Genomic DNA, 57,671 nt, shown 5'->3' on the forward strand with positions numbered 1-57,671 from the left:
GCAGGCGTGACGGCTCACTCCCCCGCCCCCGGGGGGGGGGGGGGGGGCCCGCCCCCCCCCCCCCCCCCCGCACCACACCGGGTGCCGTTGCTCCAAACGTGGCATTGCATCGCTTCCGCTGCGTCTGGCTCACGAAGACGGGTATACGACACGCATCATCGGGGCAGTCTGTGGCTGACGAGTTTGGGACGATGCGCCGGTCGACCTACCGACATCACCCGACTCGAAGGGATCTCCCGCGATGGCAAAGGTCATCTCCACGCTGTTCATCTCGGCCGACGGCGTGGCCGAGATCGACCCTGACTGGCACTTCCCGTACTTCGACGAGAACATGGGCCGCGCCGTCACCGAGGACTACGACGCCGCCGACGTGTTGCTCATCGGCCGCGAGACGTACGACAGCTTCGCCGGGGCCTGGCCCGGCCGTGAGGCCGCGGGTGGCGAGGACGCGCCGTTCGCCAAGCAACTCGGCGACGTCCGCAAGGTGGTCGTCTCGCGTCAGCCGCTGGAGTTCTCCTGGCGCAACTCGGAGCTGATCGACGGGGACCTCCTCGACGCCGTCAGCGCGCTCAAGGCCGACGCCGGTGTCCGGGGCATCCTCATCCCCGGGTCGATCTCGGTGGTGCAGCAACTGCTCGCCGCGGGGCTGGTCGACGAGCTGCGCCTGCTGGTGCACCCGGTGGCCGCGCGCAAGGGCCGCAAGCTGTTCGACGAGGGCGATGCGGCGTACCACCTGCGCTTGGTGGCGTCGGAGGCGTTCCCGACGGGCGTCCTTCGGGTGATCTACGCGCCGGGCACCGCGCCGACCCCGGTCGGCTACGACGAGGTCAAGGACCAGGTGCAGGTCGGCAACTAGGGGCGTATCAGGAGCGACCGCCGCGCCGGTCGTCCCGTCGTACGCTCGTGTGACGATCCCGTCGTGACTGAGTGGACGTACAACGATCGCCCTGCGGGTGTCCGATTCCTCACCGACCGGATCCCCGAGCCGGGCCGCACCGCCGTGGAGGACGAGCTGTGGGCCTGGATCGTGCGGGGTGAGGCCGACGCGGACGAGTTCGTCGACTTCTTCGACGACGACGAGGAGCGCTGCGGCGCCACGGACGACGAGCTCAGGGCGGCGCACGAGACGGCGTTGGCCGTTCGGCGGGAGCAGCAGCGCGGGTGGGGTGCGGTGCAGGGCAACCTCACCCGTGCTTTCGCCGAGCTCAACGAGCTGGGGGTGTTGGCCCGGGAGAACTTCAGCTGCTGTGGCACCTGCGCGAGCGCGGAGATCCACGACGAGCGGGATGACTCTCGGCACTGGCGCGGGTTTCTCTGGTACCACCAGCAGGACACCGAGTCCCTGCTCGCGAGCGCGGACGGCGAGGTCTACCTCGGCTACGGCGCCTACCCGCCGGCTGACTTCGACGAGGTCGCCTACGCGGGCCTGTCCGAGGCCGAGCAGCAGGCCGCCTACCAGGCCGACCTGGAACGGCTGCTGGACGACGTGGTCTTTCCGGTGCTGCGCAGGTACGGCATGCGAGTGGAGTGGAACCGCAAACAGTCCAGGCGGGTTCGGGTCACCGGTGCCCGGTGGTACGCGCCGCTAGATTGACCACCACCGATCTATCCCACACTCCGGACCGCCATTTAGTGAGGTTCATCGATATTGACGGCGGACGTCGGCGGCGACAGGATCTCGGCACCACCACCGTGATCCCTCCTGGGAGGCGCCATGACCCGTCCCCGCCTGCCCCTCCTGCGGGCAGCCACCCGGTTGGCCGCACTCGCCCTCGCGACCGCGGGTGTGCTGCTCGCCGTCGCCACACCCGCCAGCGCCGCCGTGCCCACCGGCCGTTACGTCGCACTGGGTGACTCGTACACCGCCGGACCGCTGATCCCCACCCAGGTCGACCTGAACTGCCTGCGGTCCAACCGCAACTACCCGTCGCTGGTGGCCGCGTCCGCCGGCTCGTCGTCGTTCGCCGACGTGAGCTGCTCGGGCGCCACCACGGACGACATCCTGTACGGCGGCAGTGGTCAACTGGGCATCACGCTGCCACCACAGCTCAACGCGGTGACGTCGAACACGGCGCTGGTGACGGTGCAGATCGGCGGCAACGACATCGGCTTCTCCGGCATCATCGGTGACTGTGCGCAGGCGAGCGTCAGCAGCCCGCTGGGGTCTCCGTGCAAGGACCGGTACACCGCCGGCGGCGTCGACCAGTTGCAGGCGAGGATCGTCGCCGCCACGCCGAAGGTCACCGCCGTGCTGCAGGCGGTCCGGCAGGCCGCGCCGGGCGCGCGGGTCGTGGTACTCGGGTATCCGGCAATCCTGCCGGACACCGGTTACGGCTGCTGGCCCGTCGTCCCGATCGCCTACCAGGACGTGCCGTACCTGCGGGCTGTCGAGAAGTCGCTCAACGCGATGCTGGCCAGCACCGCGAGCGCCAACGGCGCCACCTACGCCGACGTCTACACCCCGTCGATCGGACGCGACGCGTGCAAGGGCAGCGGCACCCGCTGGGTCGAGGGTCTGGTGCCGCAGAACTCGGCCGCCCCGTTCCACCCGAACTCCCGAGGTGAGCAGGGCATGGCGACCGCCCTGCTGGCCAGGCTGAACAGCTGATCGAGCCGCGATCGGTCACCGCTGACCAGGCCATGATCGGCCGAGCCCGCCCCGCCGGCACCGGCGGGGCGGGTCCTCCGACGCCCGCGGACCGAACGCGTGATGATCTCTTCGTGGAGCCGGCGGAGCGATGCCCTCCTCGCTGTGCTTGAGATCGAGGAGTCCGGGGTACCGGAAGCTATGCCGAATGTGGGGCAAGTCGTCGGAGACCGTTACCGCCTGGTCGAGAGCATCGCCAGCGGCGGCATGGGTGACGTGTGGCGGGCGGTCGACGAAACCCTGGATCGCTGCGTGGCGGTCAAGATGCTGCAACCTCGGTTGGTCACCGACGCCGGATTCGGCGAGCGGTTCCGCCGCGAGGCGCGGGCGATGGCGGCACTGCGTCATCCCGGTGTCGCCCAGGTCTACGACTACGGCGAGGTGTCTCGGTCCGGAGCGCCGGTGCTCGCGTACATCGTGATGGAATGTGTGCAGGGGCAGCCGCTGTCGGAGCGGATCGCCGAGGTCGGCCGACTGGGTGTGGCCGAGACGATGTCGATCGCCGCGCAGACCGCCCGTGCCCTGCAGGCCGCGCATGACGCCGGTGTCGTCCACCGTGACGTCAAACCCAGCAATCTGATCATCGAGCCGGACGGGCACGTCGTACTCGTCGACTTCGGTGTCGCGGTGACGCAGGACGCGGCGAGCCTGACCGCGGCGAACCAGATCGTCGGTACCGCCCTGTACATGGCGCCCGAGCAGGTCGCGAAGAACGAGATCACGCCGGCGATCGACATCTACGCGCTGGGGGCCGTTCTCTGCCACTGCCTCGCCGGTGAGCCGCCGCACCAGGGCGAGAACGCCGTCGCGGTGGCGCTGCGGCATCTCGAAGCGGAACCGTCGCCGCTGCCCGAGGACGTTCCGCCGGCCGTCCGGCGGGTGGTCGCCACCGCGATGGCCAAGGAGCCCGCGCGCCGATTCCCGACGGCGGCGGCCATGGCCGGGGCGGCGCAGGCACTCGCGGACCCGGCTGACCAGGCAATGCCGACCGCCCCCGGGATCGGGGTGCGGACCGAGTTCACGACTGCCCCGCGGACGGCCCTCGGCGGCGCGGTGGGCCGGGCGGTCCCTCCCCGGCTCAGGACGCTCACGCTGGTTGTCGGATCGCTGGCCGCCGGGGCTGCCGTCCTGCTGCTCGCCGATCCCATCGGGCTCATGCCCGGCCCGACCGGGCGACCGTCGACGCCGCCCGCCGTGCCACCCGCGGTGTCGTCACCGGTGCCGTCGCAGCGGGACCCGGGGCCTGGCGGCGGCGGCGGTGAGCCGGCCACCCGCAGTTCCGCGGGCGTACCGGTCCGGGTGCCCGGATCCCCGACTCCGACGGCCACCCGATCGGCGGACCCGGGAACGGTGGATCAGCCGACACCGTCGGGTGGAAGCACTGCGGACACACCCGATCCCACCACGTCCGAGATTGCCCCGGCGGAGCCGACCGCAGCCCCGACGGGTGGAACGACAGCGGCGCCGACCGCGGCGCCGACGGAGGAACCAGCGGCGAATCCCGCCGAGGAGCCGTCGACGGACGACTCGGCGGCCGGAGAGGGGACCGCGGTGCCGCGGGTCTAGCAGGCGTCGGCGCGGGCCCCGGTCGCGCGACTGGCCCGTGCCGCACCAGCCGACGCGCCCTGGCCGAGGTCGTCTGCCACAACGACTTCGCGTGTCGTCAACGCCGAGGCAGACGGTGGTAGCTGCTTACGGAACACCGCTGGCGTGGCGGCCGAGGCCACCACGCCAGCGGTGCTCTGTCAGGAATCGCTCGAGGTCAACTGGTACGACAGCTGACCGTCGGCCAGGTCCAGTTGCCGTTGGCCATGATCGTTATGCCGAAGTTGTTGCCGTTGCCGTTCGGTGTCGCGGTGACGGTGCCGCTGCTGCCGCTGACGGAGGCGTTCCAACTGTTCTGGATGCTCTGGCCGCCATTGAGGCCGAGGCTGACCACCCAGTTGTTGGTGCCGCTGACGGCGACGTTGAGGTTGAACCGGTCACCCCACTGCTGCCCGGCGGAGAGGGTCGCGTTGCAGTTTCCGGTCCCCGGATTGCCGGTGGTGGGCCCGGAGGTCGGGTTGCCGCCGCTGCCCTCCCGGACGGTGATGTCGGAGCTTCCGCTGCTCTGATAGCCCTCGGTGGCCATGATCTGGTAGCTGTGGTTGCTGCCGAGGTTCAGGCCGGCGCGGGCCCAGGCGTCGAAGTGGTTGGCGGTGGTGATGGTGCCACTCGAGCGCTTCTGCTGGCGGACGCTCCAGAACTGGTAGAACGTCTGGTTGCCGTCGATCGACGGGGCGTTGACCCGCTGGCTGCGGAGGATGTCGTAGGTGCCGCCGTCAGTGGTGACCGTGCCCATCCGGGTGGCGCCGCTGCTCGGGTTGTAGCTGCCGAAGTTCTCCACCACGTAGTACTCGATGAGCGGGTTGCGCGTCCATCCGTACAGGGCGAGGTAGGTGTTGTTGTTGCCCGGGTTGTAGCTGCCCGAGTAGGTGACCGTCCGGCGGTTGCCGGTGGCCCAACCCTTGCCGCCGACCCAGTTGTTGGTGCTCCTGTCCCAACTGCTGGAATAGCGGCCGTCGGCACGCAGCGTCATGCTGGCGTTGCCGCTGTCCTTCCAGAACGAGAAGAAGTACCCGTTGTGCGTGCCGGTGAGGTTCGAGGTGAGCGTCCGGTCGGCCTCGGCGTACGCGTTGGTGGCCGTCATCGTGCCGGCGACGGCCAGGACGGCGGCGCACGCGGCACCGAGGAGCAGCCGCATGCGGCCGCGCCTCCCTCGCGTGGTGTGGCTGGTGTCGGTCATGTAACTGGTGCCTCCTCGTGACGGCTGGCGGGGGCCAGCAGCGCGGTACGCCTCGGCAGGCTGCCCGTGGCCAGGTAACGGCCACGGCGTCGTACCGCTCGGTGGTGGTGGACCGGTCGTGCTGCACGACGACCGGAGGAGTGGGTCGTGGTGGCTGGTGCTGACGGCAATTGAATGCCGTCGATGGCGACCGTATTGACCTGGCCGTCAACTTGTCAACAATTTTCGGAAACAGGCCGGCAACAGAGCCCATCGTCGCCCAGCGGCATCCAACCAGGTCAGTAGTCGATCAGAGTTCCTGGTGGTCACCGGGGGATCTCCGGGAGGGGATCGCGGTCCGAGCAGAGGCCGCCGAAATTTCCGGAGACTTTCCGGACCACCGTCGGCGGACCGTGGCAGCCGGCACGGAGACCGGCGGGCACCGATGCGACCCGATCGGTCAGCGACAGCGAAGGGTGTTGAGCCGGGCGGCCTGGCGGGTCAGGTGGTCGCGTTCGGCGAGGTTGGCGGCCTGCTGGGCCGCCTCGGCGTACCGCCGTGCCGCCGTTGTCAGGTCGCCGTCGCGCTCGTGCAGGTACGCGGCCACCGCCGCGTACCGGGGCAGGGTGTCGTCCAGCGCCGCGAGCGCCGCCAGGCCGGCGCGCGGGCCGTCGGCCTCACCGACGGCCACCGCGCGGTTGAGCCGGACGACCGGGCTGTCGGTCAGCCGCGCGAGTTCGTCGTACCACTCGACGATCTGCACCCAGTCGGTCTCCCCGGCGGTCGGGGCGTCCGCGTGCAGTGCCGCGATGGCGGCCTGGGCCTGGAACTCGCCCAGTTGGTCACGGGCGAGTGCCGCCTGCAGAATCTCGACCCCCTCGGCGATCAACCGGGTGTCCCAGCGGCTGCGGTCCTGCTCGGCGAGGGGAACCAGACTGCCGTCGGGTGCGACCCGGGCGGTGCGCCGGGCGTGGTGCAGCAGCATGAGGGCGAGCAACCCCGCCACCTCGGGGTGCTCGATCACCACCGCGAGCTGCCGGGTGAGCCGGATGGCCTCGGCGGCGAGATCCACGTCACCGGAGTAACCCTCGTTGAAGACCAGGTAGAGGACGCGCAGCACGGTGGCGACGTCACCGGGCCGGTCGAACCGCACCCCGGACACGGTGCGTTTCGCCCGGCTGATGCGCTGCGCCATGGTCGCCTCGGGTACCAGGTAGGCGTGGGCGATCTGGCGGGTGGTCAGCCCGCCGACCGCCCGCAGCGTGAGCGCGACCGCCGACGACGGCGTCAGCGATGGGTGGGCGCACAGGAAGTAGAGCTGAAGTGTGTCGTCCACCGGGGCGGCCGGCCCCGGCGCCGGCTCCTCGTCGACAAGGTCCTCACGTCGGCGGCGGGCCGCGTCAGCTCGGGCCGTGTCGAGGAACCGGCGCCATGCCACGGTGATCAACCAGCCTTTGGGGTCCCGTGGTGGGTCGGCCGGCCAGACACGAACCGCCTCGACCAGGGCGTCCTGCACGGCATCCTCCGCCGCCGCGAAGTCGATTCCGCGGCGGACGAGGACCCCGAGGACGCTCGGCGTGAGGCTGCGTAGCAGGGCCTCGTCCATCTGAGCGGTCACTCCGTGATGGTCGGCGTCTCGACCAGGAGCGGGCGCAGCTCGAGCCACTCGTGGATCGGCCTGCCACCCGCCCCGGGGGCGGCAGACAGTTCCCCGGCCAGCTGGACGGCCCGTTCGTGGCTGTCGACGTCGATCACCATCCAGCCGGCGATGAGATCCTTGGTCTCGGCGAACGGGCCGTCGGTGACCGGCGGGCGACCCTCACCGTCGTACCGGACCCACGCTCCCTCGGGAGCGAGCGCCTGACCGTCGACGTACTCGCCGGTGCCCTCCAGTCGGGCCGCGAAGTCGCGCATGTACTGCATGTGGGCCGAGATCTCCTCCGGCGTCCACTGGGTCATCGGCACGTCGTTGACCGCGGCCGGGGCGCCCCGGTAGTGCTTGAGCAGCAGGTACTTGGCCATCGTGGCTCTCCTTGGTGCTGGCTGCGACCCATCGTGGTCACGTTCACTGCGGGGACGGAGCCGATCAGGACTTCTCGACATGGCTGTCCGGGTTTTTTCCTCCCGCAGGTTAATCTCGGGTGAATCGTCGCGGTTGGGGCGCCTCGACCGGCCCAAAACTTGATTCGTTCCAAAATAGTGAGCTAGGGTTCGTACCCGTGACGTCCGACTTCGAGGCGCAGCTGCGGGCTGTCTCGTTGCGCGTGACCCGGCCTCGACTGGCGGTGCTCGCGGCGCTGCGCGACCACCCGCACGTCGGCACCGACGCGGTGATCGCGCTGGTACGCGCGGATCATCCCACGGTCTCCCACCAGGCGGTGTACGACGTGCTGCGGGTGCTCACCGACGCTGGCCTGGTGCGGCGCATCCAGCCGGCCGGCGCGACCGCCCGCTACGAGTCCCGGATCGCCGACAATCACCACCATGTCGTGTGCCGCTCCTGCGGCGCCATCGCCGACGTCGACTGCGCCGTCGGCCACGCCCCCTGTCTCACCGCCTCCGGCGACCACGGTTTCGTGGTCGACGAGGCGGAGGTCGTCTACTGGGGCACCTGCCCCGACTGCGCGACCGACCGCACGCCCCAGAGATCCGCAAGCTCGGAAGGAAGTTCATGAGCGACACCCAGGACAACGGCCCCATCAGTGCGCAGGGCGTGGACCAAAAGGCAGCGGCCGGCTGCCCGGTCGCGCACGACTCGGTGACCGCGCACGGCAGCGAGAGCGAGAACCCGGCGATCGACTCGCCGACCCCGAAGACCGGCGGTCGCCCGCGCACCAACCGGGACTGGTGGCCCAACCAGCTCGACCTCTCGGTGCTGCACGCCCACTCGTCCAAGGGCAACCCGCTGGGCGAGGACTTCAGCTACGCCAAGGAGTTCGCCAAGCTCGACGTCGAGGCCCTCAAGCGCGACATCGTCGAGGTGCTCACCACCTCGCAGGACTGGTGGCCGGCCGACTTCGGCCACTACGGCGGCCTGATGATCCGGATGAGCTGGCACGCCGCCGGCACGTACCGCATCGAGGACGGTCGGGGCGGCGCCGGCGACGGTGGTCAGCGGTTCGCCCCGCTCAACAGCTGGCCGGACAACGCCAACCTGGACAAGGCCCGGCGCCTGCTCTGGCCGGTCAAGCAGAAGTACGGCCAGAAGGTCTCCTGGGCCGACCTGCTCGTGCTGGCCGGCAACGTCGCCCTGGAGTCGATGGGCTTCAAGACCTTCGGCTTCGGCTTCGGTCGTGAGGACGTCTGGGAGCCCGAGGAGATCTTCTGGGGTCCGGAGGACACCTGGCTGGGCGACGAGCGCTACGCCTCCGAGAAGGAGATGGCTGCTGGCGTCGGCTCGACCGAGATGGGTCTCATCTACGTCAACCCGGAGGGCCCGCGCGGTAACGCCGACCCGGCCGCGGCGGCGCACTTCATCCGCGAGACCTTCCGCCGGATGGCGATGAACGACGAGGAGACCGTCGCCCTCATCGCCGGTGGTCACACCTTCGGTAAGACCCACGGTGCCGCCGTGGCCGACAACCACGTGGGCCCGGAGCCCGAGGGCGCCCCGCTGGAGGCGCAGGGCCTGGGCTGGTTGAGCACCCACGGCAGCGGCAAGGGCGCCGACACGATCACCAGCGGTCTCGAGGTGACGTGGACCGACGTGCCGACGCAGTGGAGCAACCGGTTCTTCGAGATCCTCTTCGGCTACGAGTGGGAGCTCACCACGAGCCCCGGCGGCGCGAAGCAGTGGGTCGCCAAGGACGCCGAGGCGATCATCCCGGACCCCTTCGACCCGTCGAAGAAGCACCGGCCCACGATGCTCACGACCGACCTGTCGCTGCGGGTCGACCCGGCGTACGAGAAGATCTCGCGCCGCTTCCTGGAGAACCCCGACCAGTTCGCGTTGGCCTTCGCCAAGGCCTGGTACAAGCTGCTGCACCGCGACATGGGTCCGGTCAGCCGGTTCCTCGGACCGTGGGTGGCCGAGCCCCAGCTGTGGCAGGACCCGGTGCCGGCCGCCGACGGGACGCTCGTGGGTGACGCCGACATCGCCGCCCTGAAGGCGAAGGTGCTGGAGTCCGGTCTCTCCACCGCCCAGCTCGTCTCCGTCGCCTGGGCCTCCGCCGCGAGCTTCCGCCACACCGACAAGCGCGGCGGCGCCAACGGCGCGCGGATCCGGCTCGAGCCGCAGCGCAGCTGGGAGGTCAACGAGCCCGAGCAGCTCGCGACCGTCCTGGACACCCTCGAGGGCATCCAGCGGGAGTTCAACGCCGCCGGCGGGGCGACGATCTCGATCGCCGACCTGATCGTGCTGGCCGGCTCGGCCGCCGTCGAGAAGGCGGCGCGGGACGCCGGCGTCGAGGTGACCGTGCCGTTCCACCCGGGCCGGACCGACGCGACCCAGGAGCAGACCGACACCGAGTCCTTCCGGGTCATGGAGCCGCGCGCCGACGGGTTCCGTAACTACCTGCGTGCCGGCGAGAAGACCCAGCCGGAGGTGCTGCTCGTCGACCGCGCCTACATGCTCAACCTGACCGCGCCCGAGATGACCGTTCTCGTCGGCGGCCTGCGTTCCCTCGGCGCCAACACCGGCGGCACCTCGCACGGTGTCCTCACCGACCGGCCGGGGGTGCTCACCAACGACTTCTTCGCCAACCTGCTGTCGCCGGGTACCCGGTGGGCCGCGTCGAAGTCCGACGAGCACGTCTACGAGATCCGCGACCTGGCCACCGACGAGGTGAAGTGGACCGCCACCGCGGTCGACCTCATCTTCGGTTCCAACTCGCAGCTGCGAGCCCTCGCGGAGGTCTACGCCAGCCAGGACGGTCGCGAGAAGTTCGTGACCGACTTCGTGGCGGCCTGGACCAAGGTCATGGAGCTCGACCGGTTCGATCTCGCCTGACGGTCCCACCGACGAGCCCCGGTCGATCCACGAGCGATCGACCGGGGCTCGTCGGCCTTTTTGCGCCGCTCGACCCGGCACCGGCCTGTCCACCTCGTCGTCATCCGGGTGACATTCCCTCCACCACGAATCCCATGGATGATTTTTTTTGTCTGAGTGATCAGCTCGCGGACGGGCTCGTTCATGGCAAGGTGTTGATCTGCCCGGGCGGCGGGCGCGGACCTAGTCACGCAGGGAGTCATCGTGGTTCAACCCGACCTGCAGGCCGAGGAAGTGGACCAGCACGCGGGAAGCCCTGCGATTCCCCGGCAGCGGACCGGGAGCGTCGGGACCAGGCAGGCGTTCGCCGCCGGGCCGTCCGCGGGAAGCGTCGCCGAGACCGACACCGCCTGGCGTCCGCTGCGGATCGCGATGATCGGCCAGAAGGGCATGCCGGCGACCTACGGCGGCATCGAACGGCACGTCGAGGAGATGGCCAGTCGGCTCGCCAGCTACGGGCACGAGGTCACCGTCTACTGCCGCCCGAGCTACGGCGAGACACCCGCCAACGGCTACCGGGGCGTACGGCTGCGCCAGACCCGCACGATCGCGAGCAAGCACCTCGACGCCATCGTGCACGCGGCGACCTCCACCATGGCGGCGATGACCGCGCGGCCCGACATCGTGCACTACCACGGGCTCGGGCCAGCTCTGGTCGCCCCGCTGCCGCGGGTGCTGTCCCGAGCGCGGGTGGTGCTGACCGTGCACGGGTTGGACAACCAGCGGGCCAAGTGGGGGCTCGCCGCGCGGGCGGTGCTGGGCAGCGCCCACTGGCTCAGCGGGTACGTCCCGCACCAGCGGGTCGCGGTCTCCCAGGGCCTCGCCGCCCACTACGGCACCCGGTTCGGCCGCCCGACGACCTACATCCCCAACGGCGTGAACCCGGCTCGACCGGCGCGCACCCGGCAGATCGAGGCCCGGTTCGGGCTGACCCCCGGCGGGTACCTGCTGCTGGTCGGTCGGCTGGTCCCGGAGAAGGCGGCCGACCTGCTGATCCGGGCCTTCCGCCGCACCGAGACCCCGCTGCGGCTGGCGATCGTCGGCGGATCGTCGTTCACCGACGACTTCGTGGACCGGCTGCGTCGTACGGCCGAAGGCGACGACCGGATCGTCTTCACCGGCTTCGCCTACGGCGACCTGCTCGCCGAGTTGTACTCCGGCGCCGCCGGCTTCGTTCAGCCGTCCCGGGTGGAGGGACTGCCGTTGACGTTGCTGGAGGCGGCCGCGTACGGGCTGCCGGTGGTCGCGAGCGACATCACGCCCCACGTCGAGGTGCTGACGTCCGACGCCGCCGGAGGGCGACTGTTCCGCGACGGCGACGAGGACGACCTGGTCCGCGCACTGAAGGCGCTGCTCGCCGACCTGCCCGGCGAACGGGCCGGTGCGCTGGCGCTTGGCGAGCGGGTCACCGGGACGTACAGCTGGGACACCGCAGCCCGCGAGTTGGAACGGCTCTATCTCCGGCTGGCTCCGGCGCCGGGCCGGCGGGGCAGAGCGCGCGTCGAGGCGGCCACCGACTGACCGTGCGGGGTCCGTCGGGGGAGTGCCGGCTCAACCCCGCGGAGGACGGAGCAGTCGGTGCAACGGCCCCTTCTGCCGCGCGGGGGACAGGACTAGATTGAACCGATCTTGTGCCGGGAGGACATCGGTCGGCCGTGCCCGGCAGCGGCCGGACAGTCGTCGACTCGGTTCAGCGGAAACGATTCGGTTCAGTGAAATCAGTGGAACAACACACGCAGCAGGTGGCTCCGCCCATGACCAACAGGCTCGACCCGACCCGCCTGCTCACCGGCGGCGCGGCGCTCGTCGCCGCGGTCGTGGCGGTGGTCGCGGGTGTCTCGATGGCAGCCGGCGACCGTCGGGGCATGGTGTTGCCTCTCGCGGCGGTCGCCGGGATCGCGGTGGCCGTCCTCGCCCTGACCCGGTTCGCCGGGTACGTGCTGCTGATGCTCGCGGTCCGCTCCTGCGTCGACCTGTTCAAACTGACCGGGCCGAGCGCCGGCCAGGCCGACCCCGCCGCAACGGCCCGGGTGGACCCGTCCACCCTGCTCGCGGTGCTGTTCCTCCTCGCCGCCGGGCTCTGGCTGGCGGCACAGCTCAGCCGGCACGGGCGGCTGCGCGGCTCCCCACTCGGCTGGGCCATGCTGCTCGTCGGCGCCAGCAGCATGGTCAGCGCCCTCGGTGCCAGCCGGCCGGCGAACAGCCTGCTGGAGGCGCTGCGGATCCTCACCGTGGTGGTGATGTTCGTGGTGCTGGAACAGCTGATGCCGGACACCGCGGCGATCCGTCGGGTGCTGCTCGCCTGCTACGCCTCGCTGGTGCTGGCGCTGGGCTACACCGTCGTCCTGACGCTGCTCGGCAACCCACCGGCCGAGGTGAAGGGAGACTTCACCCGGATCAGCGGCACGTTCAGCCAGTCGACCACGTTCGGCCGCTACCTGATGTTCATGGTGATCTTCGGGTTCGCGGTGTACCGCTTCCTGGGCCGTCGGCTGCGGGTGCCACTCGCGGTGCTGCTCGGGCTCTCGCTGCTGTTCCTGCTGCTCACCAACACCCGCAGCGCCCTGCTCGGCGCGGCGATCGGCCTGGTCGTGGTCGCGGCGCTGCACCGCAGCAAGCGGATGCTGGTGACCCTCTGCCTGGTGGCGGTCGCCGGGGTGGCCCTGGTGCCCGCCGTCGGCGAACGCTTCGCCCAACTCGGCACCTCGCGTGCGGTCGGCGGAGACCCGACCGGAAACACCCTGGCCTGGCGGATCGACTACTGGACCGAGATCGTCACGCTCGCCGACCGGAACCCGGTGACCGGCATCGGCCCCAACATGACCCAGCGCGAGACCGACGAGGCGAAGAAGCCGCACAACGACTTCCTGCGGGCGTACGTGGAGACCGGGCTGCTCGGTCTCGGGGCGTACCTGCTGATGCTGGCCGCCATTCTGTACACGGCGCGGACCGCGCTGCGGCGGGCGCCTCCGGGCAGCTTCGAGCGCGGCGTCGCGGTCGGGTTCGCCGGCTGCGCCACCGCGTTCGTGGCGGTCAGCGCCGCCTCCAACGTCATCTCCAACGTGGTCACCCTCTGGTACTTCGTCGCGTTCGCCGCCGCGGCCAACGCGATCGCCCGCCAACCGGCTCCCGACCAGGCCGGCGAGCAGCCACGCAGCACCTCCGTCCCGGTTTGACTGAACGACAGCATTGGGGAAAAAGTGGAGATCGTCGACTACCTACGGGTCGCCCGGCGGCGCCTCTGGGTACTCGTGGGGGTGCCGGTGCTCGCCACCGGCGCCGCAGCCGCCATCGTCCTGCTCGCGCCACAGCAGTACAGCGGGACCGCGTACGTGGCGGCGCCGGCGCTGGTGGGCGGTGCGGCCGGCACGCAGTACACCGGTACGCAGGCGGCGAACCAGTTCGTCGCGGCGTTCGGTGCTGCGGTCACCTCGCCCCGGGTCCTCGCCGACGTGGCCGGTGACACCGGCGTGTCGCCGGAGCGGCTGCGCGACGGGCTCGCCATCACCCAGGTCGGCGCGAGCAGCCAACTGGAGGTGACGTACACCGTCGGTGACCGGGCGAAGGTCGCGCCGGTGCTGACCGCGACCACCACCCGGGCGCTGGCCTTCCTCTTCTCCTCCCAGGTCGGCATCGCCACCGGCGAGGTCGAGGCGGCCAACGCCGACGTCACGGCGGCGACCAAGGCGATCGGCGAGTGGGAGAAGGCGAACAAGGTCTCCCAGCCGGACCGGATCTACCAGGCGACGTTGAGCGAGCTGACCAGCCTGCGCCAGCAGCAGCTCTCCATGCAGGCGGTCGGCAACAGCCGGGGCACCGACGCGGCGACCGCCGCGATCACCGCCGCGCAGAGGAAGCTCGACGAGTTGGGGCCGAAGCTCCCCGACTACCAGGCCCTGCTCGCCCAGCGGGACGCGGCGACCAACGCCCTGTCCCAGGCGCGGGAGGGGTTGCAGGCGGCTCGGGCGCAGGCCCAGGCTGCCGATCCGAAGCAGGTGACCAGCATCGGTGAGGCGCACGAGGTGAGCCGGACGGCGGAGTTGGCGCGCACCGCCCTGCCGGTGGGTGGCGCCGGCCTGCTGCTCGGGGTGCTGCTGGTGGGCGTACTCGAACTGCTCTCGCGGGGGCGCGCCGCGACCCGCGCGGCGGCCCCGGTGGCGACCGCCGCGGGCCCCTCGACGCCGGCGGAGACCGTGACCGCGGCACGGTCGTGACCGTCCCGCGACGGGCCATCCGGTGCGCCAGGTGACCGGCGGGTCGCCGACCGCTCCGGAGGCCGGCGACCAGCAGGTACGCGGCATGGCGCGCGGCGGCGTGCTGAACCTGGGCAGCGCGGTGCTCAGTCAGCTGGCGCTCTTCCTGGTGATGCTGGTGCTGGCCCGGGTGTTGGGAATCCGGGAGGTCGGCCGGTACGCCCAGGTCTACGCCGTGTTGTCGCTGCTGGGTCTGCTGTCGCTGAGTGGTTTCCGGGCCGGGCTGACCCGGTTCGTGGCGGTGCACCTCGCCGACGACGACCCGGCCGCGCTCCGGGGAGCGATCCGACTCGGGGTCGGCATCTCGGCCGTCGCGTCCACGCTCATCGCGCTCGTGCTGGCGGTGGGCGCACCGTGGCTCGCGGACGCCCTGCACGACCCGCAGCTGACCACCGGGTTGCGATTGGTCGCCCTGTGCCTGCCCGCGACGACCGTCTGCGAGGCCGCGCTCGCGGCCACCCGGGGTTGGCGCACGCAACGCGCCTACGCGCTGATCGGTCAGGTCTACGAGCCGGCCGCGCGGCTGGTGCTCACCGCGTTGGCGCTCGCCCTCGGGGCGGGCCTGACCGGCGCGTTCTGGGCGCTGGTGGCGGCGAGTTGGAGCGCTGCCGCGTGGGCTCTCGTGGCGCTCGCCCGGATGGTGCGCCGGGTGCCCGCCGCCCGGCCGGCGTACCGCCCGGCGGAGCTGTTCCGGTTCTCCACGGTCAGCTGGGTCTCCTCGCTGTCGTCCACCGGGTTGATCTGGGTGGACGCGCTGCTGCTCGGCTTCTTCGACTACGGGGCCGACGCGATCGGCGTCTACCACGTGGCGACCCGACTGGTCACGATCGCGGTGTTCGTGCTGGCACCGGTCAACGCCTCCTTCGGTCCGCACCTGGCGCACCTCTACCACCAGGGCCGACTGGACGAGGTGCGTCGGATCTACCGGGTCGCCACCGGGTGGGTGCTGCGACTGTCGCTGCCGGCCTTCGTGGCGTTGCTGGTCTTTCCGGAGCAGTTGCTGCGCCTGGTCGGCGGGCCGGGTCTGGCCGGTGGCGCGGCGGTCACGGTCGTGCTGGCGCTCGGGCAGCTCGTCAACGCCGCGACCGGGCCCTGCGGGACGCTGCTGAACATGTCCGGTCGGGTCGCGGTCAACATGATGGACAACCTCGCCGCCCTGCTGCTCAACGTCCTGCTCAACCTGTGGCTCATCCCGGCGTACGGCATTCTCGGCGCGGCCGTCGCCTGGGCCGTGTCGTTGGCGGCGGTGAACGTCGCCCGGGTCTGGCAGGTGCGCGCGCAGGTGCACACCGTGCCGGTGACGGCGGGCATGGTCAAGGGCTTGGTCGCCGCGCTGGTCGCGCTGGGCGTCGGATTCGGGGTGCGCTGGCTGGTCGGGGGCGGGATCGCGCAGCTCACTGTCGGTCTGGCCGCGATCGCGGCGGCGTACCTCGCCGTGGTGCTCGCCCTCGGGCTCAGTCGGGAGGACGTCATGGTGCTGAGATCGGTGACCCGCCGGGGCGGTCGACGCGCCGACGCCGACGGCAGCGTGGGTGCCACCGTGGGCAGCGGAGCGCGTCCGTGACCGGCGTCGCGCGGCGTCAGGTTACCGACCGGCTGCGCCGGGGGGTACGCGCGGCGCGGGCCTGGGGACGCGCGGCGCGACCGGGGGAGCCCGGCCCGCTGCCCGACTTTCTGATCATCGGCGGGCAGCGCTGCGGCACCACCTCGCTGTACCACCACCTCGCGGCGCATCCCCGGGTCCGGGTGGCCAGCGGCAAGGAGTTGCAGTACTTCAGCCTGCACCACGGTCGGGGGGCGCGGTGGTACCGGGGGCACTTTCCGCGACTCGCCCCGGGCGAGCGCACCTTCGAGGCGAGCCCCTACTACCTGTTCCACCCGAGCGTGCCGTCGCGGGTCGCCGCGGCCCTGCCGCAGGCCCGCTTCGTCGTCCTGCTGCGTGACCCGGTGCAGCGGGCGTACTCGCACTACCTGCACACGCGCTCCTACGGCGCCGAGCCGCTTTCTTTCGCCGACGCCCTCGACGCCGAGCAGGAGCGGCTGGCGGTGGCCACGCGCGGTGGCCCGGACACCCGGGCCGCGCACCGGGCGTTGCGCAACCACTCGTACGCCGCCCGGGGCCGCTACGCCGAGCAGCTGCAACGGTGGTTCGCGCAGGTCCCGCGCGAGCGGATCCACATCGCCCGGACCGAAGACCTGCACGTCGACCCGGCGGGCACGTACGGCGCGATCCTGCGCTTCCTCAGCCTGCCGGCGTTTGAGCCTGAGGCGTACACCCGGCACACCCGCCGCGTCGACCACGGCCCCTCCCAGCTCACACCCGAGCTGCGGGACCGCCTGGGCGAGCACTTTGCGCCGCACAACGCCCGCTTGGCCGCCCTGCTCGACTGGCCCGACCCCTGGCCCGGCTAGCCCACGGCAGCGAGGAGCCGGTCCAGGCCACGTGCCGAGCACCCGCGCGATGCGCTGCCCGACACCCCGCGAGGGCAAGCCGACCCTCCTCCGCGATCTTGCACTTTCTGTCGCGACATAAGTGGTCATCCCGATCATATCGGCGACAGAAACTGCAAGATCGGCGCGGGCGGGGCGTTCTGGAGTGACGGTGGTGGCGGCGGGGAGCGGTTAGCGGACGGCGGCGAGGAGCCGGTCCACCGGCTGGTCGGCGCGGAGCAGCACGGGGACGTCGGTCACCGTGGTGCCACCACCGGCCGTCCGCAGCGGGGCGCCCACCGCGCCGGTCTGGCCACCCGGTGCCGCCGGAACGGTCACCGGCCGGTTCGACGCCGACCAGAGCACCAGTGTGCTCGACCCGCCGCGCACGAACGCGACCCCGCTCAGGGTGCCGGCCACCCCGGCGGGCAACGGCGTGACGGTGGCGCCCCGGGCCGCGTCGGCCAGGGCGGCAAGCATCCGGCCGGCCTCGCGTTCGGTGCCGTCCGGGTCGAGCAGGCCGTAGCGGACCTCACTGCCGGCCGCGTTGTTCGGGTTGTACGCCAACGGCAACCAACTGATCTCACCGATGCCCCCGGCGGCCAGCAGGGTGACCGTCTTGACCATCTCCGCCGCCCGGCTGGTCGGGTCACCGTCGCCGTCGCGCCAGAACTGCCCGACCTCCCACGCCTGGATCGGCATACCCGGCGGTGTGGTCGCGCGGAGGTAGTCCAGCAGCGGCGCCACCCCACTGAAGTGCTCGTAGAAGTGCACCTGCCGGACGTCGACCGTGCGGTCGGTCAACAGCGCCTCGGTCACCGCGAGGAAGCTGAGGCTGCGGCTGTTGGTCTCGGTGCCGAGCGCCCGGCGCAGCTGCGCCTCCCCGGTCACCGCCGGGATCTGCTGCCCCCGGGTGCCGACCCGGCGCTGGAAGTACGCCTGGTAGGCGGCGAGGGCCTCGGGCACCCGACCGGCGCGCAGCAGACGGTCGGCGATTCCCATGCCGTACGCGACGCTGCTGATGCCGGAGTCGACCACCCGCGCCGTCGGGTCGGTCGCGCGGATCGTCTCGGCGGCGGCCCGGACCAGCCGCCCGTAGTCCTCGGGGCTGCCGGCCCAGTAGCTCGGCGCGTTCACCTCGTTCTCGATGGCGTACTCCCGCACCCCGTACGGGCCGTAGCGCTGCACCACCGAGCGGACGAACCGCTGGTACGCGGCGAGGTCGCGGGGCATCGCCGACTCGGTCTTGCTCGCCGCGCCCCGGGTGTGGCGGGCGGTGCCACCGGTCGCCCAGCACACCCCGGTGCGGATCTTCAGGTGCAGGGTGATGCCCAGCTCCCGGCTGCGCGTGGCGATCTCGTCCAGCCCGGCCCAGTCCGGCTGCCCGGAGGTCCGTTCGATCTCGCACCAGGAGAGTTCCTCGTACGTCGCCGAACCGGCGATCCGGCGCAGGTACGGCGCGAACTGTTGGTAGCGCGACCAGTCCCAGTGCGCGCCGAACGGGTTGCGCGCCCCGTCGACGGCTCGGCCCGGCGCGGTGGCACCGGGCGTCGCGGCACCGGGCGTCGCGGCGGCGGTGCCGGACGGCGGTGGGTCGTCGTCGCGGGCGGTACATCCGACGGTGAGCAGGAGCGCCCCGGCGACGACGGCGGCGACCGCGCGCAGCCGGCCCGGGCGGGTCACCGGTAGCCCAGGGCGCGCAGCGTCGGGCCGGAGAAGACCCAGACCAACAGGCGCAGGAACGGGTCGAGTTCGCGGCGGTGGCTGCCCACCCGGGAGCCGTAGATCGGTGCGGTGACGCTCGCCGCGGCCCGTCGTCGCTCCGCCTCGGTGGTGTACTTCTGGGCCACGTCGTGCTGCTTGCTGTCGTAGTCGAGGATGCCGTCCTCCCACGGCTCGCCGAGGAACTCGAAGAGGCCCCGCATCGCCTTCTCCGGCTCGCTGACCGCCTGCTCGTAACGCAGCTCGTAGTAGCGGTCCGGCGGCAGCGTGGCCCCGACCGCGCGCGCGGCGCGGATGTAGCGCGGCCACTTCACCACGCACTTCACGGCGGACCAATAGCCGAACCGTTTGCGGTGTGAGACCACCACGTCGCGGCCGTCCCGGATGAGGTGCACGATCTGGGCGTCCGGGAAGACCTCGGTGACGAAGTCGAGCGACATCGCGTACAGCGGGGTCTTGTCGGCCCATCGGGTCTTGCCCCGCGCGGCGGCGTAGTCGGCGTGCACGCCGCCGAAGAAGTCCCGGATCCGGCGCAGCCAGTCCTCCCGGGGAAAGCCGAAGCGGGCCAGCCGCTCCCAGTCCCGGCCGACGATGCGTCGCAGGTCCGGCAGGAACCGGGTCTCCGGGCCGCAGCTGATCCGCGAGTGCGAGTCGAGGACGAGACGCACCATCGTGGTGCCCGACCGCTGGCACCCGACCAGGAAGATCGGCGCGGTGCGGGGCGCGGGTTCAGCCACGGTCGGCCGCCTTCGTCTCGGATCGGGCGTCGGCCGCGGCGCGGTCGAGCCGGTCGGCCAGCTCGTCGCAGCGGACCCGGACGCGGGGGTCGATCGGCAGCCGCCGGTCGCCCGCCGCGCCGTGCGACTCGCGTGGGGCGATGTGCGCGTGCAGCCGGGGATGGTAGGGGAAGTCGAGGAAGGCGCAGAGCCGTTCGAGCTGCGCGGCGGGCTCCGCGACCAGGCTGTCGTAGCGGCACAGCAGCACGTCGGCCCGCCGGTCCAGGCCGAGCTGGAAGACCAGCGAGTTGCGGACGTACCAGAACAGCGCCGCGCCGCTGTGCGGGTCCAACCGCTGCGGGTCGTGGGCCCGGATCAGCTCGACGGTGTCGGCGTCGAGCCGTTGCCCCTGCCACCGCCGGCCGATGCTGCCGTCGGCGATCGCCCGCAGGGCCCGCAGGTTGGCGTCACCGAACTTGGCGACCTCGGAGCGGGCCCGGTCGTCGACGTCGCGGTAGACCCAGAGGGCCCGTCCCGGCGTCAGCCCCGGCAGGGCCAGCAGCCCGTCCACGCGGTGGCTCTCGCACAGTGGCTTGACCAGGACGTACGCGTGTCGGCTGCGCTGGAGGACGGCGGTCAGCACCGGGTCCGGGCGCAGTTGGAAGCGGTGGAAGAGGGTCCTGTCGTTCTCGTTGTGGACCTCGACCTCGGGGGCCGCGTCCAGACCCCGGACCAGCATGTTCGTGCCGGAGCGTTGCAGACCGACCAGGTAGACCGGCATCGCCGAGCCGGGCGCCCGGCCGGCCCGCCGTCGCCAGCGACGCTTCGCCAGGGCGGTGCCGATCCGGTCGACCGGGTTGAGGCGGTCCTCCTCGATCAGTCGTCCGATCCCCTCGGTACGCGCCCAGCGCAGATGCCGCCCGATCCTGCGCACGGTGTACGCGAGTGCGGAGACCTCGTTGTCGGCTGCCACGGGTCCTCCTCGTCGGGCGCCGGCCCGGCCCGGTGCGCAGCGGGCGCGACCGGCGGCAGCCAGGTTATCGGGAGATCGTGGCCAGAGGCCAGGCTGCGGACCGCACGGGTAGACGAAGATCAACCGTTCAGCCGACATGCGAAACGTGAGCTGGACTCGCCGACTCGCCCTGCATACCGTGGGCCGTGGCCGGGGCGGGCAGACCTCGGTCATCACCTCCGGGCCCGGTTCGCCCGATCGACGTGAGCAGGCCGAGTCGATGCGCGTGCTGCATGTGAACAAGTTCCTCTACCGCCGTGGCGGCGCCGAGGGCTATCTGCTCGATCTCGCCGACCTGCAACGGGCCGCCGGCGACACGGTCGCCTCCTTCGGCATGAGCCACCCGGAGAACGAGTCGGCACTGCCGTACGCGGCGCGGTTCCCGTCCGAAGTGGAGCTGGAACCGGCGCCGTCCGGACTGCGGCCCCGCGCGGTGGCCGCCGGGCGGATGCTGTGGTCGCCGACCAGCCGCCGCGGGCTGGCCCGGGTGATCGACGACTTCCGTCCGGACGTGCTGCACCTGCACAACATCTACCACCAGCTCTCCCCGTCGGTGCTCGCCGCGGCCCGCTCGGCCGGTGTGCCCTGCGTGCTGACCCTGCACGACTACAAACTCGCCTGCCCGAGCTACCAACTGCTGGACCGGGGTCGCCCCTGCCAGGCGTGCGTCACCGGCGGCCCCTTGCAGGCGGCCCGACGCCGCTGCAAGGACGGCTCGCTGTCCCGCAGCGGCCTGCTCGCGGTCGAGTCCTGGCTGCACCGCCAGTTCGACGCGTACGACCCGGTGCAGGTCTTCGTCAGCCCGAGCGAGTTCCTGGCCGACGTGATGCGCCGCGCGGGCGTCTACCCGGACCGGCTGCGGGTGGTGAACCACTTCGTCGACCTGAGCGGCGTCGCGGCCAAACAGACCCCCGGCGGCGGCGTCGTCTTCGCCGGCCGGTTGGCGGCGGAAAAGGGAGTCGACGTGCTGGTCGAGGCGGTCGCCGCGCTGCCGGACGGGGTTACCGTGGACGTCGCCGGGGACGGCCCGGCCCGCCCCGCGCTGGAGGCGCTCGCGGCGCGACGGGTGCCCGGCCGGGTCCGGTTCCACGGTCGCCTCGACAAGCCACGCCTGCACGAGCTGATCCGGTCGGCGGCCGTGGTCGCCGTTCCGTCCCGCTGGCACGAGAACCAGCCGATGGCGGTGTTGGAGGCGTTCGCCTGCGGCGTGCCGGTGGTCACCACCGACCTGGGTGGGCTTCCCGAGCTGGTCGAGCCCGGTGTGGACGGCCGCGTCGTCGCCGCCGACCAGCCGACGGCTCTCGGTGCCGCGTTGAACGACATCCTGGCCGATCCCCAACGGGCGTACCGGATGGGCCGGGCCGGCCGGGCCAAGGTCGCCGCCCGGTTCGATCCGGAGAAGCACCTCACCCGGATCCGTGCGCTGTACGCGGAGGCCGCCGAGGCGCTGCCGTCCCGGCGGCGGAGGCAGCGGACCGCCGCCGGTGGGGGAGCGGCCCGGTGAGTCGGGTGCGGGTGCTCTACCTGGCCGGCAGCGGTCGCAGTGGCAGCACGCTGGTGACCACCGTCCTGGGACAACTGCCGGGCTTCTTCGCCGCCGGTGAGCTGCGGTACCTGTGGCGGCGCGGCATCCTGGAGAACCGGCCCTGCGGTTGCGGTTCCCCGCTTGCCGACTGCCCACTCTGGGCCCGGGTGCGCGCCGACCTGACCGACGCCGACCCGGCCGGGATCGCCGCCCGGCTGGCCGAGCGGCTGCGCCTGCGCAGGCTGCCCGCCCTGCTGCGCCGCCAGTTCCGGGGGCGACCACCGGTGCCAAGCCACCCCGACGACAACCACCTGGCCCGGCTCTACGCCTCGATCGCCACACACACCCTTCCCCAGGGCGGCGTCATCGTCGACTCCTCCAAACTGCCGCCGTACGGCGCCCTGGTCGGCAGCCTGCCCGACATCGACCTGTACGTCCTGCACGTGGTGCGCGATCCGCGCGCCACCGCGTACTCCTGGCGTCGCCGCCGACGGCTGGACGGGCGTGCCGACGACCAGCTGATGAGCCGGCCGCCGGTCGGCAAGGCCGCGCTGCTCTGGCTGGTCTGGAACACCGCGACCGGACGACTGTGGGGTGGCCGCGACGACCGTTACCTGCGGGTGCGGTACGAGGACTTCGTGGTCGACCCGGCCGGTGTCACCGCCCGGATCGCCCGATTCGTCGGCGCGGACACCGACGAGCTTCCGTTTCCGACACCGCACACGGCACGCCTCACCCCCACCCACTCGGTCGCCGGGAACCCCGCCCGGCACCGCACCGGCCTGGTCGAGGTGGTCGCCGACACCGAGTGGCTGACCGGGCTGTCCACCCGCGCGTACGCCGTGGTGACCGGGCTGACCTGGCCGCTGCTGTCCCGGTTCGGTTACCGGTTGCGCCGCCCGGCGGTCACCACTGTCGCCGCCACCCGCCGTCCGGACCCGGTGGTCCCCTCGTCACCCGCCACCCGGCAGGAAGGCTGAACGATGCTCTCACTGGTGGTGGGCACCGGTCGCTGCGGTTCGACCCTGGTCCAGGAGCTGCTCTCCCGGCATCCCACGGTCGGTTTCGTCTCCGGCCTGGACGACAAACTCGCCCGGCTCAACCCCAAGGGCAGGTTCAACGGCCTGCTCTACCGGCGCTCGGCGCCGCGTCCGGCGGGGATGACCTCGCTGCGGCACAGCCGACGGTTGCTGGAGCGGGGCCGGCTCCGGGTGGCACCGTCGGAGGCGTACCACCTGCTCGACCGGCAGGTGCTTGCCGGCTTCTCCCGGCCGTGCCGGGACCTGCTGGCCGAGGACCTGACGCCGTTCGTGGCCCGGCGGCTGCGGGCCTTCTTCGACGAGCGGATCGCCCGGCAGGGCTGCCAACTTCTGGTGCAGCACGTCACCGGGTGGCCGCGCACCGGCCTGCTGCACGCCGCGTACCCGGAGTTGCGGGTCATCAACGTGGTGCGTGACGGCCGGGCGGTGGCCAACTCGTGGCTTCAGATGGGCTGGTGGGACGGCTGGCGCGGGCCGGACAACTGGATCTACGGCCCGCTCCCGTCCGACCTGCGGGAGGAGTGGGTCGAGTCCGGTCGCTCCTTCCAGGTGCTCGCCGCGCTGGGCTGGAAGATGCTGATGGAGGCCTTCGCGCAGGCGCGGTTGCGTCACCCGGCCGAGCAGTGGTTGGACGTGCGCTACGAGGACCTGGTCGAGCAGCCGCGTGAACAGGTCGGCCGGATGCTCGACTTCCTCGGCCTGAACTGGTCGACCGCCTTCGAGAAGGGCTTCTCCCGGTACGACTTCACCGCCGGACGGGCGGCGGCGTACCGGGACGAACTCGGGCCGACGCAGCTGGCCGCGATCGAACGGTCGTTGGAGAAGCCGCTGGCCGAGTGGGGCTACCCGGTCTAGCCGCCCCGCCGGGACGACCGTGCCGTCGCGGGCGCCCGGCGCTATCGACGGGCGTCGTGCTGGGCGGCTAATCTTTGGCCCCACACCCTCGATGTGAGGAGATACGATGGCGCGCCGTACCGGTCGGCCCTCCTACCTGCTGGACAAGGCCGATGGACGGCATCGCCGCACCGCGCGCTTCGCGGCCGTCGCGGGTGGAGTCGCGCTGGTCACCGCCCTGCTGGGTGGCCTGATCGGTTACCAGGTGGGCCGCCCGGACGCCACCGAGGCGGCCATCGCGTCCATCAAGCAGGACGAGGCGAAGCGGGACGCCCAGCAGATCGCGGAGCTGATCGAGACGGCCCGGCGCGTCCGCGACCAGGTCGCGCCCATCCTGGCCGCCATCAAGACGGAGACGACCGCCGGACGTGCGCCGGACGCGGCGAAGGCGCGCCAATGGCAGGAGACCATGCGCCAGGCGGCCGCGCCGTTCGCGGAACCGCCGTCGGGGACCACCGCCACCAACGTGGCGCGCGGCGGGCTACGCGGAGCGATCCAGCAGGCGTCGCTGGCCGTGGACACCTACGCGCTGGCCGCCGGTGTTCCGACCGCGCAGCGGGGGGCGTTGCTGGACGTCACCGCGCGGCAGGCGGCCGAGGCGGCGACGGTCTGGTCGGTCGCGGCGACCCAGCTCGACCAGGTCAGCGTGGACGCCGGCCGCGGCCACCAACACGTGTTCCTGGACACAGACCCCCACGAGGGGGCCCTCACCCCGGACGGGGCGGCCGAGGGAACCGGTGGCTAAGGCACGTTGCGGGGCAAGTGTCCGGTTTGCCGGTGGGGGACCGTATGTCGCGTGGGTCGCGCGGCCGCAAGGTGATCTTTGGGCGACCCGCCGGATCGGGTACGGTCGCTTATCGCAAAGTCTATGAATCAGATTGGCTTTCTGCGCAATGGAAGCCGAATCGGAGGGACACAGCCGTGAGGTCCCCAGCGCCGTCCGTCAGGCCGGCCTCGTCGTGGCCGTCGCCGCCCTCGCGCTGAGCGCGGGATGTGCCAAGAAGGACGACAGTGAGGTCCAGGCGAGCGGCGTCAAGCTGGTCGCGGCGGGCAAGCTGACCGTCTGCACCCACCTGCCGTACCCGCCGTTCCAGTCGAAGGACTCCAGCGGCAAGGTGACCGGCTTCGACGTCGAGATCATGGACCTGGTCGCCAAGGAGTTGGGCGTCGAGCAGACGATCATCGACACGCCGTTCGAGGGGATCAAGTCCGGCCAGGACCTGAACACCGGCAAGTGCGACGCGGCCGCCGCCGGCATGACGATCACCGAGGAACGGCGCAAGGTGATCGACTTCTCCGACCCGTACTTCGACGCCACCCAGGCGATGCTGGTGAAGACCGGCAAGACGTACAAGTCGCTCGACGACCTCAAGGGCAAGAAGCTCGGCGTCCAGGCGGCCACCACCGGTCGTGACTACGCCAAGCGGTTCGAGGCGGAGAAGGGCCTGAAGCTGGTCGAGTTCGAGGACCTCGCCGCCCTGCAGCAGGCCGTCGCCAACGGCCAGGTCGAGGCCGCCATCAACGACCTGCCGGTCTGGACCGAGTACCTGAAGAAGAACCCGGGCGGGTTCGAGGTGGCCGCCGAGTTCGACACCGGCGAGCAGTACGGCTTCCCCGTGAAGAAGGGTGCCAACCCGGAGCTGCTCAAGAAGATCAACGAGGTGCTTGCCAAGGCCAAGCAGGACGGCACCTACGACACGATCTACGAGAAGTGGATCGGCAAGCGGCCGAGCGCCTGAGCCGCGTAGCGCCTGAGCCGCGTAGCGGCCGAGCGCCTGAGCACTGCGCAGTACCGGAGGGCGCGCGTCCCGCGCGCCCTCCGACGTCGGTAACCTCCGGGAAGGCAACGAGCGAACGTGAAGCTGCGACGCCGCCAGCGGGAGCGGCTGTCCCTCGGGCTCCAGTACCTGGTCTTCATCGCCATCATCGCCGCGGTGCTGTTCGCCGCGGACTGGAACAGGCTGGCCGACGCGTTCTTCCGTGTGGACATCATCAAGTCGATGTTCCCGACGATCATCACGGTCGCGCTGCGCAACACCATCCTCTACACGCTCGGCGCGTTCGCCTTCGGCCTGGTGTTCGGCACCATCCTCGCCCTGATGCGGCTGTCCCGGGTGGTGCCGTACCGCTGGGTGGCGACGGCGTACATCGAGCTGTTCCGGGGTCTGCCCGCGCTGCTGGTGCTCTTCCTCGTCGGGTACGGCATCCCGATCGCCTTCCCGGAGCGGGAGATCCCGGGCGGCGTGTTCGGTTCGATCGCGATCGGCCTCGGGTTGACCGCCGCGGCGTACATGGCGGAGACCATCCGGGCCGGCATCCAGGCCGTGCCGAAGGGGCAGATGGAGGCGGCACGGACCCTCGGCATGTCGCACTTCACCGCCATGCGCACGATCGTGATCCCGCAGGCGTTCCGGATCGTGATCCCGCCCCTGACGAACGAGCTGATCCTGCTCACCAAGGACTCCTCGCTGGCCTACGTGCTCGGCGTGACGGCACAGACCATCGAGATCACCAAGTTCGGTCGGGACATGCTCAACGACCGGGTGAACGCCACGCCGCTGCTGGTGGCCGGCCTCGCCTACCTGGTGATCACCCTGCCGCTGTCGCAGGTGGTACGACGCCTCGAACTCCGCTACGCCAAGGCTCGGTGACCCCGATGACGACCACCCCATCCCGCCCCGCCGTGGAGATCCGCGACCTGCACAAGTCCTTCGGGCCGCTCAAGGTGCTCAAGGGCATCGACTTCGAGGTCGGCCAGGGCGAGGTGGTCTGCGTCATCGGGCCGTCCGGCTCCGGCAAGTCGACCCTGTTGCGCTGCGTCGACCTGCTGGAGGAGCCGACGGCCGGCAAGATCTGGGTGAACGGCGTCGAGATGACCGACCCGGACGTCGAGATCGACGCGGTCCGCCGCGGCATCGGCATGGTCTTCCAGTCGTTCAACCTGTTCCCGCACCTGACCGTCCTGAACAACCTCACCGTCGCCCAGCGTCGGGTGCTGCGGCGCGGTCGGGCCGAGGCCGAGCGGGTCGCGCGGGCCAACCTGGAGCGCGTCGGGCTGACCGACAAGGCCGATGCCTTTCCGGCGCAGCTCTCCGGTGGGCAGCAGCAGCGGGCGGCGATCGCCCGGTCGCTGTCGATGGAGCCGAAGCTGATGCTCTTCGACGAGCCGACCTCGGCGCTGGACCCGGAACTCGTCGGCGACGTGCTCACCGTCATGCGCAAGCTGGCCGAGGACGGCATGACGATGATGGTGGTCACCCACGAGATGGCGTTCGCCCGCGACGTAGCCGACCGGGTGGTGTTCATGGACGGTGGCGTGGTGGTCGAGCAGGGGCCGCCGCAGGACGTGCTCGGCGCGCCGAAGCACGAACGGACCCGCGCGTTCCTCTCCCGGGTCCTCGACCCGACCCACGTCGCGCGGCTCGGCCAGCCGGACCAGTCGCCCGAGCCGCCGGAGGCTCCCGGCCTGCCGGCGGACGACCGTCACCACCGCTGACCCACAGCTTCCGTACGCCTGACCGCCGGGTTGCCGCATTGACGGCAGCCCGGCGTCTGTTTGTATGTCAGGTCTATGTCAATCGACGGACGTCGTGATGTCAAGGTAATCTTTACGCAATCAGACCTGTACTTTCGTCGATGGATTACATAAGTTGCTGTCATCCATCGAAAGTTCTGAGTCTTCCGAGCAAAGTACGCGACGAGCCTCACCCTCGGTCGCGCCACCGCCCTGTGCGCGGCGGTCGCTGCACCCTGCCCTCGTCGCGTCTTCGCCCGGTCGGGAACGGAGACCCATGGACGATCACGCTGGTGGTCCTCACCGCCACCTGTCCCGCAGATCGCTGATCGCCACCGGCGCGCTGGCCGCCGGGGCGTTGGGCGCGTCCGCCCCAACCATCGGCACCGCGTTCGGTGGCAGCCCCGCCAGGGCCGCCGCCGGCGTCACGAAGAAGGTCACCATCTACGCCGAGCAGTTGCCCGGCAACCTGTTCGGGTACGGCCTCGCACCCGGTCAGGCCACGGTTCCGGGCCCGATCCTGGAGATGTACGAGGGTGACACCCTGGAGATCACCCTGGTCAACACCACCACCCAGCGGCTCTCCATCCATCCGCACGGGGTGGACTACAGCACCGAATCCGACGGCAGCCCGTTCAACGCCTCGTTCAACGAACCGGGCGAGACGCGGACGTACGTCTGGCGCTCGCACGAGATGGTGGCCGCTTCGGGCCGGCGGTACATGCCGGGCAGCGCCGGCTACTGGCACTACCACGATCACGCGATGGGCACCGACCACGGCACCGCCGGTGTCGCGAAGGGCCTGTACGGGGCGCTGATCGTCCGGCGGCGCGGCGACATCCTGCCGTCGAAGCAGTTCACCGCCGTGTTCCACGACATGATGATCAACAACAAGATGGCCCCGGCGACGCCGATGTTCGAGGCGAACCTCGGCGAGCGCGTGGAGTGGATCGCCATCGGCCACGGCAACCTGTTCCACACCTTCCACCTGCACGCGCATCGCTGGGCGGACAACCGCACCGGGATGTTGGAGGGGCCGAGCGACCCGAGCCTGGTGGTCGACAACAAGGACCTCAATCCCGGCAGCTCGTTCGGCTTCCAGGTGCTGGCCGGAGAGGGCGTCGGCCCCGGCGCCTGGATGTACCACTGCCACGTGCAGTCGCACTCCGACGGCGGCATGGCCGGGATCTTCCTGGTGCGCAACGCCGACGGCAGCATGCCGCCGGGTGCCGAGGAGGCGATCCACCGGTTCCAGGGCCACACCCACACGCAGCACGGAAGCTGACCGAACCGAAAGTGGGGACGGGCATGACCAGAAACCTACGACGAACCCTCGCCGCGGTAGCGGCCCTCGCGACACTGATCCCGGCGTCGACGGCGGCCGCAGCCGCGCCACGAACGGCAGCCGCCCCCCAGGCGGCGCAACCGCAGAAGACCGCGGTCCTGGTGTTCCACGGACCGGTGGCCGAGCAACAGGACCCGGTTTCGCGCGCGGTGGACACCATCAAACAACTCGCTGCCGGTCATGACATCGATGTCACGGCCACCACCGACCCCGGCATGTTCACCACGGCCGGGCTGTCCGCGTACCGCAGCGTGGTCTTTCTCTCCGCGACGGGCGCCGCGCTGAACCGCGACCAGGAGTCGGCGCTGCAAAGCTACGTGAAGGCCGGCGGCGGCTTCGTCGGCATCGCCGACGCCGCCCGCGCCCAGGTCGACTCCACCTGGTTCACCGGGCTGATCGGCACCCGCCCGGCCGGCGCCATCCCGGTGGCCGAGCCGGTGGCCCGGGTGACCGCCAGCGGTGAGAACCCGCCCAACGAGACCAAGGAGAAGCTGACCGACGGCGACGCCAACACCAAGTGGCTGGTCCGCACCCCGACCGGCTGGGTGGCCTACGAGCTGGCCGCGGCCAAGCGGATCACCGGGTACGCGCTCACGTCGGCCAACGACTCCGCCGGCCGGGACCCCAAGGACTGGACCCTGCAGGGCTCCACGGACGGTCAGACCTGGACCGATCTGGACCGCCGCACCGGACAGACCTTCCCGGAGCGGTTCCAGACCCGCCGGTTCGACATCGCCGCGCCGCAGGAGTTCACCCGCTACCGGCTGAACGTCACCGCGAACAGCGGTGAGCCGCTGGTCCAGCTCGCCGACCTGCGCCTGTTCACCGGCAGCACCACCGCCCCGGAGCCGCCCGCGGTGAACCGCGCGGTGGTGAACATCCTGGACCGCAAGCACCCGGCCACGGCGTCGCTGCCGATGACCCTCACCCGGTCCGACCGCTGGGAGAACTGGGACCCGAACCCGATCGGCAGCGTGCACACGCTCGCCCAGGTCGAGGAGCGGCACTACAACCCGGGAGCGGGCGCCAACGGCGCCTTCCACCCGGTGTCCTGGTGCCGGGACTACGACGGCGGCCGGTCGTTCTACACCGGCATGGGCCACACCGAGGGCAGCTACGGTGAGGAGGCGTTCCGCAAGCACCTCGCCGGGGCCCTCAACTGGACCACCGGTCGGGTACGCGGCGACTGCCAGGCCACCATCGCCGCGAACTACAAGGTGGAGCGGCTCACCGCCGCCAACCAGACCGGGCAGCTGGACCAGATCGGCGAGCCGCACGGGCTCACCATCGCGCCCGACGGCACGGTCTTCTACGTCGGCAAGGCGGCCTGCCCGAGCGGTCCGATCGCGGACTGGAACAACCCGAACGTCGGCCTGGGCTGCGGCACCATCCACTCCTGGGACCCGCGTACCAAGCAGGTCAAACTGCTCACCACCCTGGAGGTGATGGGCAACCGGGGCAGCGGGTCGGAGTTGGTGAAGAACGAGGAGGGCCTGCTCGGCATCGTGCCCGACCCCGCGTTCGCCGACAACGGCTGGCTCTACGTCTACTGGATGCCGCACGACTCGATCGACCGGGTGAAGCGGGTCGGTCAACGGACCGTCTCGCGGTTCACCTACGACCGGCAGGCGCAGACCATCGACCAGGCCACCCGCAAGGATCTGTTGCAGTTCCCGGTGCAGATCCACAGCTGCTGCCACGCCGGTGGCGGCATGGCGTTCGACGCCAAGGGCAACCTCTACGTCGGCTCCGGCGACAACAACTCCTCGGAGGGATCGCAGGGCTACTCCGGCAACAACTGGACCCAGGAGTACCAGGGAATCTCCTTCCAGGACGCCCGCCGCACCTCGGGTAACACCAACGACCTCGCCGGCAAGATCATCCGCATTCACCCGGAGCCGGACGGCACGTACACCATCCCCGAGGGCAACCTGTTCCCACCGGGCACCGAGAAGACCCGGCCGGAGATCTACGTGATGGGCGTGCGCAACATCGCCCGCCTCCAGATCGACCCGGTGCACCAGTGGCTGACCGCCGGCTGGGTCGGCCCGGACGCCTCGTCGCCCAGCCCCACCCTCGGCCCGGCGAAGTACGAGACGGCCACCATCATCACCTCGGCCGGAAACCAGGGCTGGCCGTACTGCATGGGCAACCGGCAGCCGTACCGGGACCGCAGCAGCACCGACGCGACCGTGCTGACCGGCTGGTACGACTGCGACAACCTGAAGAACACCTCACCGCGCAACACCGGGCTGGAGGACATCCCGGCGGCCCGGGACAACATGATCTGGTATTCGCCGGACGGCGGCGGCCCGGTGTTCCCGAAGCGGACCGACGGCAGCGGCCTGCCGACCTACGTGGCGGCCGACGCCACCTACACGCAGCCGTACCTCCGCGGCGGCGGACAGGCCATCATGTCCGGCCCGACGTACCACCGCAGCCTCGTCGACACCAACAGTGGCGTGGCGTGGCCGGAGCACTGGGACGGCAAGTGGTTCATCGGCGACCAGTCGAACGCGTCCAACCGGGTCGCGGTCACCGTCGACCCGGCCGGGGTGCCGCAGGCCGCCCCACCCGTGTACGCCGAGTCGCTGCGGGCCATCATCCCGAGCGGCAACGGCGACACCAAGTTGCAGAGCTGGATGGACGCCAAGTTCGGCCCGGACGGCGCGCTCTACCTGCTCGACTACGGCGGCGGGTTCTTCAGCCTGCACGCCAACCAGAAGCTGATCCGGATCACCTACACCGGTGGCGCGCCCACCCCGGCGCCGGCGGCCACCTCGGTCGCCGTGCAGAACAAGCCGCTGACCATCGCCTTCACCGGCTCCCGCTCCGGCGGCGTCAGCCACCGCTGGGAGTTCGGCGACGGGGCCACGTCGACCGAGGCGGACCCCCGACACACGTACGCCAGGGTCGGCACGTACACCGCGAAGCTCACCGTCACGTACGCCGACGGTCAGACGGAGACGGTGCAGACCACGGTGACGGTGGGCTGCGCGGTGCCCGACGACCGGTCGACCGTGTGGCTCGGCGACACCGACACCGGGGTGCCCAGTCGTACGGTCGGGCAGGGTTGCACCGCCAACGACCTGATCGACGACGAGAGCACCTGGGCCGACCACAACACCTTCGTCCGGCACGTGACCGAGGTGGCCCGCGCGTTGCAGGACGACGATCTGCTCACCGCCCGGGAGGCCGGCACCCTGACCCGGCTGGCCGCCGCGTCCGAGATCGGACGGGACGGGCACACCGGGTACGAGCCGCTCTTCGACGGCACCGCCGAGTCACTGCGCGGCTGGCAGCAGGCACCGACGGGATCGTTCTCGATCCAGCCGGACGGGTCGCTGCGGCCCAGCGGTGGTCTGGGGATGCTCTGGCACACCAGGGAACTGGGCGACTTCTCGCTGAAGTTGCAGTTCAAGGACATCGCGCCGGGCACCGGCCGGGCCAACACCGGCGTCTTCATCCGGTTCCCGGACCTGCGAACCCCCCTGGAACAGCGACCACCGGGCAGTTGCGGCACCGTCGGTTCGGCGCGGACCTCGACCGCCTGGATGGCGATCTACTGCGGACACGAGATCCAGATCTACGACGGTGACACCGGTGAACCGCAGAAGACCGGTTCGGTCTACAACTTCGACCCGGTGCCGCTCGCCCAGGCCGGCGTGACGCCGAAGAACGAGTGGAACGACTACGAGATCCGCGCCGTCGGCCAGCACTACACGATGATCCGCAACGGCGTGGTGATCAACGAGTTCGACAACACGCCGGGCAAGCAGTCCTCGCGTGCCGGCGACCCACCGACCGACCTGCGGCAGTTCCTGCGCGGCTTCATCGGTCTACAGAACCACGGTGACAACGACCTGGCCGAGTTCCGCAACGTCCGCGTACGGGAACTCTAGGAGAGACGATGACCCGACGACTGACGGCCGCGTTGGCGGCGTTCCTGCTGACGGTGATCCCGTTGGCGGTAACGCCCGCCTCCGCCGCCCCCCGTGCCGCCGCCGACCAGGTGTTGACCTGGACCGCCGACGACAGCATCACCCGCTACAAGTCCGCGCCCACCACGGCCGTGGCCGGAGCGACCACGATCATCTGGGAGAACAGCGCGGCCACCGGCAACACCACCGGGATGCCGCACACCCTGACCTTCGACACCAGCACCGAGGGCTACAACCACGATGTCACAGTCAACATCCTGGCCAGCCCGTTCGACGCCAACGACGGCCGCCACCAGGCGACCGTGACGCTGACCCCGGGCCGGTACCGGTACTTCTGCTCGATCCCGGGGCACAGCTCGATGGTCGGTGAGCTGGTGGTCACCGAGGGCGGTGGAGGCGGCGACACCACGGCGCCGACCGTGACCGCCACCGTGTCCGGCGACCAGGACCCCGACGGCAACTACCTCGGTGCGGCCACGGTGACCGTGACGGCCACCGACGCCGACTCGGGTGTGCAGACCGTCGAGTACCAGGTCGACGACACCAGCTTCCAGCCGTACACCGAGCCGGTGCGGGTGACCGCGATCGGCGACCACTCGGTGCAGTTCCGCGCCACCGACCAGGCCGGCAACACCAGCGCCGTCGGCTCGGTGGCGTTCCGGATCGTCGAGCCGGGGGAGGAGGACACCACCGCGCCGGTGGTCACGGCCGCCCTGGCCGGCGACCGCGACGGCGACGGCAACTACATCGGTACGGCCACCGCCACGTTGACCGCCACCGACAGCGGATCCGGTGTCGCCACCATCGAGTACGCGCTGGACGGGGCCGCCTTCACCGGGTACACGAATCCGATCGTCGTGAACACGGTCGGGATGCACATGCTGCACTACCGGGCGACCGACGCCGCCGGTAACACGTCGGCCGAACAGATGGCCCACTTCACCGTCGTCGAGCCGCAGGCTGAGGACACCACCCCGCCCACGGTCGCCGCCACGGTGACCGGTGACCGCGACGACGACGGCGCGTACGTCGGCGCCGCGACCGTGACCGTGACGGCAACCGACGCCGAGTCGGGTGTGGCGAAGACCGAGTACGCGCTCGACTCCGGTGGCTGGACCGCGTACACCGCCCCGGTCGCCGTCCGCACCCCCGGCCCGCACACCGTGCGGTACCGGGCGAGCGACACGGCGGGGAACTCGTCCGCCGAGCAGTCGACGACGTTCACCGTGGTGGCCGACGGCACCGACGGTTGCCCCGCCTCGGACACCCGGGCCACGGTGATCATCGACGGTGACGACACCGGCGTCGCCAACATGGACACCGGCGACGGCTGCACCATCAACGATCTGATCGACGAACACGCCGACTACCCCGGCCACGCCGCATTCGTCCGGCACGTCGAGGCGGTCACCACCGCGCTCGTGACCGGCGGCACGCTCGACCGGCGGCAGCAGGGCGCCATCGTCCGGGCCGCGGCCCGATCGGACGTCGGCGCATGAGTCCTCGAACCTCATCCACAGGGAGTACAACGATGCCCGGACGTACCGTCGCCAAGTTGGCCACCGTGAGCGCCGTCATCGCGGCCTCGGTGCTGGCCGTGGCACCCACCGCCCACGCCGACCTGGTCACCCACTGCATCGGCACCGGCGGTGCGGTGACCGTGCCCAACGACCTGCTCGTGCCTGCCGGCGAGTCCTGCGCGTTGACCGGCACCACGATCACCGGCAACGTCACCGTGGCGGCCGGCGGCAACCTGGTGGTGAGCGGTGGCCGGGTCAGCGGTGAGGTGCGCGTCGCCGCCGACGGCTACCTCGACGCGACCGAGACGACCATCGACGGCCAGGTGGTGTTGGCCGCCGGCGGGTACGGGATCTTCCTGAAGGGCGCCCGAACCGGCACCGTGACCGTGCGGCCGAAGGGTTCCACGACCATCGACAGCTTCCTGTTCGCCGAGCAGTCGACGGTCATCGGGCACGTCAACGTCAGTGCCGGTGAGGTCCGGCTCGACCGGGGCACCCAGGTGCAGCGCAACCTCAGCAGCACCGGCACCTACTACACCGACCTGCACGACTCGTTCGTCGACGGCACCCTGTCGGTGCTCAACAGCTCCACCGGCAGCGTGGTGTGCGGCAGTGCGGTGCAGGGCCGAGCCACCTTCGCCGGCAACCTGGGCGGGGTGCAGCTCGGCCCGAACGGCACCCTGGACAGTTGCGCCTCCGGCGGGTACTGGGGTCAGGACGTGAGCATCACCAGCACCACCGGTGGCGTGACCGTCGACGACAACATCATCAACGGGCAGTTGACGGTGACGTCGAACGACCCGGCCGCCCAGGTGGCCGCGAACAACCGGATCCGGGGCGGCGTGACCGGTGACCAGGCGGCGGCGACCACCAACCGGTCGGCCCGGGTGGCCGGCGCGGACCGGGAGGACGCCGGCGACCAGCGGGCCGAGGTCCGCCGTACCTCGGCCGTGCAGGAGGCCACCGAAGCGGGCGCGGCAAAGCTCTAGCTGTTGGACGCAACGGCGGCCGGTCACCCGCAAGGTGACCGGCCGCCGCCGTCGTACCGGGTCCGACCCGTCGCGGCGGCGTTTGCGTGCCGCGGACGAGTAACCACCTCCTGCGGGTCCACATGAGGGCACGGAGCCAGTTCAAAGTCGGGTCGGGCCCGGCCGGCGGGAGCAACCTCATAAAATGTGATCCGACAGCTGATTTGGGACACATCTCCGCTAGCTGACGTGCGACAGCGGCGCTACGGGACTACAGGAAGATCCTGCTGAGGCTCTCTGGGCTGCAAGCGCGCTTGGAACACAGCTCGGCGCTATTTCCCTTGCGGCGCAGCGGACATCGTCGTGATCATGGTTGCGTGACCAGAACGGCTGCGGTGTCGGCGAACGGGCGAAGCTTTTGGGCCTACGACGTGAGCATCTCGTTCCTTGCGCACGAGATGCTTGTGGTGGGTCGCGAGGGTGCTTCCGGGCCGTGGTTCGACCAGCTAGCCGGCTCACTCGCTGCGGTGGCGACTGTTGGCGGCAATGCGGGCCTGAACCTGGAGCCTGTGGTCGAGGCCGATGCGGTGGAGCCATTCGCGGCGATCGCGTCGGAGGCAGCCGCCCGGCTGGGCGCACTTCGGGTGGTGACGGAGGCGGACGCTGAGCTACGGCGAACCGAAGGGTGGCCGGTGATCTGGCGCAACCTTCATGGCCCAGCCATGCCCACCGCCCCGATGGCGGCTCTGGCGAACGCGATGATCAACCTGCTACGCGGCACGCTGCCAAAGCCGCCATTTGGCACCTGGTGGTATCTCGGACTGCCGGACGGTCCCAGCACGATCACGATGAACGGCGGATCCGACGGGTGAGCGCAACACCGTGTGATGCGCGGAGGTGCATTAGCTTGTCGCGCATCACGTGGGGGACGACTGTTGCACATCAGCCGACGGAGGACAGGCCGACTGCCGGCCGGCTGCCGGCGAAGTGGTGCAAAGTTTCTGTACGTCTTCAAGGCGGCCCTGAACGGGCCGCACGCGCCGCCGCCTGGGCGCGCGTCCGTCGCTCCGCTGGCGCTCCGACTCCGGCCACGCAACACGCCCGGCGGCTGGCGCGGAAAGCGGAAGCCCAAGGGGCCGCCGCAGAACGACAGGGCCGTGACCGGTGGTGTGGGGCCGGCAGCCGGTCAGGCCGCGCGGCCACGAGCCCGCGCGGCGTAGGGGAGTGCACGCCTGCCGCGTCGGCGACCTGGCGGTGGTCGCGGGCTCGCGGTTACTGCGCCTCCGGCGGGGGCGCTCGGGCTCCGAGATGGCTGCAAACCCGTCGGCGGGTTGCGGTCCGTGGGTGGTTGCTCGGGCCATCCCGCCAGCCGACGACCCGGGCGAGCCGAGCAGACCACCACCCGGCCCGCCAGCGTCCGACCGTGCGTCAAGGTCGCTTGACGTGGCGGGCCGGGCGATGGCCCGCTCCCCAGGAGGGCGGGTCGACGGCAGACGGGATGGTTAAGTGGAATCCTAATTGTGCGAGTGCCTCTTCGCCTTCCAGAGAAAGTACATGTCTGACAGTTCAATCGACTGTTTATCGTCGAAGAACTTGTACGCTTGGATGAGTGGAGTGGCCGCTGCTGCAACTCCTGCCGTAACAACGAACGGCAAAGAAGCGAGCGCACCAAAAGCTGTAGTAGCTGCCCCCACCGAAAGTCCGGCTACGGTTTTAAAGGCCAGCGATCTACTTGAACTCTTGATCTTCCTGTCGATTTCGGCGATCGCTGGCTCGACGCTGTCTCTCCAAACGGCAGCCGCGATCCTCTCCGGCGAATCCGAGTCGTGCTTCTCGATCGCCATTTGAATGGACTCAACTAGGGTGGCGCGGAACCTCTCGAAATGTTCATACTCCGACTCCCGGAGGGCGATAATATCGCGAGTCTCCATACCCAGAAGGATGGGAATTTGAAGGTTGAGCGCAACTTGATCCACAGACGCATTCGTCTCAGGACTAGCAGTTTCGAAGAACTTCGGTTGCGCAAGTGACGCCAATGGAGCTTTGAACTCGTCCGCCGCAGCGACGTCCTCCAGCAGTTCGATGATATGGCCAACGATAATCTGTGCTCCAACCTCGACCTTATTAGGTCGAGTCTTGCGCCGCACCCCTCGGCTTAGAGTTCCTTCAAAAAGTGGGTGAACAAGCATCACCCGCCAGTTTCGTGGTTCGATTTGTATAACCTCTATGCCGCCTTCGCGGCTAATCTTCTTAGCAATTTTCTCGATCTCCTGCGGATCGTAAAGGTGACCCAGGCCGACTCGATCCAGGCGCTTGCTGAAGCTCTCATCGAATTGAAGTTCCGGCTTGTCGGCGAAAATGACATAGTTTGACAGGCCGACAGCTCGTAGGTGGAGCAAGAAACGGACGTCGGTATCGAGTCGACGGTGAAGCCTTTCGCGCCAGTCCCGCATGCCCTTTTTCTCGAACAAGAAGAGATACGCTCTTGCCTCAGGGCCCTCCATCACGAAGTAGTCGAAGTAATGAAGAAGCTGGCCGAACTCTTCGTTCACTGTTCGTACTCGACAACTTACAGTCCCGCACATGGCCGAGGCGATATCCATACCCGGCCCTGCAACTACAGCCCCGTTGACGGGGGTTATTTCTGAGCCCTGCGGCCTAGACTTCAGAATCTCATAGAGCCGATTAACTGCTCCAGGAAAACGAATCACCTCAGCTACTGGCCGACTTTCCGACACCTCGAATTCGTCGATCCACTTGTAAAGCCAGTGTTCACCTGTGGTCAATTCTTCTGCCTTAGGTAGTGGGGTAGACAGGAGGTAAATGTTGGAATATTCCTGCCTACAGTGGTGGCTGGTTCGGGCGCAAGTGAAAGGTCGCGAAACTGACAGTTGCCCTCAGTCAAGCCGACCTTTGGCGGCGGCAACATGAGGGGCGCGTAGGGCATGATCTTTCAGGGCCTAGGCTCTCCTGGGCCGTCCCAGGGTTGTGCTGACGTCACCGGCGGGCAAGCTTCGACCAGATGAACGATGACGGCCTGACCAACCTGGGTGACTAACTGGGTGACAACGGGCGCGGGCAACGCCGGACGTGCATGGACTCCGGCGGACCGCTCGGACCGCCCAACTGTGCTGCTGGCACAGTTCGTAGCTTGCCGGTGGTTCCTTCGGGACGAAGAGGTCGGTTTGGGCGTAGTAGTATCGACGCCGACGCTGGGCTGAGCCCGCAGCTGCGGGTTCCGTCGCTCCTGTTCATGATCGCCGGATGGCTCTTCACGCTCTTGGCAGTTGCACTCGAAAGAGTTGCTGAGCTGATGGAGGAGGGTCCCATGGGGATTCTGAAGCTGACAGCTTTGTCCGTGGCTCTCGTTTTAGGGGCCTACGCGGTAAATCTCTCGGCAGCGGCGGGCTGAGCCCAGCCGCGCGAACGCAATTTCCTTCCTAACCCGCGTGCGGCAGCAGCGTCGACGTGGACGGACCCCGCCGGACGGAGCGCACAGAACTACAAGCGAGGGTAAGGAGCGGGCGAGAGAGCCCGGGATCGACGAGGACCAGGCCCAGGCAGTCGCCAGGCCGTCGAACGCGGACCGAGACTAATGAAGACCATTAACGCTTGGTATTTGCGCAGCTCAGCGCCCGAGTGGACGACCTTCGCGAGGCTACGCCAATAGTCCGCTCACAGTCCAACCCCAGTGTTGCCAATGAGTTCCGGCGTCCGGGTGCCTTGCAAGGTGATAACGAGCACTTATGGTGTTGCCCCGGCTGCCTTACTATACTTCCGTGACCACAGACAGTGCAGCGCTGATCGCTTAAGTGATTCCGGTGGTGGCAATCGCGTTAGGACTAGAAATCCGCTCTTCAGTTGCCAGCATGAAAGAGACAGACCTTGCTGCATCTGGAAAGTTGGACTTCTGGCGACTTTACCCGATTTTGATGCAGCTTTACATGCTGGTTGTCCTAGCGCTCGCTGAATGCGAGGTAATTCAGGTTGTGCTGGCTGATGGGGCAGAGCCAGGATGGCTGTGGGTGTTGCGACTGGCGATCGTAACAGCTTTCCTGGCGCCGATGGTCGACGCGACGTATCGGCTGCGACAGATTCTACCGAAGACGCGGATGGGCGTGATGACGCGACACGTCATCAGTGTTTTAGGTTCAGCGGCATCGGGAACGGTGGTCCTGGCAGCGATATTTTGGCCCCGGGGATGAGGTCATCGAAATGGAATGCGGGCTGTGCGGGCGCGAGGTTGGGATATCGCTCCGCCGACAAGAAGCCCCGCGAGACAGCACCATCATCCGTGATGGAAGGCCGGAAGAACGTGGTGGGTGACTAGTTGGTTGACGATAGGCACGAGCGGCCGGGGGACCCGACCATGTGCGTCGGCGGGAGCGGCACCGCTGCTGGAAGTCCTTGTTGTTGCGGCAAAAGGCTCCTCGCTTGCGGGTACCGGAACCAAACCATGCGGGGGCCTGAAGCAGCGACCATATGACCGCGCCCGCGGACAGGAAGTAGAGAAGCTCAGGGCCGGCGTTGCCGGACCACCAGACGGCGATCAACGCCAAGAGAGCTAGCAGCTCCAGTGCCGCCGAAGGATCTTCATACAGGATCTGCAGTTGATCGATGACGAACAGTAAATGTCTTTGACGGATGTTGGTCGTTGAGCAGCCATCCGGCGGATGGCTGCTCTTGGGCCGGCCCTGGGCCGTCCCCGGGCCTTCAACCGCTGACCAGAGGCAACCACCGACAACCACCAACGTCCGAAGAAAACAGCAGGTCAACACCATGTCGGCTCGGCTGGCCTGGTGGGTGACGGACGAGTCGACCTGTACGACGGATTGTGGCTCTGGTCCCCCGTACTGCTGGAACCCCGACTTCCGGGTGGTCGATTCTCGGAAGGTTGGCCCAGCCGCCCTGAGGCCGCTGCGCGATCTGAACGAGTTGGCCTACCTGCGGTTCGACAGCGTCTACCGCTTGTTCGACTCGCTCGCGGACTTCGAGCGTGAGGTCGAGGCGCTGTGGTCGCCGTAAGCGTTCGCGGTGGCTCGGTTCTTGGGTTTCTGGCGGATCAAACCGCGCGGTAGGTGCCGCGCGGACGAGGGGCGGTTGAGATGGCAAGAGACAGCATGACCACGAGCGCCAACAGGCAACCTACGGGTAAGGGCAGGTTGCCGCTTCGCTGGGCGTTCATCATCGCGGTGTCAACGGCGGCCGGCCTTGGGATCGGAATCATTGGTGGTTTGGTGCCAGGCATCACCATAGGCATCGCACTGGCCGGCCTGCTTCACGAAGCCTTGGCCTAAGCCCGTCGCGGGCTTGGCTGTGCCACCGACCGTGCAGCCAAGCCAGCTGTCATGCACAGCAAGCGAGGACAAGGTCCGAAATATTCGCGGAATGATCAGACTCGCTACAGACGCAGGGTTGTATGTCCTGATAGGGGGCCAGGTCGACCGGCTAGCGCTACCCCGTTCCTAAGCCGTGTGCAGCAACGGTGTCGACAGCAGCGGTGACAGCGACGGCCGAGACGAGGGCAGCCGCCCGAGGTTGCAGACGTGGACGGACCCTGCCGGACGGAGCGCCCAGAACTACAAGCGAGGCGGCCGGGAGCCCGCAGCATCCCCAAGATCATGCCGTTTTCAGGCCGTCAGAGGCGGACCAGGGGTGACGAACATTGACCACCGGCCACGAACGAAGGGCAAGCTTAGCCGGCATCTTGTCCGTGTTGATCGACTACGCCCTCACCTTCGATCAATACAACGCCAAGTGTTGAACACTTACTGCTGCGGCGGGGGAGTGAGCCAGGCCAGGGGTTGTGCGGTGAGGGCGGCGTCGGCAATGCGGTGGGCGCTGGCGGTCTTCAGGGCGGCCCGTGAGCTGTCGATCCAGCGCTGCACGTTGTCGATGCCCTGGTGGCGGTACTCGACGGCTTGGACGAGGCATTCCAGCTTGTCTGCGTCGCGGGCGACGACGGCTTCCAGTGTCTCGCCGGCTTCGTATTCGGCGACGGCGGCGGTGATGACGTCGGCGACGGCTGGGGGACAGGTGGCGACCTGGTCGGCGGTGACGGCGGTGTTGGGTACGGCGGTGAGATAGCGCTTGGCGATGTGTGGGATGTCGGTGATTCGGGTTTCCTGGGTGTCGTGCAGGGTGCAGAGCATCGACACTCGGGCTGGGTCGGCGCCCTCCATGGCGGCGAGCATCATTCCAATGAGCGCTGTTCGGAAGGAGTGTTCGGCGATGGATTCGGGTTGCTTGACGCCGGCGAACCACCAGCCGGTCCGGGCGGCGCGTTTGAGGACGCCGGCTTCGAAGATGAAGTTCATCGCTCCGGCGGCGTCGTGGTCGTCGGTCATCTGCCCGTCCCTGTGCCGGTGAGTCCGTCCGCCCGCAGGCTGTAGACGATAGAGGTTAGTTCCTTCCGTGACTGCGCGGAGATCCGGTCACTGTCCAGGAGCGGGACGCTACGGTCGAGAAGCGCCCGAGTCACGGCGAGGCTGTCGAGAGCGAGGCCGCGTCGTGCGGCCAGCAGAGCCCAGACGTTGTGGATGTTGAGGTCGACGAACGGATGCCCCGGATCGAGGCGATGGACCAGGTGCTGAAGAAGGATTGAGCCGTGCCAGTCAGTGAGCGCTTCGGGCATGAAGGAGTCGTCGCGGTGGCGGTACGGGATCTCACCCACCCAGTAGGCCGAGTAGTTGAGGGCTGCTCGCTCGCAGGCATCGTCGGGATGTGCGCGAGCGAGGAAGTCTCGTAACGGTTCCGGGTCGCCCTGGTTGGCGAGGGACGTGACGACGGAGCGGGCGTCAGGCCACAGCGGTGACCAGGTGTGGAAGGTGGTCGTACGGTGTGCTCGGGCGGTGGTCTGGGCGAGCCAACCTGCTGCGGCCTTGGTGGGGTCCATGCCGGCAAGGAAGCAGGCTTGCCTATGCAGCAGCATGTTTTGGTGCCGTCCGGCTGTGGCGCGATCGGCGAGGACATGAAGGTGAGCGAAGAATGCACGTTGCTCGTCGGCGGGCAGGGTCGGCCCCGACGCGACTGGACCCCGCCGAGGGTGGGTGATGGGTAGCCCTCTGGTGAAGGTCGGTGTCTGCCCGAGGGCGGCCCAGAGGATCAAGTCGGTCAGGCGGTGGGTGAGTACGGACCAGCCCAGCGGCTGTTCGGCGATGTCGCAGCGGTCCACCTGTTCGTCGAGGACGGCGGCGAGGATGAGGTCCGCCTCGGCGGCGTCGTCAAGTGCTGCGAGTAGGAGTGTGTTCGCGCCGAGCCGTCCGAGCCGGCGTCGGACGGTGATCGCCTGTCCGAGCGGTACCGCGGTGAACGGCCGGCGCCCGGATTCCCAGCTCTGCACGGTCACCCGATCGACGTCCAGATCGACGGCGAGCTGCTCCTGCGTGAGCGGGATGGACTCCCGAATCAGCTTGAACAGGTAGCCGGTCACCGCGCCGCGATGTGGTGCTGATCGTCCGCGACCTGTCATCCGTCATCCCTACGTTGACCCGTGGTCGACGTTCCGCCGTGAAACCAAAGCTGCGGCAGCCCATCTGGCCTGCTCACGCCTACTGCGGGTGAGTCCAACCATCGTCGTCGTGATCGTAGCGTCGCAGTTACCGAACGTTCCAGATCCGGTCCCGTCGTTTCGGGGTCGGCCGTGAAGTGCTGCCTGGTGGAGGGAGCCAGCGATGCGGGACAGGACACCATCATGGCGACGGGTGACCTACGACCAGTACCTGATCGCCGTCGCGATGACCCTGGCGCGGCGACACCGCCCGGCATGGTCGTGGCCGAAGTGGAGGTGGACCTGCCGCTGCGGGGCGGAACTGCCCTGTCGCAGCAGACACCGCATCCCCATCAAGCGGACGCACTGGCCCGCCGAGGAGGAGCAGTGAGCAGCGAAGCGGAGCATCGGATCCTGGTCGCGCATCTGCCGGGCAGAAATGGTCTGTGCAACGGCTGCTGGGCGTCGTGGTCACGGCTCACGCCGTACCCGTGCTGGCAGGTGGACTGGGCGACCAGCCGGCAGGCTCGGTCCCTAACGGCGGCGCTGCTCGGAGACCGCGCATGACCACCCACGGCCCGGTGCTGCCGATCTGGAGCTGCGGCGGCTGCGATGCGCCCTGGCCCTGCCGCACACGGCAGCGCGAGCTACACGCCGAGTTCGACGACGCTCCGATATCCCTGGCCGTCTACCTGGGTGCCCAGCTGGCGCGGGCCTCCGAGGACCTGACCTGGGTGCCGGCGGGTGCGCTGCACAGACGCTTCCTCGGCTGGCTCCGATGAGCATCCTGCGGCCCGGCGACGAGAAGTTCCACTACAGCGACGGCTCGCACAGGTGGATCCCGCCGGACCCGGACTACGACCAGGAAGTCTGGAACGAACAGGTCCGCCAACACAAGCACGGCCACCTGAGAAACGCGCACCCGAAGGTGCGGATCCAGCGCCTCGTCTGATGCCATGGCTCTGACTAGGTGAGGTCCCCGGTCTTCAATTCCGCCCGGTGGCTGAGCCGTCCACCGGGAACCTCGCTACGTCTCGATCACTGGCCCGCGACGATCCGCGGGCCAGCTCAGATCGACGACCGCCCTAGAAGTTGCCGGCCGAGTTGCACTTCACGCCCTGGTCGAGGCAGTTGCGCACCCGGGCGGCGAGCGCCTCGTCCTTCCACGCGTTGAAGAAGTCAGCGTGCATGGAGAACGACGTGCCGGACGCGAGGGTGATGCCGTCCGTGTTGGCGCTCAACGGGTACGAGATCACGAAGGACACCGACGGGACGGGCACCGGGTGGCTCTTCGGGCAAGCGCCGGTGTGGTCCCCGTTGGCCATGTGCGCCTTGTGGTCGGGGCTGTCCAGGTGCTTGCCGTCCCAGCAGTCCGGGAAGGTGATCTGCCGGACGATGTGCGCGGTCTTGGCGCAGACCGGGAACGTCTTGTCGGCGCTGCGGCCGATCTCGCCGCCGATGCCGGCGCACCAGAAGTGGTTGCCCTGCTTGTCCGGGGTGTCGACCTGGTTCTTGGCGTTACCGGTGATCATCCGCAGGCCGAACGGGAAGGGCTGGGTTTTGCTCGGGTCCTTCAGCCGGGAGCCGTAGTAGACGGTCACCTCCTTCGGGTCCACGACCTTGCCGTTCTGGTACATCGTCGGCACCCAGTAGGCGGACTGGTCGTCGGGCGAGTTGCAGGTGGTCGCCTTCGACGCCCGCAGTGATGCGGCGGTCGAGTTGGCGTCGGTCGACCTGTTGCCCCAGAAGGTGTGGTTGTGCGACCCGCCCACCAGCTTGGGCAGCACGATCGGGTCGTCGCTGTTGTGGTGGCTGGTCGTACAGCCGACGTTGAATTCGGGCACCTTGACGGGGTTGCCGGTCACCGGCTTCGGCTTGCGCGCGAAGAACGCCTTGGTGGCGGCGGCCTGCGCGGCGGCGTCGATGGTGATCCAGCCTCCGGACGCGGTGGGCGCGGCGGCACTGGTCGCCGGGCTCGCCGGCCTACCGGGAGTGGACGGGGTGCCCGACGCGCCCGGGGCGCTCGGCGTGGCCGACGGGTCGCCCGGGGCGGTGGCCGTCGGCGCGTCCGGGTCGGACGAGCCGATGCCGGTGTCGCTGGATGGGCCGGACGCGCCGGGAGTGCCCGGCGCCTCCTTGCATCCCCCGGCGAGCGCCACGCTCAGCAGCAGCAGGGCGGTGACGGCACGACGGTGTCGTGGGGTGGATCGCAGTTCTATCAACGGGGTGCACCTTTCTTTCGAGTACGAAGAATACGAGTCGACCCCCTGCCCGTTTCCAACCGAGACGATTAATTCTCCCTTAAATAGCGCTCAGCGATGGCCTGGTCGACTTTGCGGAACCAGGGCGATGACATCTCAGTACCAATTCTTTGGTTCTTTTCCAAAAACTGTAATCGGCGACTGCGGCGACACTCCACCTCAGGTAGGCGGCCGGCCACCACATCGACCACGTCCCGGCCGTGCGGCGCAAGCACCTCGCTCGGGGCGGCTACGGCCACACGCGGTTACACCTGGGCCGCCGCGAAATTCGCTGGCCATGGCGATGTCTACGGCCTAGCATCGCCGGCCGTGCTCACCAACGAACAGATAATCGGGCAAGCCCTGGATCGGATCGAGGCAGGGTACGTCTTTCCTGCGAAGGTCGCGGACATCGACGCCGCCATCCGTCGCCGTCTCGCCGCCGGCGAGTACGACGACCTGGACGGTCCGGCGCTCTGCGAGACGGTGACCGCCCATCTTCAACAGGCCTGCCCGGACAAGCACCTGCGGCTGCTGTGGGCGGACCAGCCGCAGTCGCTGGATCCGGCGGACGAGGACGGGGGGCGGGCCGCGTTCCTCGCGCTGCTCAGGGCGGAGAACCAGGGAATCCGCCGGGTCGAGCACCTGGACGGCAACGTTGGGCTGATCGACCTGCGGCGCATCACGTACGCCGACGAAGGGGCCAGCGCGATCGGCGCGGCCATGCACCTGGTCGCCCTCAGCCGCGCGCTCATCCTCGACCTGCGCGCGTGCACCGGCGGAACTCCGGAGGGAGCCGCGATGTGGTGCAGCTACTTCTTCCGCGACGACCAGGTGCACCTCAACGACTTCTACGAGCGGTCCACCGGCGCCACCCGCCAGTTCTGGACGACCGCGCACCTGCCCGCGCCGCGCTATCTGGACCGCCCGGTCTTCGTGCTGACCAGCGCGACGACGTTCTCCGGGGGTGAGGACGTGGCGTACACCCTGCAGGCGCACGGTCGGGCCGTCGTCGTCGGTGAGACGACCCGGGGCGGCGCGCATCCGACGGCCCGCCACCCGGTCACCGCACACATCCTGGTGACCGTGCCGACCGCCCGGACCATCAACAGCGTCACCGGCACCAACTGGGAGGGCGTCGGAGTGGTCCCCGACCGACCCGTGCCGGCCGACCAGGCGCTCGACACGGCGCTCAGGGCGATCTGACGCGCGTCCCCCTTCGCTTCGTGATTCCCGGGAAACACCGCACGACGCGGTGGACGTGGAGAGAATTGCCGCCACGGAGAACACGGCAGCCGGGGGACGGTCCATGGGGTTACGAAGGCGAATCGCGCTCGTAGCGGTGACGGCGGCGGTGACACCCCTGGTTTTCGGTGGGTGCACCGCCGCGCGGAAGTCCGCCGAGCCGAAGGGCGCCGTGCGGCCCGCCGAGCGGGTGGCACCACCGCCGCAGCTCACCGTCACACCCGTCGATCTGTCCCGGAACGTGCCGCTCAGCGCCGAGGTCGTGCCGCTCGTGACGGGCGGGAGGATCACCGGTGTGCGCATCGTCGACGACAAGGGGGCCCTGGTCAGGGCGGAGCCACGGGAGGACGGCTCCGCCTGGGTGCCGACCGTTCCGTTGCAGCCGCAGCGCACCTACACCGCACAGGTGACCGCCCACGGCGACTCCGGTGGGACCACCACCCGCACCACGACCTTCACCACCATGCCGACGTCGACGAAGCCGCAGGTGACCAGCACCCTGTACTTCGACGACAAGCAGACGTACGGCACCGCCATGCCGGTGACCATCGGCTTCGATCCGCCCATCGCCCAGGCGGCCCGCGCCGACGTGCAGCGCCGGCTGTTCGTCACGACGAACCCACCGCAGCCGGGCGCCTGGTCCTGGGTGGACGACGGCAGCCAGGTCTACTACCGGGCGCCCGACTTCTGGCGGCCGGGCACGACGATCAGTGTCCGGGCCGGACTACAGGGTCTACCCATCGGGCCGAACCGGATCGGTGACGCCGACCGCACCGCGACGTCCCGGATCGGGCGGCAGGTGGCGCTGGAGGTCAACAACGCCACCAAGCAGATGCGCGTGCTGCGGGACGGCAAGGTGATCCGCAAGATCCCGGTCAGCCTCGGCAAGGCGAGCACCCCGACGTCCAGCGGCAAGATGGTGATCATGGAGAAGCACCAGTACACCACGTTCGACACCCGGGGTGAGCCGAACGGCGGCTACGTGGTGAACGTCGAGGACGCGCAGCGCCTGACCTGGGGCGGCGAGTTCATCCACGCAGCGCCCTGGTCGGTGTCGGATCAGGGCCACCGCAACGTCTCGCACGGCTGCACCAACGTCTCACCGGCCAACGCCGAGTGGCTGATGGACGTCACCCAGGTCGGTGACCTGGTCACCTTCACCGGCACCGAGGTCCGGCTTGAGCCGGGCAACGGCTGGACGGCCTGGAACACCAGTTGGACCCAGTTCGTCAAGGGCAGCGCACTGCCCGTACCCGCGGGTCTTCGACCGGCCCCGGCATCGACGCCGCCCGCCCGTGCGGTTACCGGCGCCTCACCGCCGCCGGCCGCGCCCGGCGGCTGAACCACCGGGTGCTCACCGCCCGGTCAGGGCGTAGAAGGCGCTCGGGTCTTTGGCCAGGGCCTCCTTGACGAGAACGCTCCACTCATCGGCAAGGACCTCCATCCGGTCGGCCTCGACACCGTCCAGAGCCGCACGGACGACATCGGCGGGGTCCATCTTCTCGCCGTCGTAGCTGGCCATCATGTCGGTGTCGGCGGCGCCCAGGTGCAGGCCGGTCACGAGGGTCCCCTGACCGGCGAGTTCCAGTCGGATGCCGTTGGTCAGGCTCCACTCGGCCGCCTTCGCCACCCCGTACGCGTTGGCCCCGTCGTGGGAGAACCACGACAACGCCGACAGGACGTTGAGGATCGCCCCTCCACCGTTGGCGCCCAGCACCGGAGCGAACGCCCGGACCATGCTCAGGGTGCCCCAGAAGTGCGTGTCCAACTCGGACCGGATCTTGCCCAGGTCGCCGTCGACCAGGTTGGTGAAGGTGGTGATCCCGGCGTTGTTGACCAGCAGGGTGACGTCGGGTGCGGCGGCTGCCGCCGCTGCGACGGACCGCGGGTCGGTGATGTCCAACTGGAGCTTCTCCACGCCGGGAATGTCGATCTGCTCGGGGTTGCGGGCCGTGGCGTACACCTTGGTCGCGCCACGCTCCACCAACTGTCGGGCGAAGTGCCGGCCGATGCCACGGTTGGCGCCGGTGACGAGCGCGATCGAGCCGCTGATCTGCATGACGTGTTGTCTCCTGTCGAATTTCAGGAACGAGCGGTACGCGAGCTACGGTAAAACCTGACGTGGATGTGAGAGACAAGGTCGTGTGACAGGTGTCACCAGAGGGGGAGGGCCATGCGCATCGGTGCGCTCGCCACGACGACCGGGGTGTCGGTGCGCGCCCTGCGCTACTACGAGGAGCAGGGCCTGCTGACCGCCGCCCGCAGTAGTGGCGGGCAACGCCACTACGGCGACAGCGCGGTCGAGCGGGTGCACCTGATCCAGACGTTGTACGCCTCCGGCCTGTCCAGCCGGACCATCCTGGATCTGCTGCCCTGTGTCGACGCGAAGGTCAACACGCCGGAGTCCCGGGCGCTGCTGCGCGCGGAACGGGCCCGCATCGACGAGCAGATCAACCAACTCCGCGACGCGCGGGACCGGCTCGACGCGGTCATCGCCGCAAGCGAGAGCCCGGCCAGCGGATGCGCCCACGTGGAGTCCACCGCCCTGGTGCCGTAACGGCCCGACCGGGCGGGGCGCTCCCCCCGCCGCCCGCCGCCGGCCGGCCGCCAAGCGCCGCCGAATGCTCGCGCCGGGCGGCCGTCGGCGGTCAGATCGGGGCGAGTTCCGGGATGCCGTAGTGCTGGTCGAGGACCTGCATGGCGGCGCCGGCGGCGATCGCGTCCGCGCCGAGGCCGGACAGCCACACCCTCGTGCGGAGCCAGTCCGCGCGCCGCGCGTCCGCCCCGACGGCCTCGGTGACCGCCGTCAGGTAGGTCTGCGAATGCCGGAGCAGGTCCGCGCCGGCCAGCACCACGTGGGCGAGGTCGAGGGTCTGGAGCAGGTTGACGACGCCCACGGCCAGCACGCGGGCGGCCCGTGCGGTGTCGCCGGCCTCGGTGGCGTGGTGGTGCACGATCTCCAGGCACCCGTGCCGGCCGCAGACGCAGCCGGGTCCGTCCAGGGCGACGACCGTGTGGCCGAACTCGCCCGCGTTGGTGTGGGCGCCCCGGTGCGCCGTGCCACCCAGCCAGAAACCCGCACCGATGCCGGACTCGACCATGATGAGGGCCGCGTCACCGAACGTCGCGCCGTGCCGCCACGCCTCCGCGGTGACCCCCGCGGTGACGTCCTTGTCCAGGTGGACGGGGAGCGCCAGGTGTTTCTCGGCGATCTCGCGCAGCGGTACGTCGTGCCAGTGCCGCAGACCGTGCGCGTCCCGGACCAGGCCGTTGGCGTGGTCGAGTGGGCCGATCATGCCGATGCCCAGCCCGGTGAGTCGGCTCCGCAGGTCAGCGGTGCCGGCCATGGTGTCGATGCCGGTGGCCAGCGCGTCGAGGAGCTGCTCCGGGGTGAAGTCGCGGGGCAGTGGGCTGACCGCCGAGTGGCGCACGGTGCCGGCCAGGTCGACCAGGACGAGTCGCAGCGTGCGCCGGGCCACGTGGGCGCCGATCGCGTACCGGCTGTCCGGAACGAGCGCGTAGACGACCGCGGGCTTGCCGATGCCCGGACGCCGGACGCCAGCGGGACGGATCAGCCCGTCGGCGGTCAGCCGGGCGATGACCTTGGAGACCGCCTGCGGGGTCAGGCCGGTGGCCGCGACCACGGTCGAGCGCTCGAAGGTGCGAGCGGCACGGGCCACAGCCATGACCCGTGCCTGGTTGTAGCCGCGCAGGAAGCCGACGTCGGCAGTGACGCGAGTCATCTCACCACCCTATTACGCAACGCTGTTGCTAAATTTTTTCGGTGATCGAGTTGAGTAGGGGTCGCCGGTTGGCGGCATTGGCCGCGCTGGCGCTGGGCGGCGTCGCGGTCGGCCTGACCGAGTTCGTGGCGATGGGGCTGCTGCCCGACATCGCCCGCGGTCTGCTCCCGCACGAGTACGCGCGGTCGTCGTCGGACGCGGTCGCCCGTGCCGGCTGGATGATCACCGCGTACGCGCTCGGCGTGGTCGTGGGGGCACCCCTGATCGCCGCGCTGAGTGCCCGCCTGCCCCGAAAGAAGCTCGTACTCGGTCTGCTGGTCCTCTTCGCCGTCGGCACTGTCGCATCCGCCGTCGCCCCCACCTTCGACCTGGTGCTGGTGGCGCGGTTCGCGGCGGCGCTGCCGCACGGCGCGTACTTCGGCGCGGCGGGTCTGCTCGCGGCGACCCTGATGGGCCCCGGTAACGAGGCCCGTGGTTTCGCCACCGTGCTCGGCGGTCTGACCGTGAGCAACCTGGTCGGCGTACCCCTCATCACCCGGCTCGGGCAGGCGGCCGGGTGGCGGCTCGCGTACCTGGTCATCGCCGGCTTCTTCCTGCTCACCCTGCTGGCGGTGCTGGCCGTCGTGCCGGAGGTCGCGGCGGCGGTCGACGGTTCGCCGGCCGCCGAGCTGCGGGCGTTGCGGACCTCGCAGGTCTGGCTGGTCGCCGCGACCGGCGCGGTGGGCTTCGCGGGGTTCTTCGCGGTGAACACCTACATCGCGCCGGTCACCACCGACGTCACCGGCCTCTCCGCCGCGACGGTGCCGTGGGCCCTGGTCGCGGTGGGTCTCGGCATGACCGTCGGCAACGCCCTGGGCGGCTGGCTGGCGGACCGCGACCTGCGGCGCAGCATGGTCATCGGGTTCGTGGCGATGATCGTGAGCATCGCCGTGTTCAGCCTGGTGGCGGAGACCCACGTCGGCCTGTTCGTGGGCGCGTTCCTGGTCGGTGCGACCAGCCTCTACCTCGGTCCGGTCCTGCAGGCGCGTCTGATCACCGTCGCCCCCGGCGCGCAACTGATGGGCGCGGCGCTCAACCAGTCGGCCATGAACATCGCGAACAGCCTGGGCGCCGCGCTGGGCAGCGTCGCCATCGCCGCCGGCTTCGGTTACCTCGCGCCGGCCCGGGTGGGCATCGTGCTGGCGGTCGTCGGGTTGGCCCTGGGCCTGGTCAGCTTCGCGGTCGGACGACGGGTGCGCGAGCGGGTCCCGGCCACCGTCTCGACCTGACGTGGCCGGGCCACCGCCCGCGCGGGGGGTCAGAAGTCATCCACGTTGACCGTCACCCGATCGGTGCTCGACCTCCAGTTCGGCACATTGATCACCTCGTAGCCGCCGCCGCGTTGGCCCACGGTTATCCGGGCGACGCCGAGCTGCGACGGCGCCGCCGGGATGAACAAATCCATGCCGGTGATGAAGGTCTGGCTGAAGAACTCCGGCAACGGGGTCGACAGATCCGTGACGGCATCGCTGCCGTCGTCGAAGGCGAAGATGGCGATCGTCCTCTTGACCCGAGGTGTGTTCGCCGCGTTCAGGACGTCCCTACCGTTGATCCACAGGTTGTCGCCGGCCCCGCCCTGGTCACCCCACCACTCCTTCTGGCGTTGGATGGTGAGCGCCGTGTGCCGGTCGCTGGTGTCGACCAGGGCGCTGAGGCCCTCGCCCGGCACGCTGGTCGCGAGGCGTACGAACGAGTCCGAGCGGAGGAACGGCTGGAAGTAGAAGTGGTGCGTGGCGGCGCCGGGACGCACGATCGCGAACTCGTAGCGAGCGGTCGCGAGCACCGGGAGTGGGCCGAACGAGCCGTCGCCACCCAGGGGCAGACGATGCGTGGGCCGATGTGACAGTCGGCCGCCGGTCAGCGGATCGACCGGGTAGACCTCAAGAGTCGCGCCGGTGACGCCGACGTTGCTCGGAAAGAGCACCGCGCGGCCGGAGACCCGGGCCGCGCCGAAGAGTTGCGGCACGATCCGTGTCGTGTGCGGGTTGCGCCCCCGGAGGAACCGGAACATCTCCCCGAACGACTCCGGCGACGACACGGTCTGGGTGTGGGACTGCTCCGGCAGGTGAACGTTGGTCGCGCCGGCGATGGCGCGGGCCGGGTCGCCCTCACCCCAGATGGCGAGGGTGGGCACACCGCCCGGTGGGGAGGTCGCGGTACGCCCGTCCAGGTTGACGTAGTGCGCGACCCGGGCGGCCCGCTCGGGGGAACTGGCGAGGTAGCCCTGCGTGACGAAGGTGCCCAGGGAGTGTGCGAGCAGGTCGACCCGGTCCGAGCCGGTGGCCGCCAGCAGACGGGCGATCCGCGCGTCGAGCCCCGCGTACACCTGGGGCAGGATCGCCGCCACGTTCGGGGAGTCGTACTCGTGGGCTTCGATGATGTCGATCGGGTAGCCGTTGCTGGCCAGTCGTTTGGCCTGGGACTGGAACTGCGCCGCCGACCCCGCGCTGCCGTGCACGAAGATCACTGGACGGTACGCCGGTGTGGCGGCGGCGGCCTCGGCGGCGCGCGGCACGGGGACGGCGGACAGGCTGGCCGCGACGGCGACGCCGGCAACCACGCAGAGCAGCCTGCGGAGAGACGTGTGCATCGATCCTCCACCTTGACGGACGAAGTATTTGCACTACTAGCGCAAGTATCGTGTCAGGGTGCGGCGCGACGGTCCACACCTTCCGGTCAGCTGACCTCCTTGGCGAGCAGGCTCTGGTTGAGCACTACCCCGAGGCCGTGCGCCGAGGTCCGGTCGGGTCGCTCGGGGTCGACGGCGGGTTTGCCGGCATTGTGGTTGATCAGCATCCGGCGTACCTCGCGTTGGGACCGTCGGTCAGCAGGTGGTCATCTGGCGGACACAGCCGGTTGACGTTCCGGCGGTTGTGCGACGATCGGCGGGCATCACGTCGAACGACCGTCCACCGGTCTGTCCGCGCGCGGTCGCGGGCAGCCACCGGGGAGGGCACACACCTCGTTACCCCTTGGAGAGCACGATGTCCCTCTCCCCGTCCCGGGTCTTCGCCGAGCTGAACGCGGCGCGACCCCCTGACCAACCCTCCCCGATCATGGGTACGGCCGTGGTGGTCGGCGGCAGCGTCGCCGGCCTGTTGGCCGCGCGGGTGCTGTCCGATCACGCCGACACCGTCGTCATCATCGACCGCGACGACCCGCAGGTGAGCGGCGCGCGACCCGGCGTACCCCAGGGGACCCAACTGCACGCGCTGCTGCCCGGCGGTCTCTTCCAGCTGGAGCGGATGTTTCCCGGGTTCCGCGACGAGGCGCTGGCGCGCGGGGCGGTCGAGGCGCCGCCCGCGGCCCGGCGCAACTACCTCGACGGACGCCTGAAGGTCGTCGTCCCCGACGACGCCGACAGCCTGGCGGGCAGCCGGCCGCTGCTGGAGGGCCTGATCCGCCAGCAGGTGCTTCGACTGCCCAACGTCAAGACGGTGACCGCCCGTGCCACCGGCCTCGTGTTCGACGACGGCGCGGTCACCGGGGTCCGCTGCGACGTCGGTGGAGTGCCCGGCGTCGAGCGCGCCGACCTCGTGGTGGACGCCATGGGGCGCTCCAGCAAACTGTCGGACTGGCTGGAGCAGGCCGACTGGGAGCGGCCGGTCACCCGACGGATGACCGTGCATCTCAACTACGCGACCGCCCTGTTCCGCCGCCCGGACGTCGCCCCGGCCTCGACCGTCGTGTTGGCACTGCACACCCCGAAGATGGCGATGGACGTGGCCGGCGCCGCTTTCTTCGCCATCGAGGACGGCCGGTGGATGGCCATGATGGCCGGTTACGGCAACGACCGCCCCGGGCGCACCGCGGAGGACTTCGTCCGCCGCCTGCGGGAGCAGTTCCCACCCGAGTTCGGTGCGGTCGCCGACCAGGAGATGCTCGGCGACGTCCAGACCTATCACCACTCCGACAGCCGACGACGGGACTTCCACGCGCTGACCCGGTTCCCGGCCGGGCTGCTCAGCGTCGGTGACGCCGTCGCGTCGTTCAACCCGGTGTACGGCCAGGGCATGACGGCAGCGGCCCTGCACGCGGCCTGCCTGTCCACGTACCTGCGCTCCGGCCCGGATCTGCGGACGCCCGCGCGTCACTACCTCGCGCTACAGAAGGTAGTGGTCGACGCCGCATGGTCCATCTCGACCTCCGCGGACCTGGCGCTGCCGCACGTCAATGGCCCCTACCCACGCGGCTACCGGCTCTCGAGCTGGGCCAGCCGGCGGATCATCGAGGCGACCGTCACGGACGTGACGACCGCGCGCCGGTTCAACGACGTCGTTTCCATGCGCGAACACCCGCGCTCGCTGGCCCGGCCCGGCGTGCTCCTGGACGCCCTGCGCGCCAACCGTCGCGCACACTGAGTGGGCAGCCCCGGCGGCCTCGACCCGAGGCCGCCGGGCCGGTCCTAGGAGTCCTCCACCAGAAGGCAGCCTGCGCGGCCGTCCGCGGACAGAAACGCGAGGGCCACGGGAGCGGCACCGAGGTTGAGATGGAACGGCGTCCAGTTCGTCGCCAGACGCAGAAGTGGCCGCCACGGCCCGCCCGCAGGCCAGTCGGTGGGTTCGGGCGGCAGGACCGTACCGCCGATCTTGTCGTAGTCGATCGCCTGGACGTAGCGGTCCCGGTCCTCGGACGACAGCGCCAGGTAAGCGTCCGACAAGAGGGGTTCGGGATCCTCGTCGCGCACCAGGTCGACTGTGTACTCCGCAGGTGACCCATCGGCGTGGTAGAGCGTCGGGCCGTTGGCCAGCGAGACGGTGGGCCCGGCGAAGGTGCCGGGCTGGACGACCACGGCGTTCTCGCCCCCGTCAGCGAGGATGACGTCCGGGTCGAACTCGTCGGCATCGCGTCCGTGGTCCCCGTGCGTGACGAAGACATAGGCGAGCCGTCCCGGGCCGTCGCCGACGAGTTCGGGCTCGATCGCGATCTGGCACAGGAAGCGCATCGGCGTGCCCCAGGCCGCGCTGACCGGCCACTGCGGTGGCCCGAGCCAGGTGGGCTGACCGCCGAACTTGGTGATCGGCTCGGTCACGGGCGTCTCCGCGCGCCGGTAGTCCACGATGCGCCACACGGCAACCATGGCGCAGACCGTAGCAGCGGTCCGGCGCCGCTCCCACGGCGTGCTGACCGGCGATCGTTGCTCAGCAGGTGGCGGCCACGACGGAGCGGCCCGCCGTGCCAGCCATATCCGGTGGTATGCCCGCCCTAGCGGGGGAGCTTACGGAGAATGTCGACGACGAAGCGGTGATCGTCCAGCTGCGGTAGCCCGGACACACCGACCCAGCCCACCACGCCGGTGCCGCGCACGCGCAGCGGCACCGCGCCGCCGGCCGCCGCGTACCGCGAGGCCGGCAGTCCGAACCGCTCGGCCAGCGTCACCTGCTTGTCCTGGCACAGCCGGGCCATGTAGAGCGAGGAGTGCTCGAACCGCATCACCACCCGCCCCTTGCGGCGTAGCCAGGCGTCGTTGTCCGCCGTCGACCCCGGCAGGCCGCAGTGGAACAGCTGACGCCCGGCCCGCCACACACCCACCGACACCGGCAGCCGCTGCTCGGTGGCGGCGGTGACCGCGAGCATTCCCAGCTCGTACGCGTCGGTCTCGGACAGGCCGGCGAGCTCCAGCTCACCCTCCTCGCGCAGCAGCTCGTCCAGCGTCGGCCACGGCTCACGGTCAGCTGACATGTTTCTTCTCCTCATCGTGCGGAGGCGATCATCGGGCGATCACCAGGCGCAGGGCGCGTAGTCCTTCAGGAAACAGCCGTAGAGGTCCTCGCCCTGCTCGCCGCGGACGATCGGGTCGTACACCCGGGCCGCGCCGTCGACCAGGTCCAGCGGGGCGTGGAACCCTTCGTCGGCCAGCCGCATCTTGGTCGGGTGGGGGCGCTCGTCGGTGATCCAGCCGGTGTCGACGCTGGTCATCAGGATCCCGTCGGTCAACATCTCCTGGGCGCTGGTACGGGTCAGCATGTTCAGCGCGGCCTTGGCCATGTTGGTGTGCGGGTGCCCCGGCCCCTTGTAGCCGCGGCCGAACTGGCCCTCCATGGCCGACACGTTCACCACGTACTTACGCCGGGCCGGTGCGGCGGCCATCGCCGCTCGCAATCGGCTGACCAGCACGAACGGTGCGGTGACGTTGCACAGTTGCACTTCGAGCAGCTCCACCGGGTCCACCTCCTGCACCCGTTGGACCCAGCTGTTGACCGAGTCGAGGTCGGGCACGAGACCGCCGGCGTCGATGGCCGTGGCCGCCGCGATCCGTTCCGGTGAGGCGGAGCCGCTGGTGAGGGCCAGCGCGGTCAGCGCGTGCGGGGTGAGCGCGGTCGACTGCGGCCCGGCGGTCAGGCTGCCCACCGGGGCGCCCTGCCCGTCCTGCTTGGCGAACGTGATCAGTTCCGGCAGTGGACCGTCCGGCAGGGCCGCGGCCTCCGCCGCGACGAGCTGCGCGTACGCCCCGGGGGACCGGCGGACGGTCTGCGCGGCGTTGTTGATCAGGATGTCGAGGGGGCCCTGGCTGCTGACCGAGTCGGCGAGAGCGATCACCTGGGCGGGGTCGCGCAGGTCGATCCCGACGACGCGCAGCCGGTGCAGCCAGTCTCCGCTGTCGGGCATCGCGGCGAACCGGCGGACCGCGTCGTGCGGGAACCGCGTCGTCACCGTCGTGTGCGCGCCGTCGCGCAGCAGCCGCAGCGCGATGTACATGCCGATCTTGGCCCGGCCGCCGGTGAGCAGCGCGCGCCGGCCGGTCAGGTCGGTGCGGGCGTCCCGGCGCTCCCGGTTGAGCGCGGCACAGGACGGGCAGAGCTGGTGGTAGAACGCGTCCACCTCGCGGTAGCGCTGCTTGCAGACGTAGCAGCCGCGCGGGTTGTGCAGGAAGCCCGCCGTCTCGCCCGCCACGGAGGACGCCAGCGGGATGCCCTGCGTCTCGTCGTCGATCCGGCCGGGAGCGCCGGTGGCGGTGGCCTCGGTCACCGCGCGGTCGGCGGCGAGGATGGCGTCTCGCCGCTCCTCGCGCCGCCGCTGCTTGATCACCTTGTAGAGCCGGGCGGTGGCCCGCTGCACCCGCACCACGTCGGGGTGGTCCGAGGGCAACGCCTCCAACGCCTCGAAGACGCTGAGGCAGTCCTCCAGCCGGCTTCGGTCAATACCGTCGTGACCGTTTTCGGTAATGTTGTCCACCGTCATGCGTCGTTGTCTCGTCCCGTATCCCGTGCCGGATCCAACCGGCCCGCCCCAAGTCCGACCCGAAACGGTACGCGCCCCACGGCCCCCGACGCACCTCGCGGCCCGCCGACCGGCGTCCGCCTCGCCGCGCGGTCAGTCGGCGTCGGCGCGACCGAGCCGCCAGTAGCCCATGAAGGCCACCGCCCGCCGGTCCAGCCCCCGCTCGGTGACCAGGTGTCGGCGCAGATCACGGATGACGCCGGCCTCCCCGGCCAGCCACGCGTACAGCGGTACCGCGGCCACCTCCTCCGGAACCTCCCACAGGATCCCGGTGTCCACGTCCACGTCCACGTCCACGTCCGGCTCGGGCCGGACGGCCGCCGACGCGCCGGTGGCCAACAGCTCACCGGCCGCGACGACGACGGCGGGCACCAACCGGCTGCCGTACCCGTCGGCACCCCGCGGCAGCCAGCGGA

The 57,671-nt window shown here is 70.0% G+C and carries 50 protein-coding genes and 1 pseudogene (1 of these 51 running past the window's edge); 34 read left to right on the forward strand and 17 right to left on the reverse strand.

The features are described 5' to 3' along the window. Positions 1 to 241: 241 nt before the first annotated feature. The 4 genes from AB0J33_RS25440 (at position 242) to AB0J33_RS25455 (ending at position 4,213) form a co-directional block, all read left to right on the forward strand. Entirely contained in the window at positions 242 to 856 is a 615-nt protein-coding gene (locus AB0J33_RS25440) for a dihydrofolate reductase family protein (protein WP_363616626.1), read from the forward strand. 63 nt (positions 857 to 919) lie between these two features. Continuing rightward, positions 920 to 1,594: a hypothetical protein gene (locus tag AB0J33_RS25445; protein WP_363616628.1), complete on the forward strand. Its 675-nt coding sequence runs from the start codon at positions 920 to 922 to the stop codon at positions 1,592 to 1,594. A 120-nt stretch (positions 1,595 to 1,714) separates the two neighbouring features. Next, positions 1,715 to 2,608 (forward strand): SGNH/GDSL hydrolase family protein, encoded by an 894-nt coding sequence (locus tag AB0J33_RS25450; protein WP_363616630.1) that lies wholly within the window; start codon positions 1,715 to 1,717, stop codon positions 2,606 to 2,608. Between the two features lie 144 nt (positions 2,609 to 2,752). Continuing rightward, positions 2,753 to 4,213, forward strand: coding sequence for a protein kinase (locus AB0J33_RS25455; protein ID WP_363616632.1), 1,461 nt, complete (start codon positions 2,753 to 2,755; stop codon positions 4,211 to 4,213). Between the two features lie 196 nt (positions 4,214 to 4,409). On the opposite strand, the gene AB0J33_RS25460 is transcribed toward AB0J33_RS25455, so the two are convergent. From AB0J33_RS25460 to AB0J33_RS25470, 3 genes are all read right to left on the reverse strand, one after another. Then, positions 4,410 to 5,432, reverse strand: a complete 1,023-nt coding sequence (locus tag AB0J33_RS25460; protein ID WP_363616634.1) for a glycoside hydrolase family 11 protein — start codon at positions 5,430 to 5,432, stop codon at positions 4,410 to 4,412. Between the two features lie 439 nt (positions 5,433 to 5,871). Then, complete coding sequence (locus AB0J33_RS25465; RefSeq protein WP_363616896.1) at positions 5,872 to 7,017, reverse strand: DUF6596 domain-containing protein; 1,146 nt, start codon at positions 7,015 to 7,017, stop codon at positions 5,872 to 5,874. A gap of 8 nt (positions 7,018 to 7,025) precedes the next feature. Continuing rightward, positions 7,026 to 7,433, reverse strand: a complete 408-nt coding sequence (locus AB0J33_RS25470) for a YciI family protein (RefSeq protein ID WP_363616636.1) — start codon at positions 7,431 to 7,433, stop codon at positions 7,026 to 7,028. A 197-nt stretch (positions 7,434 to 7,630) separates the two neighbouring features. Between AB0J33_RS25470 and AB0J33_RS25475 the strand changes: the two genes are divergently transcribed. The 7 genes from AB0J33_RS25475 to AB0J33_RS25505 all read left to right on the forward strand — a co-directional run bounded on the left by AB0J33_RS25475 (position 7,631) and on the right by AB0J33_RS25505 (position 17,063). After that, positions 7,631 to 8,086 carry a Fur family transcriptional regulator gene (locus AB0J33_RS25475; protein ID WP_363616638.1) on the forward strand — a complete coding sequence of 152 codons (456 nt, stop codon included), beginning with the start codon at positions 7,631 to 7,633 and terminating at the stop codon, positions 8,084 to 8,086. Continuing rightward, on the forward strand, positions 8,083 to 10,359 hold the full coding sequence (gene katG, locus AB0J33_RS25480; protein ID WP_363616640.1) for a catalase/peroxidase HPI: 2,277 nt from the start codon (positions 8,083 to 8,085) through the stop codon (positions 10,357 to 10,359). Before AB0J33_RS25475 ends, katG begins: the two co-directional genes overlap by 4 nt. Before the next feature lie 243 nt (positions 10,360 to 10,602). After that, positions 10,603 to 11,919, forward strand: coding sequence for a glycosyltransferase family 4 protein (locus AB0J33_RS25485; protein WP_363616642.1), 1,317 nt, complete (start codon positions 10,603 to 10,605; stop codon positions 11,917 to 11,919). Between the two features lie 233 nt (positions 11,920 to 12,152). Continuing rightward, positions 12,153 to 13,574, forward strand: coding sequence for an O-antigen ligase family protein (locus tag AB0J33_RS25490; RefSeq protein WP_363616644.1), 1,422 nt, complete (start codon positions 12,153 to 12,155; stop codon positions 13,572 to 13,574). A 24-nt stretch (positions 13,575 to 13,598) separates the two neighbouring features. Continuing rightward, positions 13,599 to 14,612: a Wzz/FepE/Etk N-terminal domain-containing protein gene (locus AB0J33_RS25495; protein ID WP_363616646.1), complete on the forward strand. Its 1,014-nt coding sequence runs from the start codon at positions 13,599 to 13,601 to the stop codon at positions 14,610 to 14,612. Between the two features lie 31 nt (positions 14,613 to 14,643). Beyond that, a complete protein-coding gene (locus AB0J33_RS25500) occupies positions 14,644 to 16,215 on the forward strand; it encodes an oligosaccharide flippase family protein (protein WP_363616648.1) in 1,572 nt (523 codons plus the stop codon). Next, positions 16,212 to 17,063 (forward strand): sulfotransferase, encoded by an 852-nt coding sequence (locus tag AB0J33_RS25505; protein WP_363616650.1) that lies wholly within the window; start codon positions 16,212 to 16,214, stop codon positions 17,061 to 17,063. Before AB0J33_RS25500 ends, AB0J33_RS25505 begins: the two co-directional genes overlap by 4 nt. A 210-nt stretch (positions 17,064 to 17,273) precedes the next feature. On the opposite strand, the gene AB0J33_RS25510 is transcribed toward AB0J33_RS25505, so the two are convergent. Genes AB0J33_RS25510 through AB0J33_RS25520 form a run of 3 tightly spaced genes read right to left on the reverse strand, consistent with a single transcriptional unit; the run spans position 17,274 to position 20,492 of the window. Then, positions 17,274 to 18,764, reverse strand: coding sequence for a hypothetical protein (locus tag AB0J33_RS25510; protein WP_363616652.1), 1,491 nt, complete (start codon positions 18,762 to 18,764; stop codon positions 17,274 to 17,276). After that, on the reverse strand, positions 18,761 to 19,540 hold the full coding sequence (locus AB0J33_RS25515) for a sulfotransferase (protein ID WP_363616654.1): 780 nt from the start codon (positions 19,538 to 19,540) through the stop codon (positions 18,761 to 18,763). The genes AB0J33_RS25510 and AB0J33_RS25515 overlap by 4 nt, the downstream gene beginning before the upstream one ends. Then, entirely contained in the window at positions 19,533 to 20,492 is a 960-nt protein-coding gene (locus AB0J33_RS25520; RefSeq protein WP_363616656.1) for a hypothetical protein, read from the reverse strand. The genes AB0J33_RS25515 and AB0J33_RS25520 overlap by 8 nt, the downstream gene beginning before the upstream one ends. A gap of 259 nt (positions 20,493 to 20,751) precedes the next feature. Between AB0J33_RS25520 and AB0J33_RS25525 the strand changes: the two genes are divergently transcribed. The 12 genes from AB0J33_RS25525 (at position 20,752) to AB0J33_RS25580 (ending at position 36,150) form a co-directional block, all read left to right on the forward strand. Then, positions 20,752 to 22,035 carry a glycosyltransferase gene (locus tag AB0J33_RS25525; protein ID WP_363616658.1) on the forward strand — a complete coding sequence of 428 codons (1,284 nt, stop codon included), beginning with the start codon at positions 20,752 to 20,754 and terminating at the stop codon, positions 22,033 to 22,035. Next, the gene (locus AB0J33_RS25530) at positions 22,032 to 23,036 is read left to right on the forward strand and encodes a sulfotransferase (protein ID WP_363616660.1); all 1,005 of its coding nucleotides are present in this window, start codon (positions 22,032 to 22,034) and stop codon (positions 23,034 to 23,036) included. Before AB0J33_RS25525 ends, AB0J33_RS25530 begins: the two co-directional genes overlap by 4 nt. A gap of 3 nt (positions 23,037 to 23,039) precedes the next feature. Next, positions 23,040 to 23,951 carry a sulfotransferase gene (locus AB0J33_RS25535; protein ID WP_363616662.1) on the forward strand — a complete coding sequence of 304 codons (912 nt, stop codon included), beginning with the start codon at positions 23,040 to 23,042 and terminating at the stop codon, positions 23,949 to 23,951. A gap of 106 nt (positions 23,952 to 24,057) precedes the next feature. Continuing rightward, positions 24,058 to 24,735, forward strand: a complete 678-nt coding sequence (locus AB0J33_RS25540) for a hypothetical protein (protein WP_363616664.1) — start codon at positions 24,058 to 24,060, stop codon at positions 24,733 to 24,735. Between the two features lie 148 nt (positions 24,736 to 24,883). Then, entirely contained in the window at positions 24,884 to 25,729 is an 846-nt protein-coding gene (locus AB0J33_RS25545) for a basic amino acid ABC transporter substrate-binding protein (RefSeq protein WP_363616666.1), read from the forward strand. 117 nt (positions 25,730 to 25,846) lie between these two features. Then, positions 25,847 to 26,641, forward strand: coding sequence for an amino acid ABC transporter permease (locus tag AB0J33_RS25550; protein ID WP_363616668.1), 795 nt, complete (start codon positions 25,847 to 25,849; stop codon positions 26,639 to 26,641). A gap of 5 nt (positions 26,642 to 26,646) precedes the next feature. Then, entirely contained in the window at positions 26,647 to 27,486 is an 840-nt protein-coding gene (locus AB0J33_RS25555; RefSeq protein ID WP_363616670.1) for an amino acid ABC transporter ATP-binding protein, read from the forward strand. A 295-nt stretch (positions 27,487 to 27,781) separates the two neighbouring features. After that, positions 27,782 to 28,789, forward strand: a complete 1,008-nt coding sequence (locus AB0J33_RS25560) for a multicopper oxidase domain-containing protein (protein ID WP_363616672.1) — start codon at positions 27,782 to 27,784, stop codon at positions 28,787 to 28,789. Positions 28,790 to 28,812: 23 nt separating this feature from the next. After that, positions 28,813 to 32,751 carry a ThuA domain-containing protein gene (locus tag AB0J33_RS25565; protein WP_363616674.1) on the forward strand — a complete coding sequence of 1,313 codons (3,939 nt, stop codon included), beginning with the start codon at positions 28,813 to 28,815 and terminating at the stop codon, positions 32,749 to 32,751. Between the two features lie 8 nt (positions 32,752 to 32,759). Continuing rightward, positions 32,760 to 34,289 carry a plastocyanin/azurin family copper-binding protein gene (locus AB0J33_RS25570; RefSeq protein ID WP_363616676.1) on the forward strand — a complete coding sequence of 510 codons (1,530 nt, stop codon included), beginning with the start codon at positions 32,760 to 32,762 and terminating at the stop codon, positions 34,287 to 34,289. A 32-nt stretch (positions 34,290 to 34,321) separates the two neighbouring features. After that, positions 34,322 to 35,299: a hypothetical protein gene (locus AB0J33_RS25575; RefSeq protein ID WP_363616678.1), complete on the forward strand. Its 978-nt coding sequence runs from the start codon at positions 34,322 to 34,324 to the stop codon at positions 35,297 to 35,299. A gap of 356 nt (positions 35,300 to 35,655) precedes the next feature. Further along, positions 35,656 to 36,150 (forward strand): hypothetical protein, encoded by a 495-nt coding sequence (locus AB0J33_RS25580; RefSeq protein WP_363616680.1) that lies wholly within the window; start codon positions 35,656 to 35,658, stop codon positions 36,148 to 36,150. 642 nt (positions 36,151 to 36,792) lie between these two features. Here the strand turns inward: AB0J33_RS25580 and AB0J33_RS25585 are convergent. Further along, the gene (locus AB0J33_RS25585) at positions 36,793 to 37,830 is read right to left on the reverse strand and encodes a hypothetical protein (protein WP_363616682.1); all 1,038 of its coding nucleotides are present in this window, start codon (positions 37,828 to 37,830) and stop codon (positions 36,793 to 36,795) included. Between the two features lie 1,317 nt (positions 37,831 to 39,147). Between AB0J33_RS25585 and AB0J33_RS25590 the strand changes: the two genes are divergently transcribed. Together AB0J33_RS25590 and AB0J33_RS25595 are read left to right on the forward strand one after the other, a co-directional pair. Next, on the forward strand, positions 39,148 to 39,483 hold the full coding sequence (locus tag AB0J33_RS25590) for a hypothetical protein (protein WP_363616684.1): 336 nt from the start codon (positions 39,148 to 39,150) through the stop codon (positions 39,481 to 39,483). Positions 39,484 to 40,162: 679 nt separating this feature from the next. Further along, positions 40,163 to 40,303: pseudogene (locus AB0J33_RS25595) on the forward strand (transcriptional regulator NrdR); the annotation flags it as partial. Between the two features lie 743 nt (positions 40,304 to 41,046). Here AB0J33_RS25595 and AB0J33_RS25600 read toward each other — a convergent pair. Both AB0J33_RS25600 and AB0J33_RS25605 read right to left on the reverse strand, forming a co-directional pair. Next, positions 41,047 to 41,625: an HD domain-containing protein gene (locus tag AB0J33_RS25600; protein WP_363616686.1), complete on the reverse strand. Its 579-nt coding sequence runs from the start codon at positions 41,623 to 41,625 to the stop codon at positions 41,047 to 41,049. Further along, positions 41,622 to 42,749 carry a helix-turn-helix transcriptional regulator gene (locus AB0J33_RS25605; protein ID WP_363616688.1) on the reverse strand — a complete coding sequence of 376 codons (1,128 nt, stop codon included), beginning with the start codon at positions 42,747 to 42,749 and terminating at the stop codon, positions 41,622 to 41,624. The genes AB0J33_RS25600 and AB0J33_RS25605 overlap by 4 nt, the downstream gene beginning before the upstream one ends. 232 nt (positions 42,750 to 42,981) lie before the next feature. On the opposite strand from AB0J33_RS25605, the gene AB0J33_RS25610 reads away from it, so the two are divergent. The 4 genes from AB0J33_RS25610 to AB0J33_RS25625 are packed head-to-tail and all read left to right on the forward strand — an operon-like array spanning position 42,982 to position 43,719. Next, on the forward strand, positions 42,982 to 43,158 hold the full coding sequence (locus AB0J33_RS25610) for a hypothetical protein (protein WP_363616690.1): 177 nt from the start codon (positions 42,982 to 42,984) through the stop codon (positions 43,156 to 43,158). After that, positions 43,155 to 43,334, forward strand: a complete 180-nt coding sequence (locus tag AB0J33_RS25615) for a hypothetical protein (protein WP_363616692.1) — start codon at positions 43,155 to 43,157, stop codon at positions 43,332 to 43,334. Before AB0J33_RS25610 ends, AB0J33_RS25615 begins: the two co-directional genes overlap by 4 nt. After that, the gene (locus AB0J33_RS25620) at positions 43,331 to 43,549 is read left to right on the forward strand and encodes a hypothetical protein (protein WP_363616694.1); all 219 of its coding nucleotides are present in this window, start codon (positions 43,331 to 43,333) and stop codon (positions 43,547 to 43,549) included. Before AB0J33_RS25615 ends, AB0J33_RS25620 begins: the two co-directional genes overlap by 4 nt. Further along, positions 43,546 to 43,719 (forward strand): hypothetical protein, encoded by a 174-nt coding sequence (locus AB0J33_RS25625; protein WP_363616696.1) that lies wholly within the window; start codon positions 43,546 to 43,548, stop codon positions 43,717 to 43,719. Before AB0J33_RS25620 ends, AB0J33_RS25625 begins: the two co-directional genes overlap by 4 nt. 133 nt (positions 43,720 to 43,852) lie before the next feature. Here AB0J33_RS25625 and AB0J33_RS25630 read toward each other — a convergent pair whose 3' ends face one another. Then, entirely contained in the window at positions 43,853 to 44,989 is a 1,137-nt protein-coding gene (locus AB0J33_RS25630; RefSeq protein ID WP_363616698.1) for a DUF1996 domain-containing protein, read from the reverse strand. Positions 44,990 to 45,337: 348 nt separating this feature from the next. Between AB0J33_RS25630 and AB0J33_RS25635 the strand changes: the two genes are divergently transcribed. Then, positions 45,338 to 46,213 (forward strand): S41 family peptidase, encoded by an 876-nt coding sequence (locus tag AB0J33_RS25635; RefSeq protein ID WP_363616700.1) that lies wholly within the window; start codon positions 45,338 to 45,340, stop codon positions 46,211 to 46,213. 103 nt (positions 46,214 to 46,316) lie between these two features. Beyond that, the gene (locus AB0J33_RS25640; RefSeq protein WP_363616702.1) at positions 46,317 to 47,594 is read left to right on the forward strand and encodes an Ig-like domain-containing protein; all 1,278 of its coding nucleotides are present in this window, start codon (positions 46,317 to 46,319) and stop codon (positions 47,592 to 47,594) included. 12 nt (positions 47,595 to 47,606) lie between these two features. Here the strand turns inward: AB0J33_RS25640 and AB0J33_RS25645 are convergent, their stop codons facing one another. Next, positions 47,607 to 48,311, reverse strand: a complete 705-nt coding sequence (locus tag AB0J33_RS25645; RefSeq protein WP_363616704.1) for an SDR family oxidoreductase — start codon at positions 48,309 to 48,311, stop codon at positions 47,607 to 47,609. Between the two features lie 114 nt (positions 48,312 to 48,425). Between AB0J33_RS25645 and AB0J33_RS25650 the strand changes: the two genes are divergently transcribed. Further along, the gene (locus AB0J33_RS25650) at positions 48,426 to 48,809 is read left to right on the forward strand and encodes a MerR family transcriptional regulator (RefSeq protein WP_363616706.1); all 384 of its coding nucleotides are present in this window, start codon (positions 48,426 to 48,428) and stop codon (positions 48,807 to 48,809) included. A 91-nt stretch (positions 48,810 to 48,900) separates the two neighbouring features. On the opposite strand, the gene AB0J33_RS25655 is transcribed toward AB0J33_RS25650, so the two are convergent. Further along, complete coding sequence (locus tag AB0J33_RS25655; protein WP_363616708.1) at positions 48,901 to 49,995, reverse strand: ROK family protein; 1,095 nt, start codon at positions 49,993 to 49,995, stop codon at positions 48,901 to 48,903. A 41-nt stretch (positions 49,996 to 50,036) separates the two neighbouring features. Between AB0J33_RS25655 and AB0J33_RS25660 the strand changes: the two genes are divergently transcribed. Continuing rightward, a complete protein-coding gene (locus AB0J33_RS25660; RefSeq protein WP_363616710.1) occupies positions 50,037 to 51,263 on the forward strand; it encodes an MFS transporter in 1,227 nt (408 codons plus the stop codon). A 29-nt stretch (positions 51,264 to 51,292) separates the two neighbouring features. Here the strand turns inward: AB0J33_RS25660 and AB0J33_RS25665 are convergent, their stop codons facing one another. After that, positions 51,293 to 52,624, reverse strand: a complete 1,332-nt coding sequence (locus AB0J33_RS25665; RefSeq protein ID WP_363616712.1) for an alpha/beta hydrolase — start codon at positions 52,622 to 52,624, stop codon at positions 51,293 to 51,295. 394 nt (positions 52,625 to 53,018) lie between these two features. On the opposite strand from AB0J33_RS25665, the gene AB0J33_RS25670 reads away from it, so the two are divergent. Then, positions 53,019 to 54,395: an FAD-dependent monooxygenase gene (locus tag AB0J33_RS25670; protein ID WP_363616714.1), complete on the forward strand. Its 1,377-nt coding sequence runs from the start codon at positions 53,019 to 53,021 to the stop codon at positions 54,393 to 54,395. 44 nt (positions 54,396 to 54,439) lie between these two features. Here the strand turns inward: AB0J33_RS25670 and AB0J33_RS25675 are convergent, their stop codons facing one another. The 4 genes from AB0J33_RS25675 to AB0J33_RS25690 form a co-directional block, all read right to left on the reverse strand. Further along, positions 54,440 to 55,114, reverse strand: a complete 675-nt coding sequence (locus tag AB0J33_RS25675) for a hypothetical protein (protein ID WP_363616716.1) — start codon at positions 55,112 to 55,114, stop codon at positions 54,440 to 54,442. A gap of 125 nt (positions 55,115 to 55,239) precedes the next feature. Beyond that, entirely contained in the window at positions 55,240 to 55,716 is a 477-nt protein-coding gene (locus AB0J33_RS25680; RefSeq protein ID WP_363616718.1) for a heme-degrading domain-containing protein, read from the reverse strand. Between the two features lie 39 nt (positions 55,717 to 55,755). Then, positions 55,756 to 57,216 (reverse strand): SDR family NAD(P)-dependent oxidoreductase, encoded by a 1,461-nt coding sequence (locus AB0J33_RS25685; RefSeq protein ID WP_363616720.1) that lies wholly within the window; start codon positions 57,214 to 57,216, stop codon positions 55,756 to 55,758. A 132-nt stretch (positions 57,217 to 57,348) separates the two neighbouring features. Then, positions 57,349 to 57,671: the final stretch of a siderophore-interacting protein gene (locus tag AB0J33_RS25690; protein ID WP_363616722.1), read on the reverse strand. 595 nt of this gene lie beyond the right edge of the window; only the last 323 of its 918 coding nucleotides appear in the window; its start codon lies off the right edge, out of view; it ends in the stop codon at positions 57,349 to 57,351.

Origin of the sequence: Micromonospora sp. NPDC049645 (assembly GCF_040675155.1) — a bacterium.
Lineage (GTDB): Bacteria > Actinomycetota > Actinomycetes > Mycobacteriales > Micromonosporaceae > Micromonospora.

Excerpts from the sequence above, each read along its gene's own strand:
- AB0J33_RS25440 (WP_363616626.1), top strand. The coding sequence starts at position 242 with ATGGCAAAGGTCATCTCCACGCTGTTCATCTCGGCCGACGGCGTGGCC.
- AB0J33_RS25450 (WP_363616630.1), top strand. The coding sequence starts at position 1,715 with ATGACCCGTCCCCGCCTGCCCCTCCTGCGGGCAGCCACCCGGTTGGCC.
- AB0J33_RS25460 (WP_363616634.1), bottom strand. The coding sequence starts at position 5,432 with ATGACCGACACCAGCCACACCACGCGAGGGAGGCGCGGCCGCATGCGG.
- AB0J33_RS25465 (WP_363616896.1), bottom strand. The coding sequence starts at position 7,017 with ATGGACGAGGCCCTGCTACGCAGCCTCACGCCGAGCGTCCTCGGGGTC.
- AB0J33_RS25470 (WP_363616636.1), bottom strand. The coding sequence starts at position 7,433 with ATGGCCAAGTACCTGCTGCTCAAGCACTACCGGGGCGCCCCGGCCGCG.
- katG (WP_363616640.1), top strand. The coding sequence starts at position 8,083 with ATGAGCGACACCCAGGACAACGGCCCCATCAGTGCGCAGGGCGTGGAC.
- AB0J33_RS25490 (WP_363616644.1), top strand. The coding sequence starts at position 12,153 with ATGACCAACAGGCTCGACCCGACCCGCCTGCTCACCGGCGGCGCGGCG.
- AB0J33_RS25525 (WP_363616658.1), top strand. The coding sequence starts at position 20,752 with ATGCGCGTGCTGCATGTGAACAAGTTCCTCTACCGCCGTGGCGGCGCC.
- AB0J33_RS25535 (WP_363616662.1), top strand. The coding sequence starts at position 23,040 with ATGCTCTCACTGGTGGTGGGCACCGGTCGCTGCGGTTCGACCCTGGTC.
- AB0J33_RS25540 (WP_363616664.1), top strand. The coding sequence starts at position 24,058 with ATGGCGCGCCGTACCGGTCGGCCCTCCTACCTGCTGGACAAGGCCGAT.
- AB0J33_RS25545 (WP_363616666.1), top strand. The coding sequence starts at position 24,884 with ATGGAAGCCGAATCGGAGGGACACAGCCGTGAGGTCCCCAGCGCCGTC.
- AB0J33_RS25555 (WP_363616670.1), top strand. The coding sequence starts at position 26,647 with ATGACGACCACCCCATCCCGCCCCGCCGTGGAGATCCGCGACCTGCAC.
- AB0J33_RS25560 (WP_363616672.1), top strand. The coding sequence starts at position 27,782 with ATGGACGATCACGCTGGTGGTCCTCACCGCCACCTGTCCCGCAGATCG.
- AB0J33_RS25565 (WP_363616674.1), top strand. The coding sequence starts at position 28,813 with ATGACCAGAAACCTACGACGAACCCTCGCCGCGGTAGCGGCCCTCGCG.
- AB0J33_RS25570 (WP_363616676.1), top strand. The coding sequence starts at position 32,760 with ATGACCCGACGACTGACGGCCGCGTTGGCGGCGTTCCTGCTGACGGTG.
- AB0J33_RS25575 (WP_363616678.1), top strand. The coding sequence starts at position 34,322 with ATGCCCGGACGTACCGTCGCCAAGTTGGCCACCGTGAGCGCCGTCATC.
- AB0J33_RS25590 (WP_363616684.1), top strand. The coding sequence starts at position 39,148 with ATGAAAGAGACAGACCTTGCTGCATCTGGAAAGTTGGACTTCTGGCGA.
- AB0J33_RS25600 (WP_363616686.1), bottom strand. The coding sequence starts at position 41,625 with ATGACCGACGACCACGACGCCGCCGGAGCGATGAACTTCATCTTCGAA.
- AB0J33_RS25605 (WP_363616688.1), bottom strand. The coding sequence starts at position 42,749 with ATGACAGGTCGCGGACGATCAGCACCACATCGCGGCGCGGTGACCGGC.
- AB0J33_RS25620 (WP_363616694.1), top strand. The coding sequence starts at position 43,331 with ATGACCACCCACGGCCCGGTGCTGCCGATCTGGAGCTGCGGCGGCTGC.
- AB0J33_RS25625 (WP_363616696.1), top strand. The coding sequence starts at position 43,546 with ATGAGCATCCTGCGGCCCGGCGACGAGAAGTTCCACTACAGCGACGGC.
- AB0J33_RS25640 (WP_363616702.1), top strand. The coding sequence starts at position 46,317 with ATGGGGTTACGAAGGCGAATCGCGCTCGTAGCGGTGACGGCGGCGGTG.
- AB0J33_RS25645 (WP_363616704.1), bottom strand. The coding sequence starts at position 48,311 with ATGCAGATCAGCGGCTCGATCGCGCTCGTCACCGGCGCCAACCGTGGC.
- AB0J33_RS25650 (WP_363616706.1), top strand. The coding sequence starts at position 48,426 with ATGCGCATCGGTGCGCTCGCCACGACGACCGGGGTGTCGGTGCGCGCC.
- AB0J33_RS25655 (WP_363616708.1), bottom strand. The coding sequence starts at position 49,995 with ATGACTCGCGTCACTGCCGACGTCGGCTTCCTGCGCGGCTACAACCAG.
- AB0J33_RS25665 (WP_363616712.1), bottom strand. The coding sequence starts at position 52,624 with ATGCACACGTCTCTCCGCAGGCTGCTCTGCGTGGTTGCCGGCGTCGCC.
- AB0J33_RS25670 (WP_363616714.1), top strand. The coding sequence starts at position 53,019 with ATGTCCCTCTCCCCGTCCCGGGTCTTCGCCGAGCTGAACGCGGCGCGA.
- AB0J33_RS25675 (WP_363616716.1), bottom strand. The coding sequence starts at position 55,114 with ATGGTTGCCGTGTGGCGCATCGTGGACTACCGGCGCGCGGAGACGCCC.
- AB0J33_RS25680 (WP_363616718.1), bottom strand. The coding sequence starts at position 55,716 with ATGTCAGCTGACCGTGAGCCGTGGCCGACGCTGGACGAGCTGCTGCGC.
- AB0J33_RS25685 (WP_363616720.1), bottom strand. The coding sequence starts at position 57,216 with ATGACGGTGGACAACATTACCGAAAACGGTCACGACGGTATTGACCGA.